This window comes from Candidatus Methylobacter favarea (assembly GCF_902806695.1).
In the GTDB taxonomy this organism is placed as follows: Bacteria; Pseudomonadota; Gammaproteobacteria; order Methylococcales; family Methylomonadaceae; genus Methylobacter_B; species Methylobacter_B favarea.
Genome location: NZ_CADCXN010000102.1, coordinates 57,672 through 104,063 on the forward strand (window position 1 = coordinate 57,672; position 46,392 = coordinate 104,063).

Sequence of the window (46,392 nt, forward strand, 5' to 3'; positions counted from 1 at the left end):
TCCTGACTTTTTCAATACTACGTTATTTTTCATGTTTTTTAAAACATACCTGAATAAATGAATCGAGTCTGTACGATTCGGCACGCAAGATAAGGTCAATAGCCTGGTGTTCAAGACCGGGGCACAGGGAATCTAATGTATTTGCGCTCTGAATAAAGAGTTGATACTGTTATAAGCAAGTAGCTTATGCTTTATTATGGAATTAACAGATATGAAATTAAGGAGAACTTATGCCGGACATTGATTGGGAAGGCATGTTCATGTTCAGCGCCTCGCCGCTGGAAATTATCATTCGCGGAACGGTCGTATACTGGTTTTTATTCCTGGTTTTCCGGTTTGTAGTCAGGCGCGATGTGGGTTCGGTCGGTATCGCCGACGTACTGGTGCTGGTCATTGTCGCCGATGCGGCGCAGAATGCCATGGCGGGCCAATACAAGTCGATTAGCGAAGGCTGTATTCTGGTTAGCACGATCGTATTCTGGAATTTTCTGCTTGACTGGCTAAGTTACCGTTATCCAAAGCTCGGGCGCCTGGCCCAATCCGGCATCCTTTGTTTAGTTAAAGACGGCAAGATGTTGCGGAAAAATATGCGTAAGGAAATGGTCACGGAAGAGGAATTGATGAGTAAAGTTCGCCAACAAGGCCTCGAAGACCTTAGCCAGGTGAGAGATGTTTATATGGAAGGTGACGGCACGATCAGCGTCATCAAGCGGGAGCCGTGAAGTCTGCCGGTATATTGATCGGCATCCCTGCCGGGCATACTTTAATAGCCTTTAAATATTACCCTTAATCAGTGGTTGACACTGCCGCCGGTTGGTTAGGCATTGGGTTGGGAGATGTTTGCTCAGCCCATACCGCCATATGGGTAAGCGTCGCGGAGCCGATAATGGTCGCAAATGAGGCATCTGCGGCATCGCGTCCGGTGCCTATGCGCACCAGTCCTTCTACCGGCGCCATATGCGTGGCATCGAATAAATACCAGCGAGAACCCAGATAAGCTTCAAAAAATCCATGAAAATCCGGCGGCTGCAAAGACACGGCGTAGCCTGAAACATAACGGGCCGGAATGCATAAGGCCCGGCACAAGGCGATGGCGAGATGCGCATAATCACGGCAGACGCCGGTGCGCTGTATTAATACGTCGCAGGCGCTGGTGCTTGGGCCGCTGCTGCCTGCCTGATAATCGAGATTGCTGTTGATCCAGTCGCAGATTGCACTAACCCTGCAAAAGCCGGGCTGGGCATTGCCGAACATCTGCAAGGCAAAATGGGCCAAACGGTCAGATTCGCAATAACGGCTCGGGTTAAGGTAGGGCAATACGTCGATTGGCAATTGCGAGTAGCCAGCCTCGACAATCTGGGAAGTATCATTAATTGCAGGACGTAAATCCACAGTCGCCCGATAGTTAAGTTGCAGTTCACACGGTTCTGCATAGAGCCGGTACACTTGAATATCTTCCATGCCGAGACTGCTAGCCTCGTATTGAATAGAGGGGTTTAACTGTAATGTTTCCTCGCTGATAGTCTGGAGGGGAGTTCTCGCCGCAGCGACATTAAACAGAAAGCTGGTGGGATTTGTGACCGAATATGTCAAGTCGCAGCCTACATGAATTGTTGTCATGATTGTTAACCTTTTCAGTATGATTAAGTAAGTCTAGCAGATACGGATTAGCCTGATTTATCAGTAAACAGCGGCCTGCACCACTCCATCGGAAAATCATTGACCGCTGTTGATAAACGCTGTTTCCACCACTGGGCGACTTGAGCTAAATCTGCGGCTTCAAAGCGATGTTGTTGCAAGCCGTGGTTGTGGGCATTGAATACAAGAACATCAATCGGAAAATCAACATCCGTAACGCTGGTGCAGGTCGCATCAAAAGCAAGATAGGCGAGGGCAACCGCTTTTTCAAGACTGGCATCGGCATGCAGTAAGCGATCCAGAATCGGCTTGCCGTAAGGCGTCCGGCCGATAATAAAGTAAGGCGCATCAATGGAGGCTTCGACCCAATTGCCTTCCGGATAAATATAAAACAGCGTAGGTTCCTCATCACCTTTCAAGCGTCCGCCGATGATAGTATTCAGATTGAAATGCAGACCGCTTCCTCCGAGCGATGCCTCATCCTCCAGCCGTACCTTACGAAGCTGCTCACCGAAACAATTGGCAACTTTGTATAATCTGTCATATTGCGAGACTTCCTGCGCCAGATGATCCTCAAAGTAAAGAATAGTTTTATCCCGCAAAGACCGGAGCCCGGAAGTCATTACGAAAATAGGCAGTCCGCCATGTTCAACATACGATAACTTGCCTTTTTTCAAGCGCTCGTTGCCTTTGGTAATCTGTGTGTCGGCAAGCGCCACTAAGCCGTTATTTACCTTAATGCCAAGACAAAATGTCATTTTAGATCCCAAGCTGAAAGCTGATTATGAAAGAATATAAAAAAGAACTTAGCACATTGATTAATCGTTTGTCTGGAATTATTGCACTAACCCGGGCATTTGCGCACCTGTAATCATCCGATTATCGGTAAGCTAAAAAACCTTTCGAAACTGGCTGCGTACCAGTTCGCCCCCAGCCTATAGCCGAGGCTTAACTATACTGGCTCGAATTATCTGGTCTGTACGATAGGCCACAAACTTTTACTCAGGATTTTAGCCGCTAGCTGTCAAAAATCCCAAACCACAGGCAGCTTTAAAAGCATTGCCTGAAAAGCAGACTTACAACCTTGGCTCGGCAGATGCGGGTTTTTAATGCGTGGGTTACCGTACAGACCCTATCACCGTCGATTCGTAATCTAATTAAAAATTGGCGGGCGCCCTGGAGCAGCCGCTTAAATCGTCAGGAATGAATAATGGATAAATCTTATACCTATAATAAGCCGGATGAAAAGAGATCAGGATATGAAAACACTGCACAGGAATATTGGCCTCCGCACCATTGCCATAAAGACCTTGCCAATCTTGACCCAGCACCGCTGATGCGTTCAGAGCGGGCTGAACTCCTTGAAGCCATCGCCTCGGAACAAAGGCAGTTAAAAAATGCACAACGGCAAATTGAAATCCTTCAGGAAAAGAACGCCTGTCTTAAACAAAAAATAATTCGCATCGCTAAAAAATATGCCGACACGCGCCGCTACGGAAGTCACGATGAATTAACCGGGCTGCCTACCCGTAGTTTTTTGCGGGAAAGGCTTAAGCAGACGATAGTTCTGGCTACCTGCCAACAACGGCAAGTTGGAATATTATTTATTGACCTTGACAAGTTTAAGAATGTTAATGACACCTGGGGCCATGCCGCAGGAGACAAGCTATTGCAGGAGGTAGCGCAGCGTTTGCGGGTTTGTATTCGTCATGGCGATACTGCCTGCCGGTATGGAGGGGATGAATTTGTAGTGCTGTTGCGGGATATTGATGGATACAAAACCGCCTTGGCGGTAGCCGAGAAAATCCGCACTTGTGTGGCGGGACCGTATGTCATCGAAGGCCATGTCCTCGATCTTACCGTTAGCATTGGCACATCCGTAGTGCCGGCCGAGGGGCAAAATTGCGAGGATTTGATCAATCAGGCCGATATGGCTATGTATGTCGCCAAAGCGGAAAATTCCCGCGTAAATCCTGTTTAACGCGAAACTTAGATTCAGCCGATTCGCCTGTGTATGCGGAATAGCTTATATTTTTATTTAGACTGGAGTCCTTATGTCTAAAAAACTTTCTCTTGCAAATATTCACTCCTTGCGCAAGCAGGCGCTCCATCATATCGATGAAGACGCCCTTGCTTTCAGCTATAACGCCGACCGGCAAAGAGTGTTGAAACTGCTGAATGATGCTCTTGCCGCTCAACTCCTGTGCGTATTGCGTTACCGCCGTCATTACTCTTTAAGCAAAGACGTGCAATTAAAAACTATCGCTGAGGAGTTCCTGGTCCATGCCAACGAGGAACAATGGCATGCCGATCAGCTTGCCGAACGCATAGCGCAGTTGGGCGGAGAACCTGAGCTGGCAACGGAAGCCATGATTATCACCGAGTGCAGTGCCCAAGCGCGGGAAGATGAATCTTTGGTAAGCATGCTTCAGGAAGATCTGCTGGCCGAACGAAATTCTATTGCCAACTATCGCCGCCTCATCCACTCCGTCGGGGAGCGGGATTACCCTACCCGGCGCATGCTGGAAGGCATCCTGGTTCTGGAAGAAGAACATGCGGATGAATTGGAGGAATTGCTGGAAAGCTTACCTGAAGAACTGAAAAAAGACACTTGGCGGGGCGATTAGACAATTCTCGCAGATTAAAATAATTTCAAAAAAAATCTGAATCCGGGCAGTTAAGGGATGGACATCCAATGTGCGATACCGAACTGACTCGGGAAATTTTTTCCAGTAAATTATTGCTAACTTACAAAATAATGTTTTACACAACATTTGCAAATGTAAGCCAAAGTTCCTAAGTAGGCAAATACTATATAAATCATTTGAGGGGAGATGCATTATGGGTAAATATTTTTTAGGCTGGCTGATGGGCGTGCCGGTGATTGTTTTGGTGATTATTTATTTGTTTTTTAACCATTAACTGCTCGATTCCGGTAATTCATGCGCAACTATTTAAAATATGATTAATACCGGGGCGCCCTATTTAAGCGTTAAGCGGTATTTTTTAAATCCCCGTATTGAAAAAATTACCTGATCCTGTTTTATTTTTTAAAGGAAACCATTATGGAAGCAACTGAAAAGAACATTAATGTCGATGAAACCGTTAATCGGCTCAGATCCGGAGCTCACGATACCGTGGACAAGGTAGCCGATGCCACCTCCCAAGCCGCAGAAGTGCTGAACCAGAAAGGCGAGCAATTAAAAAATGCGGAGCAGCAGTTTGTAGAAAATTGCCGCGGCTACGTTCATGAAAATCCCGTAGCGTCGTTAGGCATTGCAGTAGGAGTGGGTTTTCTTTTAAGCCGTTTGATGAGCGGGCGTTAAGGCGTGCTCTTGCCGGTGATTAAAGCGGGTGCCTCTAATTCGATAGAGGCCTTAGAGAGTCCCCGCCCCAACCTTGGCTTTGGGATGGATTTACGCTACCGTCAAGCGTTCACCATTTCAAACCAGGCGTTGAACTAGAAGTATAAGCCGGCAGGAAGGCCGTCCAGTTAGCTGGAAGAAAAACCTCACCCTATTAAGGAGATGATTTATGTTTACACGATTATTGTTAGTTATGTTCACTATAACGGGCAGTTTACCCCTGCTAACGGGCACTGTTCAGGCCGGTCAGGAGAGCCCAATCTATTTGGCCGCGGGCGAATCGGCACTGGAAAATACCGAGCGCAATGTGCGCGACAGGGGGGACGCTACTTTAACCCCTGAAGATCAAAAGGAAACGAAAAGCGATGTCAGAATCACGGCTAAAATACGTAAAGCTGTGGTCAAAAATAAATCGCTATCGGTCAATGCGCAGAATGCAAAAATCATTACCCGTAACGGAATCGTATGGTTGCGCGGGCCTGTTGAAAGTGAAGCCGAAAGTATGAAACTGCAACAAATCGCCAAGAAAACGCGGGGCGTAACCGACGTAATTAATCAACTTGAAATTAAAGCGCCTTAACAGCGCAGGAGAATGTTATGACTAAAGCAGTTTTTTGTATTGCCCAAAATATCGATCAGGCAGAGATCATTGTTAATGACCTGAAGACAAGCGGTTTTTCAAATAACGATATATCGGTGCTGTTTCCAGACAAATCCACGACCAAGGATTTTGCTCATGAAAAGAACACCAAGGCCCCCGAAGGCGCTGCCGTGGGCGGCACAGTAGGTATAGGCACGGGCGCTGTGCTGGGCTGGCTGGCGGGTATTGGTAGTCTGGCTATTCCGGGCGTCGGTCCCTTCATTGCCGCAGGGCCCATTATGGGCGCATTAAGCGGTGCGGCAGTAGGCGCGGCCGCCGGAAGCTTGACCGGAGCGTTAATCGGGCTGGGTATTCCTGAATATGAAGCCAAACGCTACGAAGGTAAAATCCGGGGTGGAAGCGCCTTGATTTCTGTACACACAGCAAGCAGCGAAGACCGGAGTAAGGCGAAAGCCATCTTCGAGCGGGCTCATGCAGACGATATTTCAACGACCGAGGAAACCTCAGTCTAATTTAGAGTCCATCATGCTATGGCATGTAATAACGAAACAAGCACAGGAGGTTTATCATGCATATTGAAACACTCAATAAATTGCTGAAAGATGAATTATCATCAGTTGAAACCTATCAGCAGGTTCTGGAGAAAATTCAGGAAGATGCAACACTCGGCGATGCAGCGTATATAACGCCGATTTATGAAGAGCATAAAGAAGCCGCGGCCAGCCTGCAAGGGCAAATCCGTAATCTGGGAGGAACTCCGTCTGAGGATTCGGGGGCTTGGGGCACATGGGCGGAAATAGTTCAGGGAGGCGCCAACATGCTCGGTAAAGGCGCGGCCTTAAAAGCCTTGCAGGAAGGAGAAAAAAGCGGTGCCGAAGATTATGAGGAAGCGTTGCAGGAAAGCGATCTGCCTGAGGAAGCCCGCTCTCTGATTCAAACAAAATTGCTGCCGGCCCAGCAATCGCATATACGCACTTTGGAGCGGCTTCTGGATGTGGCAGCTGCCTAGCTTTTCCCGACCGCGGAATAGCGTTTTAAATAAAAACAGCGCGAGCCCTTGCTGGTCCGCGCTGTTTTTTATTCAGCCAGTCACAGCCTCATCTCGATGTCAATCCCAAGACTTACGGCATGTTAATTAACAGGCCGGCTCAGCCAGTTTGAAAGAAATTAGCTGAAACTATTAAAGCCGGTGAGAAGGGCTCTTAAGTTTAATAAAATCGGCTATTAATAAACTTTTCACTAACGGCTATAGAGATTTGATAGCCTCTATAACATTCCTTAAAACAAACAGTAGATTATAAATTGATACTGTCTGTTTTACGGCGTCAATCCACGCTAAAGACAAAGGCTAAATAAAAAAAATGTCAGCCATGCTACAAGAAAATCCAGCCGGCCTCATGACTTCCCGGCAGGAACTGATTGCCTCCTACCAACGTATCCGCGATGCCAGCGCCGCGATTTGCCGGCCGCTGAACAGGGATGATTACCAGATTCAAAGCATTGCCGAGACCAGTCCGCCCAAATGGCATCTGGCTCATGTCACTTGGTTTTTTGAAACCTTTGTGCTGCAGGATTTTCTGCCCGGTTACCGGCCTTTCAATCCGGCATACGGCTATCTGTTCAATTCCTATTATCAAACGGTCGGCAAAATGCACGAGCGCGCCAGGCGCGGCTTATTGTCCCGTCCGACTGTTGAACAGGTTTACCATTATCGCGCCGACGTCGATAAGCGCATGCTCGATTTACTTTCCGGGATTGATGAAAGCCGGTGGCAGAATATGGCTTCACGGGTCATCCTGGGCTTGCACCATGAGCAGCAGCATCAGGAGTTGCTATATATGGATATTAAACATAACTTGTGGAGCAATCCCGAGCGGCCGGCATATCTAAAGCGGCACCGGCAAGATATTGAAAGACCTTGCGGATTAAAATGGGAGCAGCGCCAGGGCGGCCTGGTGACTATCGGGCTTGAGGCGGCCGGCTTTGCTTTTGATAACGAGCGGCCCAGGCACAATATCTGGCTGGAACCGCACCGCTTGAGCTCCCGGCTTGTCAGCAATGCCGAATACCTCGATTTTATCGAAGACGGCGGCTACAAGCGCCCTGAACTGTGGCTGTCGGACGGCTGGAGCCATATCCTCAGCCATCAATGGAAGTCGCCGCTTTATTGGCAAAAGCATGAAAATCAATGGCATGAATTTACGTTATATGGACTGGAAATGCTAAATCCGGCCGCCCCGGTTGCGCATGTCAGTTATTATGAAGCGGATGCGTTCGCGCATTGGGCCGGAAAAAGGCTGCCCCTGGAAGCCGAACTGGAAAGAAAACTGCTGGAGCTGCCGCTAAAAGGCCACTTCAGCGATAGCGGGGTTTTTCACCCTCAACCCGGAGAAGGGCAGTTTTACGGCGCATTATGGGAATGGACTGCCTCGCCTTATGTGGCTTATCCGCGCTTTAAACCCCTGCCGGGCAGCATGGGTGAATACAACGGCAAATTCATGTGCAACCAATGGGTATTGCGCGGCGGCTCCTGCATCACGCAGCCGGATCATATCCGCCCGACCTACCGTAACTTTTTCTACCCGCATGATCGCTGGCAATTTGCCGGCATCCGTCTGGCTGAGGACTTATGAGCGTCCTCGGCAAAAAAGTCAGTTTTCATGATTTTCAGCCGGAGCTGGAAAGCTTCCGCGAGGCTGTGCTTGAGGGGCTGGCGCGAAAACCCAAGCAAATTCCGCCCAAGTTTTTTTATGATAAAACCGGCTCAAAACTGTTTGAAGCCATTCTCGAACAGCCGGAATATTACATTCCCGGCATTGAAAGAGAATTATTGCAGACCCATGCTGATGAATTTGCCGAATTGATTGAGCCCGGCGCCATACTCATTGAACCCGGCAGCGGCAGCTGCGAAAAAGTGCAATTGCTGCTGGAGCAACTCCTGCCGGCCGCCTATGTGCCTATGGATATTTCCGGCGATTTCCTGCAGCAATCGGCCTGCGATCTGGGCCAACAGTTTCCGTGGCTGCGCATTTACGCGGCCTGCCTTGATTTCACCCGGCAAATGATAGTGCCGAAAGACGTGCCGGCGGGCCGGCGCGTGGTATTTATTCCCGGTTCCAGCCTCGGCAATTTTGACCCGCTGGAAGTTCAGCATTTTCTGGGCGGGGTTCACCGGCTGGTCGGTAAAGGCGGCGGTCTGCTGGTCGGGGTTGACCGCAAAAAAGCAACTGCCGTACTAAATGCCGCCTACAATGATGCGGCCGGCGTTACCGCAGCGTTTAATCTCAATCTGCTGGAGCGCATTAACAACGAACTTGACGGCAACATCAGGCGCGACAAGTTCAGGCATTATGCCTATTACAACGACCAGATGGGCAGGATTGAAATGCATCTGATCAGTCTGGAAGATCAGCAAGTCACTATTTCCGGCCAGGATTTCCGCTTCACCGAAGCCGAATGCATACACACCGAGAATTCCTACAAATACAGTCCTGATGAATTCATTAATCTGGCTAACGCCAGCGGCTTCAGGCATCAAAAAAGCTGGTCGGATACACACCATTTCTTCAGTATTTATTTTCTTGAAGCTTGTTGAAGAGACCGGTCAGCAAAGATTGTCATCTAAACAATGACTTCTTCATAGCGGCAGGCTCTGCCGGAATGACGGGTTTGAAAAACAGTTGTGTATAACGACAAGGGCTCGCACCTTTTGGTGCGGCACTACAACCCCGTATCAAAACTTCAATTTGTAAATCGGTTAGCAAAGGTTTAGGATAAAAACTGAACCGGAAATGGCTGTTTGCGGTCTCTTTTATATGAGATTAAATCTCAGCATCAATCCGGGAATGACAAGTTTTACCCTGTAGTTCAGTACGCAGATGGATCAGTTAGGACTGAAGTAGAAGATACTCTATTTCAACTGCAAACTCTAAATGGAATAATTAATTCAGCCATTGGCAGGCAAAGGCATGATAACGATAAACAGATCAGATCCGGTAGTTTATTTGGTTGACGATGAATTTGCGATCCGCGATTCGTTGACTTTATTGCTGGAGTCCTCAGGCCAGACAGTCAAGAGTTTTGACTCTGCCCAGGCTTTTTTGGATGACTATAAACCTGAACAGGCGGGTTGCCTGATTCTGGATGTCAGAATGCCGCTTATGAGCGGATTTGAGCTGCAGGAGAAATTAGCTGAAAAAAATATAACCCTGCCGATTATTTTTATAAGCGGCAATGCCCAAATTCCGGATTCAGCAAAAGCATTCAGAGCCGGCGCGGTCGATTTTCTTGAAAAACCCTTTGATTATAAAATATTGCTGCAGCGTATCCAGGAAGCTATCAATAAAGATGCCGAGGAAAGAGCGGAAGCCAGTGAAAAACGCCGGCTGCAAAGCCGTCTGGATCAATTAACATGCCGGGAAAAGGAAGTGCTGAGCCTGATAGTAAGCAGTCATTCCAGTAAAGAAGCCGGCAAAATACTGAACATCAGCAATCGCACTATAGAAGTGCACAGGGCCAATATTATGGAAAAAATGCAGGTCCAGAACTTCTCTGAACTTATGATAGTAGCCATGAAATGCGGAATTATAGCTATTAGCGGCTAGGATTTATCTCTTAAATTTATATTTTCCGCAGCTTGTCTATTTTCTCAAAGCCGATAATCCTCTCCCCGGTGCGCCAGCACTGCCTTTAAGCACCATACGTAGGAATACGTAGGTATTCGTCCTAATATTAAAAGCTCAGCAAATGGGATTAAATAATATCCAAGACTACAAATGACCAGTCGTCTTGCACTGGGCCGCATAGCCAAATGTTCCGGTTAGCGGTTAAAAGATCAATAAAAGATCAGCGTGAGACTGCTATTTAGCGGACTATTCTTGCAGAATAGCTCTTCATTTTTAATTGATTTTGGAGTTACCAATGCCATCTTACAATTCAACACATAATATTTTGCTTGACTCATTGCCTGCAAGCGAATTCGAGCGGTTGGCTTCGGCTCTGGAACTCGTTTCCCTGCCTTTAGGCAAAGTTCTTTTTGAGCCCGGCGCGGAACTGCGGCATGTTTATTTTCCCACTACCTGCATTATATCGAAATTTTACATTATGGAAAGCGGCGCTTCGAGTGAAGTGGCCGTCATCGGCAAGGAGGGCGTTAGCGGCGTAGCGCTATTTATGGGCGGAGGCTCAATGCCTAATCAGGCTGTGGTGCAGAGCGCAGGCCAGGCCTATCGGCTGTCCGCCGCGCTGGTCAAACAGGAATTCCAACGCATGGGAGAGTTTCAACGGGTAATACTGCGTTACACGATGTCGCTTATTACCCAAATTGCGCAGACTGCGGCCTGCAACCGTCATCATTCCGTTGACCAGCAGTTGTGTCGAAGGCTGTTGCTGAGTCTGGACCGTCTGCCTTCGGACGAACTGGTAATGACTCAGGAAATGATTGCCAATATGCTTGGGGTAAGACGCGAAGGGGTGACCGAATCGGCAGGAAAACTGCAGAAAGCCGGACTGATAGCTTACCGGCGCGGCCATATCAAGGTTCTGGATAGAAAAGGCCTCGAAGCGAGAGTATGCGAGTGCTATGAAGTGGTAAAAAAAGAATCGGATCGTCTGCTGGCGCCCGCCAAATCGTCCTGTACCAGCAATGTGCCCAGAATAATTCGCAAAGGTTCGGGTCCAACCGTTATTCCCTTGAGGCCCAGGCTCAATAGCCAACACCTGGCACGGACCCAGGATGCGCGCGGAAGCAGATTTTTAAATTCAGGGAAAACCGATTAAGGGCTAGGTAATTAGCCCTCATTCCGGCAGGAGCGCCGGAATGACGTCAAGGGTAATAAATTCCTGACCCTGACAAAAAGTGCTAATACATTTCTTGATTAGCAAGAATCTTACGCTAAGCGCTGATACCACTGTACAGGCAGGGATTGCCGGACCAATCTGCCGGGAGCGGGTTGCCATTTACACCCATCCGGGTGCAGGGCAGAAGGCCCCGCATGAATCCAGGCTACAGAGATGTGGACTACGAAAGCCATCCTTGGCTTCTTGGGTTCCTGCGGACGACTCTTGCTAATCCCGAATCCGGATACATTTTGGATAAAGCGCCCCATCCTCCTCACCTTTCCCCTTCAAACAAAACCCTAGCCGGCATGCGGCTGACTGCGTTAGCCAATGTGCTGGGCGGTCGCATAAATATACAGCTTGGCGCTGTAATAATGCCATAGAATAGAGCGGTAGGAGCCATCCTGATGGCGGCAACGGTTGACATGGTCAACCCTGGTATTCTCATTTTTCAATTGGGCCAGCACTCTCTGCGTTTCCTGACTGTCATCAGCATGAACCAGCTCAAGAAAAGGCCGTCCCAGCAGGTACTCCAGAGGATAACCCAAGGTTACTTCCCAACTGTTGCTCAGCCGCCAGAAGCAGTCATTTTCATCAAGAATGCAAAGCAAATCTTTGGTATAGGCATAAAACTCATCGGAAGCTTCCTGTATGCTTTTAACCGGCAGTTTGAACTTCCTGATTCGCAAACTGGTTTTAATCCAGGCGACTAACTCCCTGGGACTGATCGGCTGGACGAGGTAAGCATCGGCTCCGCCTTCCAGTCCGGCAACCACGGCTTCGCTCCTGATCTCCTCGGCAGTCAGGTGAATAACCGGAATATGAGATGTCTCGGGGTCGGACTTGATGTGCTGGCAAACTTCAAGCCCGCTCATATCAGACAGATTGACATCAAGCAGAATAAGGTCGGGGCTTTGTTGCGCCATCTCCAGCGCTTCTTTTCCACTGGCCGCTGCCATGACTTCAAATCCTGCATAGTTTAATATCCGGACGGTCGTGTACTGGCCAATAGGATTGTCATCGACTACCAGTATCCGCTGCTTTAATTGATCAACCATTAATTCTTTCTCACCGTTTATCAAGCGCCTGCATGGCCTTCTCCAAGGTAGCCTGTATGTTTTTTATTAAAATTGCTCCCGAATCCGTATTTTTGGAAAGAATGGCCACCACTTTTGCATTCAATGCTTGCCGCTCCGCAGGGTCGAGTATTTTAGAAGTATTGATAATCACGGGAATGTGCCGGGTGGCGGCATTTTCCTTGAGTTTATGCAGCACTTCCAAACCGCATATTTCCGACCTGATCAAATCCATAAAAATCACATCCGGCTGTCTGGCTTCGGCCAGTTGCAAGGCTTCCAGGCCGCTCGCCGTTTCCAGTATGCGATATTTTTCATCCGCTAATAAACCTTTCAGAATATAGCGATCCACTTCCTGATCATCCACAATCAGGATAGTCTTGACCGGAACGCGTTGCCTCAGAGTGCGCAGCTTGTTCAATAGCCATTGGCGGCTAAGCGGCTTGGAGCAATAATCTTCCATATCCAGCGATAACGCCCGGTTCTGCTCAGGCAGCATGGAAGCGATAATAACGGGAATATGGCGGGTAGCGGGGTCGGTTTTAAGTTCCAGCAAAAATGACCAGCTATCCTCTTCCGGAAACAGAACATCGAGGATAATCGCCAGCGGTTTGATCTGCATTAAAAATTCGCGGCCTGCCTTAATGGACCTGGCAGACATCATATAATAGTCGGTATGGCCCAGATATTCATTGTAAAGCGCATGCGTGGCCTGATCAGGATCAATGACGAGTACTGGATACGGCCTAGTGAAATTTAAATTCTCAGCGGGGACCAGCGGCGTTCTGGCTGAATCAGGAGACCTGACGGGTATAAAAGCATAAAATGTTGAACCTTTGCCTAAGCTGCTTTTCACGCTTACCGTGCCGCCCAGCAGGTTACCCAGCTTTTTACAAATCGACAGTCCCAGCCCGGTTCCTCGAAAGGCAGTTTTTGGGGCGTTGTCAAGCTGGGTGTATGGATCAAATATGCGGGACTGATCTTCTTCAGCGATACCAATACCGGTATCGGCTACGGCAAAGATGACTGAGCGTTTACTCTTGCTGAGCCGCGCGCTTACCCGAATTTCTCCGGCTTCAGTGAATTTGAGGGCGTTGGAAATAAAATTTCTCAGGATTTGCGCGAGCTTTCCTTCATCGGTATAGAGCAGAGGCAGGCCTTCGGGCTCGGCAAAAAACAAGCCCAGCGTTTTGCCATCCAGCATGGGTTTAAACATGCCGCGCAGACTGCTGAACAGGTTCACTATAGAGACTTCCTTGCGCTCCAGAGTTAATTTTCCGGCATCGATTTTGGCCAGATCGAGCAGATCGCTTACCATGCCGGAAAGCTCATCAGCGGCTTTATGAATAAAATTTACCTGTTTTTCCTGCTCCAGCGTAAGATCGCCGTCCATTTTATTCAGCAAAATTGCCGACAGCGTTACAATTGAATTCAAGGGCGTGCGGAACTCATGGCTCATATGGGATAAAAAGCTCGCCCTCAAATTATTGGCCTGAGTTAACTGTGCCGCTTTTTCGTCCAGTTCGTGATAAAGCGCCACAACCCCGCGATTGGTATCCTCCAGCTCTGTATTAATCCGCGCCAGATCTTCCTGTTTTTTACGCAATTCCGTTAGCGCTTGCATCAATTCCTGGTTCTGCAAGCGAATTTCTTCCAGGGGCTCTTGCTTTGCCGATTGTTCTAAAGCGTCAATGAGCTGCAATATTAGCCGGGAGGTAATCAAGCCTTTATCGAAGGGAATGGTCTTGCCGAGGAAAACGGAAGTGCCTTTACCGCTCCCGGTTTCCAGGTGAAAATAATCCATCAGCTGCCGCGCGCCGACGAGACCGCATTTCAAACCGGTCCGCGAGGAAAAGTTTCCTTGCAGAATTTTTTCGGCATCGGCAATGCCCGGCCCCTGATCGCGGAAGAATATGGCAAATATCTGGGGCAGATTATCGCCCTGCACAACAAATTCGGCCCTGCCTCCGCCGCCATACTGGTAGGTATTGCGGGCGATTTCCGAAACCGCCGTGCTGATTCGGATTTGATCAGTCCGGGAAAATCCCAGCATTTCAGCAATCAGTCTGGCCCGTTGCCGAACATAAACGATGTCCTGCTCGTAGCGTATTTGTATATTAATGATAGGCAGTTTCATAAGGTAGATTCAGCCTCTTTAATAACCACCACCCCTGCATCGTCCCGCCCGCGAAAATAGTCCCGGTAAAGTATCCCGGCGATAAGGCCGGGGTGCTTTCTTTGCAATACCGGCAGCTCATCGAGCCGCCAATGCGTGGCGAGGCCGTCCGAATGCATGACCAGCAGCGCATTTTCAGGCCAGGGGTAGATAAATTCCTGAATTTTTCTCACCGGGCCTCCCGCGGTACCGTTCAGTGACACCATATGACAGCCGGCCTCAGGATGGATGATGAGTCCTGATATATTGCCGACGCCGGCATAGCGCACGAGGCGCGATGCCGGCAGTATCTCGGCCACTGCGATCACAGCGCCGCGGGTAGATTTTAAAGCGCTATGCATATAACTGAGTAATTGTCCGGCTGTGGCCCCGCGCGCTGCGTTTTTATTAAAAACCTCGACGGCGGCCTGCGAAGCTTCAGCCGCATAAGGGCCATGCCCCAGGCCGTCCGCCATCATTGCAATAATGCGATCCGGTAACTGGCGTACTGCCCAGGCATCGCCGCAAAGCTCTTCGCCCGGCATCGGCACACAAACACCCCCAAAGGATATGGGCTCGGGAGCCGGCGCAAAGGAAGCGGGCGCTTTATTCCACAGGCGGCTAAACACAGCCGTGCCCTGATTAAGAACGCTGTAAATTTCGCAGTATGCCGAAAGCCGGTAAATGGCGCCCAGGCCGTTTCCATAGCTGCCAGCCGTAGAAAAGCCATCGCGCAGACAGTCATTGATATGGGCGATGCCCGGTCCCCGATCCAGCGCCAGGATATCCAGGCCCTGGCTGTCCTTATTTTCGATAACGCGCAACAGAATCTCACCTCCTGCCGCATGCTTGATTAAATTGGTCGCCATTTCTGAAATGATCAGATTAACCTTGCTCTCCATTGCCGCATCGAAACCCGCAGCTTGCGAAAATCGAGCTGCCTGTCGCCGGGCTTCAGCCACTTGACTGGCATCTTTTATTGACAGGCGGGCATAGATGTTCAACGCCACCTCGTGATGGTAATGCGCGTTCCTGCGTCGGGGCCGGAATCAATTACAAACTCATTAACCAGACGTTTGGAACCGCCCAGCCCCAGGCCCAATCCTACGCCCGTAGTGAAACCATCCTTAAGCGCCTGGTCAATGTCGGCTATGCCGGGGCCGTGGTCTTCAAAAAACAGCCGCAGACCGACTCGCCCGACCTGGCTTTTTAGAATGTCCAAAATTACCGTCCCGCCGCCTCCGTAAATCAGCGTATTACGCGCCAGTTCACTGGCGGCGGTTACCATCTTGGTCTGATCCACCAGGCTGAAGCCTTCATTTTTCATTACATCCCGCACCCGTTGCCGTAAGCGAACAATGTCTTCAGAATCCTGGATCTGCGCCGTTTCACTCTGGCTGACGCTCATGGCCATTCCCTCCGACTGATGTTCCCGCAAGTTGCCGGAGCATAGCCATGCCGCTATTTACATTCAGGGCGGTGCGCACATTAGGTAAACTAAGCCCTAATTCGACAATAGTTATAGCCACCGCAGGCCGAATGCCGGCTACTACTGTTTCAGCGCCTAACAGCTGGGTCATCAAAGCGATATTTCCGAGCATTCTGCCCATGAAAGAATCCACGGTTTCCACTGAGGAAATATCAATCAGTACGCCCTTGGCTTTAGTTTTAACTACCCTTTCAGTGAGTTCATCCTGTAGCTGCAAGGCCAGACGATCATGCATCTCTACCTGGATGCTGATTAGTAAAAAATCGTCCAGTTGTAAAATCGGGATCGTGTCCATGGTCATGATCTCCTCAAGCCGGGGCTTGCAGGCTACCCACAGTCAGGCCCAGCCTTTTGAAGGATTCGGCCAGCGCATCGGCCAAAGACGCTTTGGTAGCCACTTCGCCAAAGCCTACACCCAGATGCACCATGGTTTGGGCGATTTGCGGCCTGATCCCGCTGATAATGCAATCAGCGCCCATCAGTTTGGCGGCGGCAATGGTTTTAAGCAGGTGCTGGGCTACCAGGGTATCGACGGTAGTCACCCCGGTTATATCGACAATGGCCAGGGCGCTGCCGCTATCGAGGATGGTTTGTAAAAGATTCTCCATGATTATCTGGGTGCGGGCGCTGTCCAGCGTGCCGATAAGCGGCAAAATCAGCACGCCGTCCCAGGCTTTAACGACCGGCGTAGAGAGCTCCAGCAACTCCTGCTGCTGGCGTCTGATAATTTCTTCCCGCCCCTGCTGGTAATTTTCCGTGCTCAATAAAGCCAGCTTGTCTATCAGAACGGTCACCGTCCACATCGTTTCAATCAGCTCTTCACTGTTTGAATTCATTAATTGACGCAAATGTGAAAACAGCGGCTGTTTTAACGAAAGCACGAAGGTGGCGGTTTCAGAAGAACTGAATCCCTGTCTGGCGCGGCTGAAGGTAATGCTGCTCAGATACTCGCGCACCTCCTTCCAGTGCGGAGCCTCGTCCCATTGCGGCGTATTGATGTCTTGCAGCTTGGATGCCTCGCAGGCCGTGGCGAACAGGGTTAAAAAGTCATGGGATTGCTTGCGCAACTCGTTTTCAGAGACGAGATCAAGACGCAAAGTGGCTGAAGCCAACTGTGCGCGCAGCCAGTCCTCAAGCACGTCTTTTGTACGCTGCGTCAGGACTTCCACTGTTTTGCTATTGATTTGAGGCATGGTTGGTTTTTTCCTATGGTGGTGTATGAGCGCTTGTATTTCTAAAGCTAAGCGGGTTATGCAGAATTTTTTAGTCGAACTATTAGTATTTATAGTATTTAAAGCGGTCATTCTACCCCAATCAGGCTTATACCTGAAAATAACAGGACTCATAGCGCCGAGATCGAGGCTGCCGGGAGGCAGACTTTGCAAATCATCCGCGTCTTCTGGCCGCATCCATTCGGTTGCGTGAGACGCCGCCTGAAAATTTCCTGAGATTACCGTAGCCGGGGCGACTGAAGCTTGCGCTTAACCGGAAGATGCGCTGTCCGCCTGGTCATCGCCCTCGTCTTGCGCCGGCGGCAGGGTGAAATAAAAGGTGCTGCCTTTTTCCTGCCGGGTATTGAAATGTAAACTGCCGCCATGGGCTTCGACAAGCGATCGGCTGATCGACAGGCCCATGCCCATGCCGTTGTCTTTCGTGGTGAAAAAAGGCGTCAATACTTTATCCCGTCTTAATTCCGAAATGCCCGTGCCGTTGTCTTTTACACTGACCTCTATGTAGTTATGAGCATTAAGATAAGTCCTGATCACCACTTTTCGTTCCCGTTCTGCAGGCAGCTCCTTTAAACTATCGCAACTGTTTCTGAACAGATTTAACAGAACTTGCTCGATTTGTACCTTATCGACATTGATACGAGGAAGATCTTTAGTCAATTCATACTTTATTTGTATACTGTTGTGTTTGAAGTCAGCCGCGCATAAGCTCGCTGCCTCCTGCACCAGGGCGTTAATCTCAGCGCTAATGCGGTATATTGTCCGGGATTTGACAAATTCTCTCATGCGGTGAATTATCTGGCCCGCCCTGAGCGCCTCACTATGAGTTTTCTGCAAAATTTCGGTGAACCCCGCCATATTCCCGGTTCCGGATGCAATTAAATTCAGGCAGGCCTGGGTATAACCGGAAATGGCTGTCAGCGGCTGATTGACTTCATGCGCAATCCCTGACGCCATTTCTCCCATCAGCCCAAGCCGGGTGACATGAGCCAGTGCTTCCAGATGATCTTTATCCTGCTTTGCCTGCCTTTTGCGCAAACTCACATCGCGTATGATGCCGGCAAAATAGCGTGCCTTGTCCACAGTAAATTCAGCTACGGACAAATCCAGCGGCACTACGGAGCCGTCCTTGCGCAAGCCTTCAACTTCTCGAACCTGGTGCGTGAACTCGGCTATTTGCTGGTTTAGATAAGTCCTGAAATCAGGCAGTTGCTTGGCCTTGGCCGCCGGTATGAGTCTGGTAATGCTGTGGCCGACCAGTTCATCGGGCATGAAGCCAAAGATAGTGGCGACGGCCGAATTTGCGGAAACGATTTTGCCAGCGGCATCAATGGTGATAATGCCTTCTATGGAAGCATTGAAAATGCAGTTGAGCTTGGCTTCCCGTTCCGCTAATTGATGTTTGGAATACTCGAGCTCGTCAATTTTTTTCTGCAACTGCCTATTGGCTTCCATAAGCTCTTCGGTCTGGTCATGGACTTTTTCCAGCAGCTGCTTGTTTAGATTAATAATGGTCTGCCTGGCTTTTTTACTCTCGGTAATATCATTGATGGTCAGCCATATTTCCGGATTCCTGTTTTCGCGGTAAGCGAGCGTAGCATGGCATTCCACATCTATCGGCCGCTTATCAACAATGAGCCTGATCTCCACAGTCTGATCGCTCTGCCGCGTAGTCAGGTCTCTGAGGAAAAAATAATAAATATTCTGATCCGCAGGATTAACAAATTCCCCCAGCTTGCGCTTGCCGAGCTTCTCTCTAGGGCAGCTCAGCAAGCGCGCCGCCGCAAGATTGGCCGCCAGGATAGCGCCTTTTATGTCCAGCGTCAGATAAACCAGCGGCGATAAATTAAAAAGCTGCGCATAGCGGTCGCGGGAGGCTCCCAGTTCCCGATGCGCGCGGTTAAGCTCCTCATTTTGCAGTTCAAGTTCTATCTGGTGAACCTGAAATTCGAACAACAGTTTTTGAAAGTCCTCAGTAGACAGCCGCGCAATATCGGTCTCGGATTTGTCCAGCAGTGCTTCCGCCCGCTTCCGGATACTATCCTGTACCTCCTGCGGGCATTTGGCTTGCCGGCGGATGTTATCGTCAGTTTTCTTGTTTTCAGCAGGATTAATCAAGCTCATTATCTGTTTCCTCGAACTGCCGAAAAAATCCGGCTATTATATTTTTTGATACCTATATGCATGCGTCATTCGGGCCGGGCCTGCCCCGGTCAGGGATTCACTCCGGGCTATTATGCCCGGAGCCCTTCGGGTCAATGCCAAGCTGTTCCAGGCAGACTGGTCATGCGGGGCTGTCCTGCCCCGCACCCCAAGGGGTAAATGCCAATCCGCTCCCGGCGGATTGGTCATGCGGGCTGTCCTGGCCGGGCAGGCCCTGCCGGAATGACGCTGTTTTCATTTGACTGACGATTCTTGTTAATCATGTTATTTTGCTTTATCTGGTTTTCTCATGGCTCTCGTCTATGGCCAGAAGAATCAATGGCGGAGTATCTTTCGATTGCTTCAGGATGCGGCCGTTAATAATAAGCTGTTTTTTGCCCAGGCCCGGAAACTCGGCGTCATGGACAAGTTTATCAAAGGCAGTATGGCCTGTTAATATTTCGGATAAGTGGCGGCGTAATTCTACTGAGTCCCATGCCTGCTTATGGACGGCAGACAGCGATTGCCCGGTCAAATTTTCATTCGCGGCATTGAAGGCTTGAATAAATGCAGGATTGGCCGAGATTATCTGCAAACTGCCATCCAGCACCAGCAAGGGCTGAGTTATGGTATTGACAATCGAAGTAGTCAATTCCGCCAGCTCAGCCGTTTTTTCCGCCTTTTTAAGCCGGCCGATATCGACAAAGGTAATGACCAGTCCGTCGATCATATTTTCCACCGTCCGGTAAGGCAGGATGCGCAGCAGATACCATTGTCCCCGCCTGGTCTGCACTTCAATGCTTTTACTTTCCAGGGTCATCAGCACCTTTTTTGCATCGTCAATCAAATGCTTGTATTTGAGATTTGAAGTCAAGTCGCCCAGGGGCCTGCCTATATCGCTGTCAATCAGTTTGACAAGGTTTCTAGCGGGTTGGGTATAGCGTCTTATTTTCAGGTCGGTATCCAGGAAAATGGTGGCGATGTCTGTGCTGTTCAACAGGTTCTGCAAGTCGTTATTGGCATGGGAAAGCATTTCCACCTTGTTTTGCAGCTCACTGTTCACGGTATTCAATTCTTCATTAAGTGACTGCATTTCCTCTTTGGAAGTTTCCAGTTCTTCATTAGAGCTTTGCAATTCCTCATTAGTCGACTGCAACTCTTCATTGGCGGATTTGAGTTTCTCGTTGGCCGCTTGCAATTCCTCAACAGTAGCCCTGAGCGACTCTTTAATAAAATCAAGTTCCTGCTCAAGCTGTTCTTTTTCCTTGTTATTCGCAATTATCGGCTGTTTCTTTTGTTTGGAATAATAATAAATTCTAGTGTCTTTTTTATGGGGGTGAAAAGACACCAGAAACAAGTCTTTCAAGGTTTCCGGATGCATGATTCTTACCAGCGAAAAGTCAACGGTTTCAAAATCACCGTTAGTTTTCACGCGAAGACCGGAGCAGATAATTTCATTTTCGCCTTTTTTTACAGCCTGGTTCAAGGCATTCATCAGAGGCATGCGCAAGCCTTCCCTGGCCATTTCAATAATATTCCAGCTCGGCTGGCCTGGCGTGGGTTCAAGATAGTTGCCGGTGCGGCCGTGGATATAAAAGATTTTGCCGTGTTCGTTGATGATCAAGCTGACCGGCACATGCAGTTCCATCAATATCCGTTCTATCTGGCGCCCCAGCAGGCCGGATTGGGATTGCAGGTTCAGCGATTTTAAAGGAGGAGGCTGTAAGGCGTCATTCGGGCGCACATAAAGATTGATCTTGGAAAGGGGAAGTCTGCTCGGGTAGGTGTTGCGCTGATATATTTTCCATTTGCCGTCAACAACGAAAAACAGGTCATCAAAATTGCCGATGGATTCAGAAGATCCCAGAAACAGGATGGCGCCGAGGTTCAAGGCGTAATGGAAACGCGGCAGAAGTTCTTTTTGCAAGTCAGCATTCAGGTAAATAAGCACATTCCGGCAACTGATCAAATCCAGGCGGGTGAACGGCGGCTGCTGAATCAGGTTCTGGACGGCAAATATAATGGTATCGCGAATTTCCTTGATAATGCAGTAATGATTGTCCTTCAAATAAAAGAACCGCGCCAGACGTTCAGGGCTAACATCGGCGGCAATGCCGATCGGATAGCTTCCGTCGCGCGCCCAGATGATGCAGGATTCATCCAGGTCGGTGGCAAAAATTTGAAAGTGATAATTTTTACCGAATTTTTCATTATATTCCCTGAGCAAAATGGCGATGGAGTAGGCTTCTTCACCGGTTGAGCAGCCCGGTATCCAGACGCGCACTTCATAATTATCCGGCTTGTCCTGGAATAATTTCGGCAGGGCCTTGGCGCTTAATGCTTCAAAGGCTTCAGGGTCCCGGAAAAAATTAGTTACGTTAATCAAAAGCTCTTTAAACAGTTTGTCAATCTCAACAGGATTTTCCTGTAGAAATTCAATATAGATGTCCGGATTTTTGATCTGATGAATATTCATGCGCCGCATTATGCGCCGTTTAAGGGTAGTGGATTTGTAACCCGAGAAATCATGCGCGGTCCGGTTACGCAGCAAGATAAAGGCTTTATGCAGAATTTCGGAATTGACCAGATCGGCCGCTTCCTCCTTGTCAATCTCCCTGTCTTTAAAATTCGAGCTTTCACTGTATTCAATCAGCTGTTGCCCCATTTTTTCGGGGGGCAGTACGAAATCCACCTCGCCCATGGCTATGGCGCTGAGCGGCATGCCGTCAAATTTGGCGGTTGGCGGCTCCTGAGCCATGGTCATGCCCGCGGCGCCTTTAATGGCTTTAAGACCCAGGGTGCCGTCCGTGCCTGTTCCTGAAAGAACAATGCCGACGCTTTTTTCCTGCACATCGTCAGCCAGCGAGCGTAAAAAATAATCGATGGGCAGATTCACCGGATTATGTTTCGGACTGGCCATCAAATGCAGGCGGCGCTTGAAAACCGACAGGTTTTTCCCCGGAGGACCTACAAAAACCTGGTTTTTTTCCAATAGCATGCCGTCTTCGGCGGTAACCACCGGCATATCGGTGAACTTGACCAGCAGCTCAGGCAGCAAGCTTACATGTTCGGGTAACTGGTGAGTGACGACAATAAAAGCAAAACCGGTTTCCGGCGATAAATGAGAGAGGAATAGTTGCAGCGCTTCCAGCCCTCCGGCTGACGCGCCTATGCCGACAACCGGCAATGCTGTTTCCGCGGCGTCCTCGAGGCGAAAGGGCGCTGCTTCTTGTGCCTGGCTATCGGTTTTATCATTGTCAATAGTCACGGAAAATGCTGATTTAATTTAGTCAGGTTGCTGAATTATAAAAAATTAATTTTTATGTGGGGCTAATTCATCCTAACACAACCCCTGGTAAGGAAAAAGACATACTTCGCCATGCAACATTTGTCATGCACAGGAGTAATCAACCCGGCTTAAGACTCGCGCAGTTTAAATCCCAACCGATCATCACCGCTCCTTGGTACGGTTTTTTTTTCAGATTATTTATCTTTCTAGGTAATTGTACGAATTGTTTAGGCATTGTTTTTTAAGTATAAATATTTTCACACTTTCCTTACGCCACTGGTAAATAGAAAGTCGAATTTTAAACAATCCGTACAATTGATTTTGACTATTAAATTCGGAGAGAGAGAAATGGCTGCCTCAAATAGAAGTGATAAACCGCTTAAAATTGACGGAATTGACATTGAACTGAAAGAAAAGCAGTTTATGGATGTCGATTTTGAATACTACAAAGTAATAAAAACCAAAACCAAGAAAAACTCGCATTCTTTTAATAACGAAATGAAATCATTTCGTCGTGTATAGGTTGGAGTTTGATAGCACCTTTCAAGTTTGCAGTAATGCACCGGAAGGAATTCTCCTTGGCCGGTTCGTCGGAGGTCCTTCCGGGCAGGGTGATGGAAAAGAATAAATAAACTTTTATGGGGTAAATCGCTCACAGCCCTACCAGTCCGGCTTAAAAACTGAACTGCTATGATTTTGCTTTTAAAGAATTTAAAAGCAAAATCATACGCGTCTCAAGCCCTTTTATATTCATCGGGCGGCGTTAAAACCTCAATTCTGAGGTTTTGTAACGAACTAGAGGAAATATCATGGCCAAAAAACTTAAGGCGCCGGCTGTGGATATTGATTCGGTATTTTCCATGCAGCAGATAACGAATCAAACCCGGCTCCTTGAAACCTTGCATTTCAGCGAAGCAAAATTTATTTCCTTATTTGACACTACCGACCAGGGCATTATTTATCTAGATCCAACAGGTAGTGTTGTGTCTGTCAATCAGTCCGCCGAGCATATGCTGGGTGTTTCGATGCAGAATATCAAAGGCCGTCGCCTGACGTCTTCCTGCCCTAAAATTATCCGCGAAGATGGTTCGGTATTCCCGCATGAGCAACAACCTATGATGCTGGCTTTGCGCTCGGGAAAACCGGTAGAAAATGTCATTATGGGTTTATTTAATGCCGGGAAAAAAAGTTATTGCTGGGTGAACACCACCTCAGTCCCGATTTTTAAGCCCAATCAGCCGCAACCCGAGCAAATACTGATGATCATGACCGATATTAGCCGATGGAAACTCAACGAAGCCACCTTGAATCTGGCTTCCGTTATTGTTAACAATACTGGTGAAAGCCTGTTCGTTACCGATAAAAATCGAAAAATTATTTCCGTTAACGGCGCTTTTACGGCTATCACGGGCTTTACCCAGCGGGAGGTTGCCGGCAAGCATGCCGATTTTCTTCATGCCAGCAAAGATACTATAAAAATAAAAGATACTATAAAAATATATGATGGCTCGGGAGATGACCGCTCGGCAAAAGATAGCTGGCAAGGCGAGGTATGGCAGCGGCGCAAATACGGCCCTGATTTTCCTTCGTGGATAACGGTTAGCGAGGTAAAAGATTCACACGGGCGCCTGACCCATTTTGTCTATATGTTTATAGATATAACTCAACTGAAGAAAGTTGAGGATCGGCTGGGCTTTCTTGCCTATCATGATCCGCTGACAAAATTGCCTAACCGGATGCTGTTGAAAGACCGCATTGATCATGCTTTGCAAAATGCGCAGCGGGCTAATTCACAAGTCGCTGTTTTATTTCTTGATCTTGACCGGTTTAAAAATATAAATGATATCCACGGCCATGCTGCGGGCGACAGTTTATTAAGGGAAGTAGCCAGGCGTATTAAAAGCCTGGTCAGAAAGGAAGATACCGTATCGCGTTATTCCGGCGATGAATTCATTGTGTGCATGGAAGATGTTCCCGATGCCGCGAGTCCTGCTTCGCTGGCACAAAAACTGATTGATGCGTTTGAGCTGCCGTTTTATATCAAACAGCAGCGGCTGCAAATATCAGCCAGTGTGGGCATCAGCCTGTTTCCGAGGGATGGCCGGGATGGGGATACGTTGATTAAAAATGCCGATGCGGCAATGTATCGGGCTAAAAAGAAAGGACGGAATAATTTTCAATATTATAGTTCCGGACTGACCACGGATGCTTTCGAGAAAATGGCGACGGACAATTTATTGAAGCAGTCTATAGACCGCAATGAATTGCTTTTATATTACCAGCCGCGAATTTGCCTGAAAACCGGAAAACTGGCCGGCGTCGAAGCCCTGGTGCGCTGGCAACATTCTACCCTGGGCCAGATAGGGCCTTTGCAGTTTATTCCCCTGGCTGAGAAAAGCGGGTTCATGGTGCCTCTGGGTGAATGGGTTTTGCAAACGGCCTGTCTGCAGATGCGGCGCTGGCTGGACGAAGGCCTGTCAATAAAAAAGATGGTAGTCAATGTATCGGCAGCGCAATTTCTGCATTGCGATTTTGCCGCGGCCATTGAGCGGATATTACGCATGAGCAGACTTGAGCCGGGCTGTCTGGAGCTGCAAATTACCGAAAGCAGTCTCATGGACAATTCCGAGCAAAGCGCCAAGTCCTTTAGCCAGCTGGGCGCAGCAGGAATAGACATGACGATTGATGATTTCGGCATGGGCTGTTTTTCATTTACTAAATTAAAAAGCACGCCTGTTAAAAAACTGAAAATCGACAGTTCTTTTGTAAAGAATATGGGGAATAATAGCCATGATGAAGATATTGTCCGCGCGATAATTGCCTTGGGTCATAGTATGCATTTACAGGTTATTGCCGAAGGGATTGAATCTGAAGGCCAGCAAAAACAGCTGCAGGATTTAGGTTGTGATGAAGGCCAGGGTTATTTATACAGTCCGCCGGTATCGCCAGCTTCGGAAATATTCCGGCAGTTAATGCCATAATATCCTGCCTAGAACGAATCCGTGTACAGGGAGGCCGCGCAGTTGAAATACCAGATACCTAAGTATTTATACGAATAAGCAATATTGTATTTTGTAGATAAAATAAATCCTATATTTTGTATATAAAAAAATATATAAAAAATGCTCGTATAAACGCTACTTTTAAAGGCGAAGAGAAGAGAGAAAATGAAAGCTGTAAATAAGTTAATTCCCATTGCCAGGAATGGGAGCAGGGATGCTGAAAAATTCCAAAAAATGACTGCCGAATGCGCTTGTTTCAAAGCCCTGAAAAAAGGCTTTGCCGCGCTCATGTGCTGGAAGCCTGGCTTGAAAGCTGAAAAGGCAGTTGGCAATCACTATTTCCAATGGTTTATAGAAGTTTAATCATTAGTTTTAATCAGAATTATTAATTGCTTTAATAGGGAGGTATTAATATGAAACGTAGCGCGGTTACCGCTATTCCCTTGCAGGATAAAATAAAAGAACACAGGCAATGCATTGCTTTTCATGAGGCTGGTCATGCCGCCGCCATTTATTTAAATAATAAGGCCAATAATCTTCCACCGGTTTTTTTTCAGATCATTTTTAAGGATATAAAAAGCGAGAAAGATTACGATGTAACTGTCTATCAGGTAAGCCAGGGCGATTGTATTGCCAAGGTTGAAGGCGGGCGCCTGATTGAATCCTTACCTCCTTCTGTTGAAGGCCTGGTGCATAAACTTACTGAACATAATGCCTCAATGGTTCAGTTAGTAGAAGATTTCATGACAGCCTTTGAGACAGATATTATAAATTTGCTTATCGGCCCATTAGCCGAGGCCAGGTATATGGCTGCTACGGATAATGAAGCTTTTAATCAGCATCTGATCAGCCTTAAAGCCCTGAAAAATTATGGCGGCACTTCTGATCTTGCGTTGGCCAATGAGTATTTACAAAGTCTTTCTGCCTGCAAAGACTATCAGGTCACGAAGCTGGATGATTTGTTTAAATCAGCTTTTAAATTTATAAACGATAATTCAAACTGGAAAGCAGTTACTAAATTGGCTAATTATATTCTTAAAAGTAATAAAAATATTATCAGTTGCGAGGAGGTTGCCCTGGTACTTGAACAATAACTCAGCAGGCTACACGACCTGTCCGGTAACCGGACTGAAAAGCAGCAATGCTTGCCCTATAAATTAAGTAGTATTTTTTACCGATCTTTTCGCCCTTACCTTCGCTAAATGGTTTATCCTATCTTGCGGTTCCGATTTTTCCGCAGCGTGGCCGGTTTCTAGCCGGATATAAAATAAATAATGCCGGAAAAAGAGGATTCGAACCGGCTCTTTCCCTAAACGTCTGCAGCCTGCCTAAATCTAAAAAATCAATATTCAAAATTTTCAGGAAAATCCAATAACTGCTATTCTTAATTCTTGACTGTAAGATATAAGCAGCCTTTTAAAATGTTGCAAGTATTCAATAAGATAATAAAAAGGTAAGAAGTTGGACGACAAGAAAATTTTACTTATTGTAGAAGACGATCCTGGACTGCAAAAACAATTGAAATGGAGTTTTGAGGACTACCAAATTGTAATTGCAGGCAATAGGGTCGAAGCGATTACAGCGTTAAGGCGTTACAGCCCCTGCGTTATGACCCTGGATCTGGGCTTGCCTCCGGATCCGGCTAATGCCAGCGAAGGACTTGAGACGCTCAAGGAAATTCTGGCGCTGGCTCCTTCTGCCAAGGTCATCGTAGTAACCGGGAATGACGACCGTGAAAATGCCGTTAAAGCTGTGGCTTTGGGCGCCTATGATTTTTATCAAAAACCCGTCGATATTGATATTCTTGCCATGATTATTGAGCGCGCCTTTCAGCTCGACGGACTGGAGAAGGAATACCTGAGGCTGCAAAAACACAGTGCAGAACCGTTGGCGGGTATTGTCGGGGCCTGCAAAAAGATGCAGGAGCTTACCCGCATGGTGGAAAAAGTGGCCCCTACCAATGTCACCACCTTGTTATTGGGCGAAAGCGGCACCGGCAAGGAAGTGCTGGCCAAGGCGATTCATGGCTTAAGCGACCGTTCCGGCAAACCCTTTGTGGCTATAAACTGTGCTGCGATTCCTGAGAATCTGCTGGAAAGTGAATTATTCGGCTATGAAAAAGGGGCTTTTACCGGCGCCGCGCAGCAAACCCGGGGAAAAATCGAATATGCCCATACCGGCACTTTTTTTCTCGATGAAATCGGGGATCTTCCCGTTCCATTGCAAGCCAAGCTATTGCGTTTTATTCAGGAAAGAGTTATAGAACGGCTTGGCGGCAGAAAAGAAATAGCTGTCGATGTGCGCATTATTTGCGCTACTCACCAGAACCTGCAAGCCTTAATCGACGAAGGCAGATTCAGGCAGGATTTATACTACCGGCTTAGTGAAATAACGATTAATATTCCTCCTTTGCGGGAAAGACAAGGCGATATCCTTATGATTGGCACGGCTTTCCTGAAACGCTTTTGCGAGTTAAACAATAAAAAAGTCAAAGGATTCAGTAAGGGTGCCGCCAGAGCTATAGAAAATTATCCCTGGCCTGGCAATATCCGGGAGCTTGAAAACAAAATCAAACGCGCGGTCATTATGACCGACGGTACCAGCATAAGCTTTGACGATCTGGAACTGGAGAAAGAGGATGGCGAGGTTTCAATACCGTTTAATCTGAAAGAGGTTCGGGAAGAAGCAGAAACATTGGCTATAAAAAGAGCCTTGACCTATTCCAACAATAATATTTCCAATACGGCAAAGCTGCTTGGAGTAACCCGTCCTACACTTTATGCATTGTTTGAAAAATACCAGATTCATGTTAATGAGTAGATGACCCTAGCTTTAAATCATTACTGACTCAATCTGCATGCAGATCGGCTGTTTAAACCCGGGCTGAGGTTCAGTTTAAAACACCCTGACTGTAAGGTGATACTTCCGAATGAATACCAATACCTGGACAAATCCCTACTTTAAATCTGCTATACGCCCGTCAACTCGCCAGCGCTGGCTGCTCTGGCTGGTGTCGGCGGCGCTTGTGGTTTTATTCGCCCCGGATTTTTTGTGGCTTTGGGAGCGCTGGACGATGAGCGTGTGGCAGAATGGCCATGGGATTCTTGTTACCGCCCTGGTACTTTATTTTATCCGGGAAGAATTGCACAAGCTGAAATATGCGCCGCCCAGTTCCAATGCCTGGGGATTTGCCGTGCTTATTCCGGCCTTGATGATGCATATGCTTGATACCGGCATACATTCCCAGCTTCTTTCGGCCGCTGCGCTGTTATTGTCTCTACCGGGTCTTTCGTTACTGTTTTTTGGCGCGGAGCGAACTAAAGCCATTCTTTTTCCTCTGGCTACGTTGTTCCTTACCTTGCCCATTCCGCTGGTTTTTACAGAATCCATACACCTTGCCCTTCGGCATATCGCCACCCGGAGCGTGACCTGGCTGCTCAAATTATTCGGCGTGCCGGTATTTTCTACAGGCACCCTGCTTCAGGTTGAAAATGGCTCATTAATGGTGGCCGACGCCTGCAGCGGCTTTGCGACGCTTTATGCCGCTGTGACTATTGCCGTACTGACCGCTTATTTTTGCCATGACATGCGCCGCAGAATACTGGTGCTGCTCATTGCAGTCCCGCTTGCGGTCGGCGTTAATATAATCCGGGTATTAATTCTTACCCTGCTGGTGAACTGGTTTGGCCTAGATGTGCTTGCGACTTCAGCCCATGAACTATCAGGTTTGCTGACTTTTATGATTGCCTTGCCCATTATCTTCTTTCTGGGGCGGAATCCGCCTGAGTCAATGCCGGCCGCCGGCAACAAACAATGATATCAAGCCGCTATGCGCTTCCGGTGGCGATCCTGCTGCTGCTGGCGCTGATACCAACCATTATTCATAGCTATCTGGGATTGATTAAAAACGATGGCAGGTCGGTACAAAAAATAAAGCCGGTATTGGGCAACTTTAGCTCTTTACCGTCAAATCGAAAGCCCGGCTGGGGTGAAGATACGTTTGGCAGCCAGGACTGGTTTGAACGCATCTATAAAGATGAACAGGGCCATTCAATTCGACTGTTCGCGGCGCGTTCCTATGATCACAAACGCCTTTATCATCATCCTGAACTTGCCTTATCCTACGCCAAAGATTTTAGCAATAAAGGTTTAATGGTATTGCCAGGGCAGCCGGAAATTCCGGTTAATTTATTCCGGGGCGCTAGCCGGGCGGATATGGCGGCATTTGTTTTATTGTATGAAGATAACTTCATTGCCAACCCGATTTCCCACCAGATTCAGGATTCGCTTAATCTGCTGCTCAGCGCCAGAAAACCAATGACCTTATTTTATATAGCCGATGATATGGCCCCTGATAATATTCCATTCAGCCAGACATCCGCCGCCTCGCTTCTTGATAAAGCAATCAGGGACTTTATGGCGCAACAGATACCGCCTCCTTAAACGGTAGCTATTTTTTAATCAAGTACCCGATCAGTCCACCCGCCGCTGCGGAAAGTACAGATTGCGCCCCTCTTTTGGCATCGGGCGAAGATTCTGCTGAGTCCAGCGTGTGGAAACAAAGCCAGCCGATCAGCGACACAAACACAAGTGTCATGACGAAGAGCACAATCTCCTTAAACAAGCGAACCCGGCGTTCACCATCCGTTTCCATACGCTCAACAGAAACACTGAATTCATGCCCGGGCGGGGGCGAATTGAGGTCAATTGAACTCACAGGCCAATAATCTCGGTTTCCAGTTTTTGCGTTTCCGGATCGACAAGGCCGACTTTGCGGCCTCTTTTCTTGCCTTCATACATCGCAAGGTAGAGCGTTAATGCCTTGCGAAGAATCTCGCTTTTATTGGTTTCCGATTCCATGGCCGCCCGGTCAATTTCCCGGCTTAAATCATCCGAGAGAGTTATGTTCATACGCGTACTCATTAAGATACTCCAAATTAATGTTAAATAGATATCCATAATACACGAAATAAATGTATAAAATAAACAGGATAATAAAATTACTCAACCACCTGTATGCGTGGTGCAAATCATGGCCTGCTGGGCGCCGCCACTAGTAAGAGGGGATTTGTCAGGAGCAGGCGCATCAGGTTTTGGTTTTCTGGCGCTTATCAGCATTCATGACTATGGCGGGCCGGTTTTATCAGAGCAAGCCCGCCTGCTTTTTCAGATTGAGATCCTTTCAACGGAGGGAAAATCGTCAAAAGGCTCCTGCGTTTAAAGCAGCCGTACCTGACGGGACTATACTAGTTGTGAAAGGCGTGAAGAAGTAGAGGCCTGGGCAATAGGCTGGATGTAGGAGAGGGTAATTCGGCTTTTTTACAGGATATGTATGACCATTTTAAGGTAGGCAAAACTTTTCAAAGAGGAGTAAAAGCCCTATGGATGATAATGAATTTCCAGCTTTATCAAATACCATGATGCAGATTGATGTCAAGGATCTGAAAATCGGTATGTATGTCTCCAGACTCGATAAACCCTGGCTGGAAACCAGTTTTTTATTTCAGGGGTTTGAGTTAAAAAGTCAGGCGGACATTCATGCAGTCAAGCAGCACTGTAAATTTGTTTATATTGATGTCGCCAGACAAAACAAATCACCGGCCAGAGTAACAAGAAAAATCTCGTTTAATAAAGAGTGGCTGGATAAACGGGTTCCACCAAAGCCGCTTTCCACTTTTGAAAAGGAGATTGTGCGGGCCGGCTATGTTTATCAGGAAACCAGTGATCTGGTTAGAAGTTTTATGCAGGAGGTGCAGTTAGGCAAGAGCATCAATGTCGAAATAGCCAAAAAAGCCGTGGCCGCCTGTGTGGATAGCATTCTTCATGCGCCGGATGCCCTGTTATGGATGACTCAGTTAAAAAACCGGGACTTGTATACCTCCCAACACAGTATGAATGTCTGCATTTTGGCTATTGCCCTGGGCAGACAGATAAATCTTCCCGAAAAGGAACTTAATAATGTCGGTTTATGCGGCATGATGCACGACATGGGAAAAATGCGGGTGCCGCTGGAAGTTTTAAACAAGCCCGGGAAACTCGATCCTGATGAATTAAAAATCATGCAAAGCCATCCGCAGCTGGGCTGGCAATTGTTAATGTCAAGCCGCGGCATGTACGGGGGCGCCGTAGATGTCGCCTACAGTCATCATGAGCGGCTGGATGGAACAGGGTATCCCAGAAAATTAACTGCCGAACAGATTACTCCCTATACCCGCATAGTGGCTATTGTCGATATGTACGATGCCATTACCAGCGATCGCGTTTACCAGCAGGGCCGAACCCATCTTGAGGCGATTAACATCATGACCAAGCTATGCGGAGCTCACCTTGATTCAGGACTTACCTATAAATTCATTGAATGTCTCGGTATTTATCCTCCCGGCAGCATTGTTGAAATGGATAATGGGGAAGTCGCGATAGTTGTTGAAGTCAATCAGAAGCAGAAAATCAAACCCAAAATTATTTTATTGCTGGATGAGGATAAAAAAACCAGGCCTGAACGAATGATTGATTTGTCCAAAATGGATTTGGATGCGAGCGGGCATGGCTATAGAATCAGGAAAAATGTCAGGGCGGAGGACTATGGTATTGATCTGAATAAATACTACCATAACGGAATGATAGAACGAGGTTTGGCAGCAGTATAATCCTGATTTACCTTACCATTATAGCCTGCACGGAACCGGCCGGACAGCGTTACGTCTAGCCAGAGAGGAACATGTCCATATCGGCAAGAGAGCTGAACAGCGCTGGCATACTTTTTATTCAGGCGGAAGCCTCGAATAAGCGTAAAAACGCTTTCCACCAATCAATACTTCACTGGGCTTCAATGATGATGGGCAGTTTTGAAAACCCCTTTTGGCTAGCTGCCGGGTTTCAGCAGAATAATTTAATGATTAACCCTCTTTAATGCCCTTGTCAGATGGAAATAAAGGCTTAGCGAAATCTGGCAGAAGATTGAAGCTGTATAATGTTATAGTATGAAAAATTAAAAAGGAAGCCCTTTCATGGCTTGGCCATTCGATACGAGGCGAACGGTTTCATATAGAGACCGGATCAATAATCTGACCACCCGAAAGTAATAATTTTGGTTTAATTTGGCATACCGCAGCTGATTTTTTAAGCGAATAACAATGGCTGACAGCAATAACAAAAAATATAACATAGTGATTGTCGGCGGGGGCGGCGGGCGTTAAAGCGCCTGAATGGATGAAGCGGCTGGATGGGCTGCAAACCAATCATCTCCATCAGCTGGTAGTGGACGAGACCTTAAAAACCGGTAATGATAATATTTTTGCAATGGGCTGCTGCGCCGCCTGCATGTGGCTTGGCCGTCACGGGAATGTGCTTCCAAGAGCGCAAGCGGCTCATCAGCAGGCCTCGGCTTTATACACATCAAATATCCGGCGTTTAAAAGGCGAAGCGCCGGTAAGCTATGTTTATTATGATGACGGATCACTGGTTTCACGGGATAAATATACTACTGACGGTAATTTGATGGGCTACCAGATGGGTTCGGTAAGTATTGGCGGATTTATCGCCAGGGTGGTTTATCTTTCCTTGTACAAGATGCATCAAATAGCCATACATGGCTTAAGAACGATAATGCTAACGCTTTCTAATCTATTCAGGCACAGCGCCTACAAAAAAATAAAATTGCATTAGAAATTTTTTAACTGACAAAGAACAAGAAAATGCTTGAAATCGAATACGAGTTCCGCGAAGAAGATTTAATTCATTTTAATGAAATACAGTTTAAGCGGTCTGAAGAAATCCAGAACAATATAAAAAAGAACCGCTGGATTGTGCCGGGAGTCATGGCCCTTATTGGCGCTTTTTATTATTTCTATTACGGTAATATGAAGTCGTCGGCCTATATTATCGTTATAGCCATGCTATGGGCGCTGCTATCTCCCAAAATAATGATGCTGGATCTGCGCCGGCAAATACTTAAGAATTATACCGACAAAGAAAAGAAAAACATGTTCGGCACTTATACATTAAGTATAGATCCTGGCAATCCCAATTATCTATTTGAAAAATCACCGAGCGGTAAACATAAAATGGCCTGGGAAGATTTGCTCCGGGTGGAATATGGCAAGCGCTATGTCTATATCTATATCAATTTAAATACGGCGCTGGTGATTCCTGTGGATACGGTAAAAAAAGGCAATCTTGAAAAGTTTGCCGAGCAGGCCGAAAAAATGATCGAGAGGTTTGGATAAGGCAGATCGCGAAAGGCGTCAGGCTAAGGCCGTTGCGCTTTCTAGCTTACATTCTGCACTTTTTATTTTATGCTGAATTTTAAAAATATAGCGTTGCGCCGCGGTTCGCGGCTGCTGTTCGATAATGCCTCGTTCACGATTCATAAAGGCCAGAAAGCGGGATTTACCGGCGCTAATGGCGCAGGTAAATCCAGTTTGTTTGCCCTGGTAAAAAATGAACTGCATCCGGATGCCGGAGATTTTTCCATGACGCCGGGTCTGGAAATTGCTCACGTTGCCCAGGAAACGCCGGCCTCCGCCTGTTCCGCTATCGATTATATTATGGATGGCGATCAGGAATTAAGACGACTTCAGAGTCAACTGGTAAGTGCCGAGCAGGCCGACAACGGTTTAAAACAGGCGGAATTGCATGCCGCCATGGAAGGCATTGGCGCTTACACTGCACCGGCCCGAGCTTCCAGGTTAATGAGCGGTTTAGGATTTACTGCGGATCAGCAGCAAAAGCCAGTCAATTCATTTTCCGGCGGCTGGCGCATGCGCCTTAATCTGGCGCAGGCTTTGATGTGCCGATCCGATGTATTATTGCTTGATGAGCCCACCAACCATCTGGACATGGATGCCGTTATCTGGCTTCAGGACTGGTTATGCAGGTATTCCGGTACATTATTGCTGATTTCCCACGATCGGGACTTTCTGGACAGTATTACCGATCATATTGTTAATATTGAGCAAAACAGAGCTGAAATATATACCGGCAATTATTCGGCATTTGAAAAAATGCGCGCGGAAAAACTGGCTCAGCAGCAGTCAGCCTACCAGAAGCAGCAACGGGAAATCGCCCACATTCAAGGCTTCGTCGACCGCTTTAAAGCCCAGGCGACCAAGGCCAAACAGGCGCAAAGCCGGATAAAAGCATTGCAAAGAATGGAATTGATTGCCCAGGCGCATGTGGATTCTCCGTTTGATTTCAGCTTTGCCAAGCCGGATAAAATGCCCAATCCGTTATTAACTTTAAAAAAAGCCGATATCGGCTATGGCCAAACCCGGGTCATTCAACAGGCCGGATTATCTATATCGCCGGGTGACCGTATCGGTTTATTGGGGCCGAATGGCGCCGGCAAATCCAGCCTGATTAAAGTATTGGCCGGGGATATGCAGCCGTTATCGGGCACAAGACAGGCAGCGGAAGCCCTGAAAATCGGTTATTTTGCCCAGCATCAACTCGAACAATTGCGGCTTGATGAAAGCCCGTTATGGCATCTGCAAAAGCTGGATGCTCAGGCGTCCGAGAAAGATTTGCGCAATTTTCTGGGTGGTTTTGATTTTCAGGGCGACAAGGTTTTACAGGCTGTCAAACCTTTTTCCGGCGGTGAAAAGGCTCGCCTGGTATTGGCGCTGCTGGTTTATCAGAATCCCAATCTCTTGCTGCTTGATGAGCCGACCAATCATCTGGATCTGGAAATGCGTCATGCCTTGAGTGTGGCATTACAGGAATATGACGGTGCTTTGGTCGTCATTTCCCATGATCGTTATTTATTACGCTCGGTTACTGATACCTTATTATTGGTTGCAGACGGACAGGTAAAGCCTTTTGAGGGTGATCTTGAAGATTACCGTTCCTGGCTGGCAGAGCAGAAAAAAGGCGAAGAAAAAAAGCTTGATGACATTGCGCCGGCCCTTTCCCGCAAAGACCAGCGAAAATTGGAGGCCGAACGCCGGCAGAAAAATAAGCCTCTGCTGGATGCTGTAAAAAAAGCAGAGATTGCCGTTGAAAAATTTCATAATGAACAACGGCAACTGGAACATCAATTGGCTGATCCTTCGATTTATGCCGAATCTGAAAAAGAGCGTTTAAAAATGCTGGTGGAGCGAAAAGCCCGGGTAGATAAAGCATTGGCAGAGGCTGATCTAGACTGGATAGAGGCTGAGGAGAAGCTTGCCGAAGTTAAATAATTAACAACACAAGGTATTAGTTTGGTTATAAATACAAATTGTGGAGCGGAATTTCTATTACCGTAAGAGAGCGCCAATCGGCCGGACAAATAACAATGTTTGAAATCATCAAGTTATTATTCGATATTTGCCTGTTTAGAAGAGGGCCTCAGGATTTACCGCATTCTTCCTGGTTATTGCGGCTATTAATAGCTATGTATGTGATCATCAGATTTTTAATGTTAAGTATCGGTACCCAATGGCTTAATGCCTTATTACAGGTTGGGGTGGAAGTATTACTGGTGGTTGGATTTAGCTGGAGCATGTTATATGTGGTTCAACAGCTGCAGAGGTTTAATCAGGCTACCTGCGCGTTGCTAGGCACCGATGCAATAATCAGTTTTTTTGCTTTGCCCAGCATAGCCTCTATGGAAATAGGCCGGGGCGGCTGGCTGGCGTTTATGGTAGTTCTTGGATTAATTATCTGGCACTGGGCGGTTACCGGCCATATTATTCGTCATGCGTTGGGACAGAAATTGGTTTTTAGTTTAGGCTTGGCGTTTTTATACATACTGGGCTCTTATCGGGTAATGGTTTTGTTATTTCCTGAGATTGCCGGAACTGAATAGGAGAAATGATGGAAAACTATAAACATATATTATTGGCGGCGGACTTCTTCAGTCATGGAGAAGCGGTCGCCGCAAGAGCTAAGGATCTGGCGGATAAATACCAGGCAAAGCTGAGCATTCTTCATGTTCTGGAGAGTTTGCCTCTTACTGATCCGGCATACGGCTCCGTTGTTCCCTATGATATGGATTTAACGGCCGAGATGATGAAAGCGGCAAAAAAAAGATTGGCTAAACTGGGTGAAGATCTCAAGGTTCCTGAACAGTCGCAATTGATTGAGCTGGGCAGCCCCAAACTGGAAATAGTCAGAATTGCTCAGGAAAACAAAGTTGATTTAATTGTAGTGGGTTCGCATGGCCGCCATGGCTTGGCTTTGCTGCTCGGTTCGACTGCAAACGGCGTATTGCATCGCGCCACCTGTGATGTTGTGGCGGTACGTTTGCCGGAGAGTTAATTGTCGCTTTCAAGCTGCCCGGTATACGGATAAATATCCAGCAGGTTCAAGCAGCAAGAAAACATGCCTTTGGGAATGAAGCTATTGATTGGAGCGAGGTCTAAACAGGCAAGGCGATTTTATTAATTAAAATTAAAATTATCTTCCACTCTATTCAAAGGTAAAGAAACATGATTGGCCAAATTGAAAGTTATAATCCTGACATCCAGACCGGCGTTATAAAAAGCGGGGACAAGTTTTATGATTTTCATTTAACTGACTGGACAGTTGAAGTTCCGCCCGATCCGGGCGATGAAGTAAGCTTTGACGCTGCCGATGCTGTAGCTAAGAAAGTTTGTCTGGCGGGCGTTATAGTGAATAAGCCGAAAGCTGTTAAATACAAATATGTAGCGGGCATACTGGGTTTGTTGTTGGGAGGCGCGGGAATGCATCGGCTTTATTTGGGCTATTATGGAATCGCCCTTGCCCAGTTGGCGGTGACCCTGGCAACGGCCGGATATGGTTTGCTCTGGGGATTTGTCGAAGGCGTACTGATTCTGGCGGGGCATCTGGATAAAGATGCCAAAGGGCGCCCGTTAAGATAGAGTGCAGCCGTTAAAATAGCTGGCCGGAAAACAGAACTATGGCAGGCTCCTTGTAAGTTCAGGCAGTGTTAATTCACTCCGGCTGAAATCAGGTGAGGAAGTTAAGAGCCCCTGTTCTGGATGGGCTAGAAGATGACCTTAATCGGCAGGTGACTAAAGTCATCCCCTAGCATCATAATTAAAAATGTATGATCAGTTACGTTAGTCGAAGCTCCTTGCTCAACTGACCTCGGCCTGAAGGTCAGGTACGCCTTGAATGGGGGTTATTTTGGATAAACGTTGGCGGCAGTTAAACCTTTTGGACTTGTTTCTATGTCAAAAATAACTGTCTGGCCTGGCGACAGCGTTTTAAAACCTTCTCCCTGAATAGCGGAATGATGAACGAAAACATCTTCGCTACCTTCGGAAAGCTCAATAAAACCAAAACCTTTGGTATTATTAAACCATTTTACAGTGCCTGTTGCCATTTTAATAACTCCTGAAATAAAAACTTAAGGTAACAAAGAATTATAATATCGACAGATGCCAACCTTCTGATCCCGGGGCTCGCTTTCGTTCACTATTTACACTCTGCCTGGTGAAATTGTAATGTTATTGGCCTCAGAATTTCATTATTGAAAAGTTCTGTATAGTCCATCCAGAACCAGGGAATTCGGGCTTACCACTCCTATAACCTGTCTGTTTTCAATTACCGGTGCTCTGACCAGGTTATAGTTGGCAAATAAACGCGAACAATAGCGTATATCCATGTCTGGAGGCACCGAAATCACCGGCTTATTCATAATTTCATAGACATTAACCCGGTCCGGCGCACGATCTTTTGCCAGCACATGGCGGGCAATATCGCCGCAATTAATCATGCCATATTCATCATTCTCATGGCGTTTGTTAACAATGAGCACAGAGGTTTTAAGCGACTTCATTTTTTTCAGTGCTTCACTGATGGTGGCAATGCCGTCAATGGTGCCGAAATCGGTTTTCATAACCTCTCGGACACGTATTAGTAGGGGAGTATCGATCATATTCTGTCCTCAAGTTCCTGGGTTAATTCTTCAACCTGATGCATGACGCCGATGGCGTCTTCAACATCAAGTTGAAAAGCGATGCCGATGCCCGGCGTAGAGTCGAATTGTGCAACATGAGCGATGTTCTCCAGGATATGTCGGCTTAAATGTTCTTCAACCAGAAACAGCAAGACATCGCGTTGGGTTTCCAGGGTCAGTCCAAAAAAGGTCTTGGATTGCTTCAGCCCCTCGCCGCGGGCATTACTGATAACAGTCGCGCCTTTTGCTCCTTCTTTACGAGCAGTGTCGAGAACCAGATCGGTTTTATTATCTTCAACAAATGCAATAATTAATTTAAAACGCATGAATTTCCTCAGGGTTTGGATGAAAAGCGGTCCTTGCTACGCCATTCGGCTAGTTTGGCATAGCCAAGAACGGCAATAATGGGGAACAGGCAAGCAAAAGCGATCAGGCCGAAACCGTCCAGTAATGGATTGCGTCCCGGCACATTAGAGGCCAAGCCCAAGCCCATCGCAGTGACTAACGGCACGGTGACGGTGGATGTCGTAACGCCTCCCGAATCAAAGGCCAGTCCGATAATTATGTTGGGCGCAAACAACGTTTGAACAATAACAATCAAATAACTGATCCCGATATATAAATAAAGTTCGGTTCCCGTTACAATCCTGAAGGTGCCTAAGGCAAGACCAAAAGCGACGCCGACGGACACTGTCAGTCGCAATCCCCAGGCACTGATAGCGCCCGCCGATATATCTTCGGCCTTAAGGGCTACAGCCAGTAATGACGGTTCGGCCAAGGCTGTGGCAAAACCGATACAAGCGGCAAAAACATAAACCCAGCAGTAAGATTGCCAGTTCATGGAGTGCTGCGAGTTTATGCCCAGAAATTCGGATGAGGTTAGCTGGTCTGCCATTAAGTTTCCCAACGGGAACAACGCCATATTGAGCCCTTCCAGAAAAAATGCAATGCCCAGCAGCACGTACAGAAAACCGATCAACGTGTTTTTAGGATAAGGCAAGGGCTTGCGAATAACCAGTAATTGAAAACCCATAATAATGCCGGCAATAGGCAAGACATTGCGGCAAGTTGCCAGCAGTGTTTGTGCAAAATGATTCAGATATTCAATCATATCAGCATGCCGTATACCATGACGAAAATTATCGGTGTCAATGACGCGAAAGCAATCAGGCCAAAACCGTCGGTTATCGGATTGCGGCCTTTAATGGCGCTGGCCAAGCCAACGCCGAGCGCGGTCACCAAGGGTACGGTAATCGTCGAGGTCGTAACCCCTCCGGAATCAAATGCCAGCCCGATAATTTCGGAAGGCGCAAAAAACGACATTGTAACGACCCCGCAATAACCGCCGATAATCAAATAAGGCAGAGACCAGCCGCGGATAATTCTTAATACGCCTATGACAATGGCAACTCCCACAGACAACGCAATCGTTAGACGCAGCCCCAGGGAATAATGCTCCTGAGCTAGAGCCGTGTGTTCAATCATATCGCCTTGAGCGGCAATGGACGCCGCCTCATCGGCAACCGCTATCAGAGCGGGCTCGGCAATCGTCGTGCCGAACCCCAAACAAAAGGCGAAAACGAGCAGCCAGAACAAACTGCCTTTACGGGCAAAAGCATACGCCATTGAATCGCCAATGGGGAACAGGCTTTGTTCCAGGCCTTGAGTAAACAAAGTAAGACCCAGAATAACAAAAAGAGTGCCAATGATTAAATTGGCAACATCAGGAATAGGTTGCCGAACAATAAAAATCTGGAAAAGCAAAACCACGGCGAGAATAGGGACAAGGTTTAGAAAACTCTTGAATAATTGTTTAACAAACAGGTTTATTAAAATAAACATTCACTCTCCTTAATACAGCTTGATTGTATATTAAACAACAAAGCTAAATCTAATAATTTGACCTATAGGCTGACTTGAGTTGCGCCTTTTATTTTCAGTAAAAAAAAATTAGCTATATAAATTTTGGCGTTAGGGCGATTAATCTAGCGTGACATAAAAATGCCACTCATAATTATTTGTAAAAAAGAATTTGGTTGAGGCCTTGATATGGTAAATAACCTGCTACACATCGCAATTTCATCGAAGGCCTTGGCTCTACTTATCGAGCACGGCTATATTCATGCCGTGGATTGTAAATGCCTGGATTTTGGTTCTTAAAAGGTGGTTTGGAAATTATTTTTATCAGGAGTGAAAGCTACAACTTAATACTGGCATCATACTATTTTAGCTATGGACTTCCTTTAATCCTTCCGCAGAAACTTTTTTTCTCGCCGCTAATAACGCCAACCTTAAACCTGAGCAAAGCCAGAATCTGGAAGCCGGTGCCAAAGTGGATCTTTTTGATGGCGGGTTTGGTGCAACCGGGGCGCTGTGCCGTCTGGAAAAAACCAATGCGGGAACCACCAATCCTGCCGATCCGACCCGGAATATTCTGGCCGGGGAGCAGCGAACCGACGGTTTTTGAATTCGGACTGGCCGCAGATTTACTGCCTGCCTGGAGTCTTTCAGCCACCTGCGCTTATCTTGATGCTGAAGTGACTAAACCGAATAACCGGGCAACGGGATTGGTAAGGGGAATATCCAAATCGCTTGAAGGCAAGATTTCTGTGAATGTGCCGGAGAACAGCGGCGTGGGCTGGGCCAGTTACCTTATCACTCCGGAATGGGAAATCGGAGGCGGCGTATCTATGGCGAGCTCAGGTTTCAGCGATACATTCAATGAAGTTGCTTTGCCCGGCTATGCCCGTCTCAACGCTACTGTTGCGTATCACCGGAAATACTTCGATATCCAGACAAATGTCTTCAATCTTCTGGACAAGGTCTATTATGAGTCCGGTCAGACCAATACAAGCCTTGCCGGAGACGCCGCTTTCGGGGCAAATAACGCTGCCAGTAAATACTAGAAATAATCGCTTCTTAGTATTTCCCTGGTAAAAATAATCAATACACATCGGAGAAAAACATGAATATCGTTATATATAAAATTTTCGTCATGATGATTCTGGTAACAGGTATAGGGGTCTTATCTCCAGCGCAATCGGCGGTAAGAGAATATTGGATAACGGCGGAAAAAATACCCTGGAACTATGCACCCTCCGGTCAGAACCTGATCAATGCGGAAGACGGGCTAGGCGTATGGGGAAAAAACTGATATACAACAAATACCGCTATATCGGCTACACTGACGGCAGCAGGTCGACGCTTCTGCCGCAGCCGGAATGGATGGGAGTATTAGGTCCGCAGCTGCAAGCTGTGGTAGGTGATACCATCAAGGTCAATTTTCTGAATAAAAGCGACCGGCCGCTTTCCATGCATCCGCACGGCATGCTTTACGACAAGGACAATGAAGGAGCAAACATGGACGGCGCCGGGGCGATTGTGCAGCCTAATGAGTCCTTTACCTACACCTGGGTTGTGGATAAAGACGCAGGTCCCGGACCGAATGATCCCTCCTCCATTGTCTGGCTCTATCACTCCCATGTCATGGCGGAGGAAGAAATTAACCTTGGCCTGATCGGTACTCTTGTCGTTACCCGCAAAGGCATGGAGCGTTCTGAGACCGATCCTGCGCCTAAAGACGTAGATCAGGAATTCACCTCCCTGTTCATGATTTTTAACGAAGAGAAAGACAAGGAAAAAGGACTGAAACACTCCATCAACGGCCGCATTTTCGGCAATCTTACGGGCTATGAAACCGGCATGGGCAAGCATGTACGCTGGCACCTTGTCGCTCTGGGGAATGAGGTAGACAACCATACCGTACATTGGCATGGGCAGACGGTGCTCGATCATGGACGCCGGACCGACGTGGTCGAAGTGCTGCCCGCCAGCATGACCTCGGTCACCATGGTTCCCCGCTCGCCCGGCGAGTGGCTGTTGCACTGCCATGTCAACGACCACATGATGGCAGGGATGTCTACCCGCTGGCACGTCTGGCCATAACAATAAAAGCCGGCAGGTTATCCGTCCACCGTTAGCTCGCAGCTGTTATCAACAAAGATGGATTTTAAACCCTATGGACTGGGTTGCTAACCAAGCTCAGCGCTACCGAATATCACGTTACGAAAGAAGAAAGGAGAAACATGCTGCTTGCAATTGAAAAATGTATTGACGGCTGAGGAGCTCGCTTATGCGCGAGACCTTCACTCAAGCCCGATTTGTAGATGGCCGTGTCACTGCCGGTGAGCTTGCACCGGGTAGAGGTAATTACCAGCGGCCATAGAGATGCAGGAGTATTCTGGGTGCAGAGCATGGTGCGCGATATCGCTTAGCGGTGTCTTCTTTTCCAGCTCGATGCGTCTATTCAGAGCCTACGAAGTCGTGACCCCGAGTACCCTGAAATCGTTTCGCTGGTGTGATGTTATCTGAACCTGCTGCACCTTTGGGCAGATGTTTGATGTAAATGGGAGTTCAAGATGATCTCTCGCTTCGAAAACCTGGAGGGACGTCCGTACCGACAACCCAAGCGTAGTAACTGGCTGAAATAGCTGCGCCGATTTCATGCCTGGCTTGGTCTGTGGGGAGCGGGGTTAGGCCGCTTATTCGGTGTCACCAGATTTTACTTAATCACTGCGCGGTCATGAAGATCCGGGCAGTCCGCATGGAGCAATCGCAAATCGAGCTGGCCCTGCCTGACCCCCATCCGGCAGCTGCTAAAGCCCTGGCGAAATGGCTGTAATCGCGCCTGGAGCTTGACCGGGAGCTTCGAAGGTAACTACTGAACCGTCCAAAAGAAGTCGCTTGGGCCGATCAAAGCTTACGGCAGCCGGCGCGATCGAGATGGCAGCTAAATAAATCATTAATAAGTAAATGACCGGGTTGAAAATCGTCGGTTTACCCCTCATGCTAGGTATAACTTATAAATTCCTTTAATGAGGTAAACAGCATGCGGATGGATAAATTAACCAGCAAGTTTCAATCGGCACTGGCTGATGCGCAAAGCCTGGCTTTGGGCAAAGACCACCAATTCATAGAGCCCACCCATTTAATGATGGCGCTACTGGATCAGGAAGGCGGCAGCGTCAAACCTTTACTTGCTCAAATGGGAGTTAATACGCAAGCTCTGCGGACAGAGCTCAATAAAGAACTGACTCGTATCGCCACAGTAACGGGTTCAGGCGGCGACGTACAGTTTTCCAATGAATTAGTCAGACTGTTAAATGTCACCGATAAACTGGCGCAAAAGCGAAATGATAAATTTATTTCCAGCGAGCTGTTTTTATTAGCGGCTTTTGAGGAAAGAAGCACCTTACAGGATATGCTTAAAAAAGCCGGCATCAGCAAAGCCGCGGTAGAAAAAGCGATTGATAATATGCGCAGCGGTCAGACCGTCGATGATCCCAATGCCGAGGATCAGCGCCAGGCCTTGAAAAAATACACTATAAATCTGACCGAGCGGGCGGAAAGCGGCAAGCTTGATCCTGTGATCGGCCGCGATGATGAAATTCGCCGGACTATACAGGTGCTGCAGCGCCGTACCAAAAACAACCCGGTATTAATCGGCGAGCCGGGCGTAGGCAAGACGGCGATTGTGGAAGGTCTGGCGCAGCGCATTGTTAATGGCGAAGTTCCCGAAGGCATCAAGAATAAGCAGGTTTTAGCGCTGGATATGGCGGCGTTGATTGCCGGCGCCAAGTATCGCGGGGAGTTTGAAGAACGCCTTAAAGCGGTGTTAAATGACCTTGCCAAACAGGAAGGGCAGGTAATTCTGTTTATTGACGAGCTGCATACGATGGTAGGGGCTGGCAAGGCCGAAGGCGCAATGGATGCGGGCAATATGCTGAAGCCGGCGCTGGCGCGCGGCGAATTGCATTGCGTAGGTGCGACCACGCTGGACGAATACCGGAAATACGTCGAAAAAGATGCGGCTTTGGAACGCCGTTTTCAGAAGGTGCTGGTTGACGAGCCTTCGGTTGAAGATACCATTGCCATTCTGCGAGGCTTGAAGGAGAAATACGAAGTTCATCATAAAGTTGAAATCACCGACCCTGCCATCGTTGCTGCGGCCGGTCTTTCCTACCGGTATATTTCGGACCGGCGGCTGCCGGATAAAGCGATTGACCTGATTGATGAAGCGGCCAGCCGTATTCGTATGGAAATCGATTCCAAGCCGGAAGTGATGGACAGGCTGGACAGGCGCCTGATTCAATTAAAAATCGAACAGGTGGCGCTTAAAAAAGAATCCGATGCCGCCTCGAGAAAACGCCTTGAGATACTGGAAGAGGAGATTGCAGAATTAGAAAATGAATATTCTGATCTGGAAGAAACCTGGAAAGCGGAGAAAGCCGGCCTGCAAGGTTCGGCCTCCATCAAGGAAAAGCTGGAGCAGGCCAGAACCGAGCTGGAAGCGGCTAGCCGCGGCGGTGATTTAAGCCGAATGGCGGAACTGCAGTACGGCATTATTCCGTCACTTGAGAAACAACTGAACTCGGTTGCGGCGCCTGAATCGCAAAAAATGTCCTTGCTGCGCCATAAAGTCACTGAAGAAGAAATCGCTGAAGTGGTTTCGAAATGGACGGGTATTCCGGTATCCAAAATGATGGAAGGCGAGCGTGATAAATTATTGTGCATGGAAGAGCAGTTACGCAAGCGGGTGGTCGGGCAGGACGAAGCGCTCAAGGCTGTCAGTAACGCCATACGGCGCTCCAGAGCCGGTTTATCCGATCCTAACCGGCCCAATGGTTCATTTTTGTTTCTCGGCCCGACCGGCGTGGGCAAGACTGAATTGTGCAAGGCTCTGGCTGAATTTCTGTTTGATACAGCGGAGGCGATGGTGCGCATTGATATGTCGGAATTTATGGAAAAACATTCCGTCGCCAGGCTCATTGGCGCGCCCCCCGGGTATGTCGGCTACGAAGAAGGGGGCTATTTAACCGAAGCGGTCAGACGTAAACCGTATTCCGTTATTTTAATGGATGAAATTGAAAAAGCTCACCATGATGTGTTTAATGTACTGTTGCAAGTGCTGGATGACGGCCGTTTAACCGATGGCCAGGGCAGAACGGTTGATTTTAGAAATACAGTCATAGTGATGACCTCAAATCTGGGCTCGGATCGCATTCAGGAATTATCAGGCGAGGCCAATTATGAGGCCATGAAAGCCGCGGTCATGGACATTGTCGGCTTGCATTTTCGGCCCGAGTTTATTAACCGGATTGACGAAGCCGTGGTTTTCCACCCGTTGGGACGCAGCCAGATCAGAGCCATCTCGGCCATTCAGATTGAATATCTGCGCAAGCGTTTGCAGGACCGGGAAATCGGCTTTGAAATTACCGACGAAGCGCTGGATGTGTTGGGCGAGGCCGGGTTTGATCCCGTGTATGGGGCAAGACCTTTAAAACGCGCCATTCAGCATCAGCTTGAAAATCCGCTGGCCCAGGAAATACTGACCGGTAATTTTGGCGCCGGCGATACGATAAAAGTCGATGTTGAAAATGGCGCGCTGCGGTTTTTAAAGGCTTAGTTATACGCGCTGTTATATCCGTTCAAGGGGATGAAATTGAGGGGCGAATTCTCATTCGCCCCTTATCATTCGCTGCGAGACAGGAGTCGAGTAGTCACCAGAAGCGGTAGTGCATGTGTTTTCACGGAGCGTTTTTTGCGTAGTGAAAATGCAGGCTTTACGAAATCGCGTCGAGTCATATAGGGACTCCTCCCCAATTGCAAGCCAAGTTTTTACAGAAATTGATGTTTCCAACAGA

Annotated in this window: 46 protein-coding genes and 2 pseudogenes; 31 read left to right on the forward strand and 17 right to left on the reverse strand. The window is 47.8% G+C overall.

Going from position 1 to position 46,392, the window contains the following annotated elements; genetic code table 11:
* Positions 1-230: 230 nt before the first annotated feature.
* Complete coding sequence (locus HUX64_RS16065) at positions 231-722, forward strand: DUF421 domain-containing protein (protein WP_174627226.1); 492 nt, start codon at positions 231-233, stop codon at positions 720-722.
* 64 nt (positions 723-786) lie between these two features.
* Here HUX64_RS16065 and HUX64_RS16070 read toward each other — a convergent pair whose 3' ends face one another.
* Both HUX64_RS16070 and HUX64_RS16075 read right to left on the reverse strand, forming a co-directional pair.
* Positions 787-1,620, reverse strand: a complete 834-nt coding sequence (locus HUX64_RS16070) for a transglutaminase-like domain-containing protein (RefSeq protein ID WP_174627227.1) — start codon at positions 1,618-1,620, stop codon at positions 787-789.
* 47 nt (positions 1,621-1,667) lie between these two features.
* Entirely contained in the window at positions 1,668-2,396 is a 729-nt protein-coding gene (locus HUX64_RS16075) for an Ntn hydrolase family protein (protein ID WP_174627228.1), read from the reverse strand.
* Positions 2,397-2,848: 452 nt separating this feature from the next.
* Here HUX64_RS16075 and HUX64_RS16080 point away from each other — a divergent pair, with 452 nt between their 5' ends.
* From HUX64_RS16080 to HUX64_RS16125, 10 genes are all read left to right on the forward strand, one after another.
* Complete coding sequence (locus HUX64_RS16080; protein ID WP_174627229.1) at positions 2,849-3,619, forward strand: GGDEF domain-containing protein; 771 nt, start codon at positions 2,849-2,851, stop codon at positions 3,617-3,619.
* 73 nt (positions 3,620-3,692) lie between these two features.
* On the forward strand, positions 3,693-4,265 hold the full coding sequence (locus HUX64_RS16085) for a ferritin-like domain-containing protein (RefSeq protein ID WP_174627230.1): 573 nt from the start codon (positions 3,693-3,695) through the stop codon (positions 4,263-4,265).
* Between the two features lie 438 nt (positions 4,266-4,703).
* Complete coding sequence (locus HUX64_RS16090) at positions 4,704-4,964, forward strand: ElaB/YgaM/YqjD family protein (protein ID WP_174627231.1); 261 nt, start codon at positions 4,704-4,706, stop codon at positions 4,962-4,964.
* Between the two features lie 208 nt (positions 4,965-5,172).
* Positions 5,173-5,583 carry a BON domain-containing protein gene (locus HUX64_RS16095; RefSeq protein WP_174627232.1) on the forward strand — a complete coding sequence of 137 codons (411 nt, stop codon included), beginning with the start codon at positions 5,173-5,175 and terminating at the stop codon, positions 5,581-5,583.
* Positions 5,584-5,600: 17 nt separating this feature from the next.
* Positions 5,601-6,116 (forward strand): hypothetical protein, encoded by a 516-nt coding sequence (locus HUX64_RS16100; protein ID WP_174627233.1) that lies wholly within the window; start codon positions 5,601-5,603, stop codon positions 6,114-6,116.
* Between the two features lie 56 nt (positions 6,117-6,172).
* Positions 6,173-6,613, forward strand: coding sequence for a DUF2383 domain-containing protein (locus HUX64_RS16105; RefSeq protein WP_174627234.1), 441 nt, complete (start codon positions 6,173-6,175; stop codon positions 6,611-6,613).
* 352 nt (positions 6,614-6,965) lie between these two features.
* Entirely contained in the window at positions 6,966-8,237 is a 1,272-nt protein-coding gene (egtB, locus tag HUX64_RS16110; RefSeq protein ID WP_174627235.1) for an ergothioneine biosynthesis protein EgtB, read from the forward strand.
* Positions 8,234-9,199, forward strand: coding sequence for an L-histidine N(alpha)-methyltransferase (gene egtD / locus HUX64_RS16115; RefSeq protein WP_174627236.1), 966 nt, complete (start codon positions 8,234-8,236; stop codon positions 9,197-9,199). Before egtB ends, egtD begins: the two co-directional genes overlap by 4 nt.
* A gap of 373 nt (positions 9,200-9,572) precedes the next feature.
* On the forward strand, positions 9,573-10,208 hold the full coding sequence (locus HUX64_RS16120; protein WP_246247077.1) for a response regulator transcription factor: 636 nt from the start codon (positions 9,573-9,575) through the stop codon (positions 10,206-10,208).
* Positions 10,209-10,524: 316 nt separating this feature from the next.
* The gene (locus HUX64_RS16125) at positions 10,525-11,382 is read left to right on the forward strand and encodes a Crp/Fnr family transcriptional regulator (protein ID WP_174627237.1); all 858 of its coding nucleotides are present in this window, start codon (positions 10,525-10,527) and stop codon (positions 11,380-11,382) included.
* A gap of 383 nt (positions 11,383-11,765) precedes the next feature.
* Here HUX64_RS16125 and HUX64_RS16130 read toward each other — a convergent pair whose 3' ends face one another.
* The 7 genes from HUX64_RS16130 to HUX64_RS16160 form a co-directional block, all read right to left on the reverse strand.
* Positions 11,766-12,500, reverse strand: a complete 735-nt coding sequence (locus HUX64_RS16130) for a response regulator (RefSeq protein WP_174627238.1) — start codon at positions 12,498-12,500, stop codon at positions 11,766-11,768.
* 10 nt (positions 12,501-12,510) lie between these two features.
* Positions 12,511-14,655, reverse strand: a complete 2,145-nt coding sequence (locus HUX64_RS16135) for an ATP-binding protein (protein ID WP_174627239.1) — start codon at positions 14,653-14,655, stop codon at positions 12,511-12,513.
* The gene (locus tag HUX64_RS16140) at positions 14,652-15,677 is read right to left on the reverse strand and encodes an ATP-binding SpoIIE family protein phosphatase (RefSeq protein ID WP_217426575.1); all 1,026 of its coding nucleotides are present in this window, start codon (positions 15,675-15,677) and stop codon (positions 14,652-14,654) included. The genes HUX64_RS16135 and HUX64_RS16140 overlap by 4 nt, the downstream gene beginning before the upstream one ends.
* Positions 15,674-16,081, reverse strand: coding sequence for an anti-sigma regulatory factor (locus HUX64_RS16145; protein WP_174627240.1), 408 nt, complete (start codon positions 16,079-16,081; stop codon positions 15,674-15,676). Before HUX64_RS16145 ends, HUX64_RS16140 begins: the two co-directional genes overlap by 4 nt.
* Complete coding sequence (locus HUX64_RS16150) at positions 16,062-16,457, reverse strand: STAS domain-containing protein (RefSeq protein ID WP_174627241.1); 396 nt, start codon at positions 16,455-16,457, stop codon at positions 16,062-16,064. Before HUX64_RS16150 ends, HUX64_RS16145 begins: the two co-directional genes overlap by 20 nt.
* 13 nt (positions 16,458-16,470) lie before the next feature.
* Positions 16,471-17,355 (reverse strand): STAS domain-containing protein, encoded by an 885-nt coding sequence (locus HUX64_RS16155; protein ID WP_174627242.1) that lies wholly within the window; start codon positions 17,353-17,355, stop codon positions 16,471-16,473.
* 288 nt (positions 17,356-17,643) lie between these two features.
* The gene (locus HUX64_RS16160) at positions 17,644-19,515 is read right to left on the reverse strand and encodes a PAS domain S-box protein (protein WP_174627243.1); all 1,872 of its coding nucleotides are present in this window, start codon (positions 19,513-19,515) and stop codon (positions 17,644-17,646) included.
* 112 nt (positions 19,516-19,627) lie between these two features.
* On the opposite strand from HUX64_RS16160, the gene HUX64_RS16165 reads away from it, so the two are divergent.
* The gene (locus HUX64_RS16165) at positions 19,628-19,780 is read left to right on the forward strand and encodes a hypothetical protein (RefSeq protein ID WP_174627244.1); all 153 of its coding nucleotides are present in this window, start codon (positions 19,628-19,630) and stop codon (positions 19,778-19,780) included.
* Between the two features lie 48 nt (positions 19,781-19,828).
* Here the strand turns inward: HUX64_RS16165 and HUX64_RS16170 are convergent, their stop codons facing one another.
* Positions 19,829-22,801 carry a chemotaxis protein CheB gene (locus HUX64_RS16170; RefSeq protein ID WP_174627245.1) on the reverse strand — a complete coding sequence of 991 codons (2,973 nt, stop codon included), beginning with the start codon at positions 22,799-22,801 and terminating at the stop codon, positions 19,829-19,831.
* 369 nt (positions 22,802-23,170) lie between these two features.
* Here HUX64_RS16170 and HUX64_RS16175 point away from each other — a divergent pair, with 369 nt between their 5' ends.
* From HUX64_RS16175 to HUX64_RS16205, 7 genes are all read left to right on the forward strand, one after another.
* The gene (locus HUX64_RS16175) at positions 23,171-23,344 is read left to right on the forward strand and encodes a hypothetical protein (RefSeq protein WP_174627246.1); all 174 of its coding nucleotides are present in this window, start codon (positions 23,171-23,173) and stop codon (positions 23,342-23,344) included.
* Between the two features lie 287 nt (positions 23,345-23,631).
* A complete protein-coding gene (locus HUX64_RS16180) occupies positions 23,632-25,803 on the forward strand; it encodes a sensor domain-containing protein (RefSeq protein WP_174627247.1) in 2,172 nt (723 codons plus the stop codon).
* 186 nt (positions 25,804-25,989) lie between these two features.
* Positions 25,990-26,187 carry a DUF2934 domain-containing protein gene (locus HUX64_RS16185; protein WP_174627248.1) on the forward strand — a complete coding sequence of 66 codons (198 nt, stop codon included), beginning with the start codon at positions 25,990-25,992 and terminating at the stop codon, positions 26,185-26,187.
* Between the two features lie 50 nt (positions 26,188-26,237).
* Entirely contained in the window at positions 26,238-26,918 is a 681-nt protein-coding gene (locus HUX64_RS16190) for a hypothetical protein (RefSeq protein WP_174627249.1), read from the forward strand.
* 367 nt (positions 26,919-27,285) lie between these two features.
* Positions 27,286-28,644 (forward strand): PEP-CTERM-box response regulator transcription factor, encoded by a 1,359-nt coding sequence (gene prsR, locus HUX64_RS16195; RefSeq protein ID WP_174627250.1) that lies wholly within the window; start codon positions 27,286-27,288, stop codon positions 28,642-28,644.
* Positions 28,645-28,753: 109 nt separating this feature from the next.
* The gene (locus tag HUX64_RS16200; protein ID WP_246247078.1) at positions 28,754-29,641 is read left to right on the forward strand and encodes an exosortase/archaeosortase family protein; all 888 of its coding nucleotides are present in this window, start codon (positions 28,754-28,756) and stop codon (positions 29,639-29,641) included.
* Positions 29,638-30,267 carry a hypothetical protein gene (locus HUX64_RS16205; RefSeq protein WP_174627251.1) on the forward strand — a complete coding sequence of 210 codons (630 nt, stop codon included), beginning with the start codon at positions 29,638-29,640 and terminating at the stop codon, positions 30,265-30,267. The genes HUX64_RS16200 and HUX64_RS16205 overlap by 4 nt, the downstream gene beginning before the upstream one ends.
* A 7-nt stretch (positions 30,268-30,274) precedes the next feature.
* On the opposite strand, the gene HUX64_RS16210 is transcribed toward HUX64_RS16205, so the two are convergent.
* Together HUX64_RS16210 and HUX64_RS16215 are read right to left on the reverse strand one after the other, a co-directional pair.
* Complete coding sequence (locus tag HUX64_RS16210) at positions 30,275-30,541, reverse strand: hypothetical protein (RefSeq protein ID WP_174627252.1); 267 nt, start codon at positions 30,539-30,541, stop codon at positions 30,275-30,277.
* Positions 30,538-30,747: a ribbon-helix-helix domain-containing protein gene (locus tag HUX64_RS16215; protein WP_174627253.1), complete on the reverse strand. Its 210-nt coding sequence runs from the start codon at positions 30,745-30,747 to the stop codon at positions 30,538-30,540. Before HUX64_RS16215 ends, HUX64_RS16210 begins: the two co-directional genes overlap by 4 nt.
* Positions 30,748-31,205: 458 nt before the next feature.
* On the opposite strand from HUX64_RS16215, the gene HUX64_RS16220 reads away from it, so the two are divergent.
* From HUX64_RS16220 to HUX64_RS16250, 7 genes are all read left to right on the forward strand, one after another.
* Positions 31,206-32,471, forward strand: a complete 1,266-nt coding sequence (locus tag HUX64_RS16220; RefSeq protein WP_246247079.1) for an HD-GYP domain-containing protein — start codon at positions 31,206-31,208, stop codon at positions 32,469-32,471.
* A gap of 523 nt (positions 32,472-32,994) precedes the next feature.
* A complete protein-coding gene (locus tag HUX64_RS16225) occupies positions 32,995-33,489 on the forward strand; it encodes an NAD(P)/FAD-dependent oxidoreductase (RefSeq protein ID WP_343034415.1) in 495 nt (164 codons plus the stop codon).
* Positions 33,490-33,518: 29 nt separating this feature from the next.
* Entirely contained in the window at positions 33,519-34,049 is a 531-nt protein-coding gene (locus tag HUX64_RS16230; protein WP_174627254.1) for a YcxB family protein, read from the forward strand.
* Between the two features lie 69 nt (positions 34,050-34,118).
* Positions 34,119-36,002: an ATP-binding cassette domain-containing protein gene (locus tag HUX64_RS16235; RefSeq protein ID WP_174627255.1), complete on the forward strand. Its 1,884-nt coding sequence runs from the start codon at positions 34,119-34,121 to the stop codon at positions 36,000-36,002.
* Between the two features lie 95 nt (positions 36,003-36,097).
* The gene (locus HUX64_RS16240) at positions 36,098-36,610 is read left to right on the forward strand and encodes a hypothetical protein (RefSeq protein ID WP_174627256.1); all 513 of its coding nucleotides are present in this window, start codon (positions 36,098-36,100) and stop codon (positions 36,608-36,610) included.
* Positions 36,611-36,618: 8 nt separating this feature from the next.
* The gene (locus tag HUX64_RS16245; protein ID WP_174627272.1) at positions 36,619-37,062 is read left to right on the forward strand and encodes a universal stress protein; all 444 of its coding nucleotides are present in this window, start codon (positions 36,619-36,621) and stop codon (positions 37,060-37,062) included.
* A gap of 170 nt (positions 37,063-37,232) precedes the next feature.
* Positions 37,233-37,646, forward strand: coding sequence for an NINE protein (locus HUX64_RS16250; RefSeq protein ID WP_174627257.1), 414 nt, complete (start codon positions 37,233-37,235; stop codon positions 37,644-37,646).
* A gap of 263 nt (positions 37,647-37,909) precedes the next feature.
* On the opposite strand, the gene HUX64_RS16255 is transcribed toward HUX64_RS16250, so the two are convergent.
* The 5 genes from HUX64_RS16255 to HUX64_RS16275 all read right to left on the reverse strand — a co-directional run bounded on the left by HUX64_RS16255 (position 37,910) and on the right by HUX64_RS16275 (position 40,531).
* Positions 37,910-38,113 carry a cold-shock protein gene (locus HUX64_RS16255; protein WP_174627258.1) on the reverse strand — a complete coding sequence of 68 codons (204 nt, stop codon included), beginning with the start codon at positions 38,111-38,113 and terminating at the stop codon, positions 37,910-37,912.
* 144 nt (positions 38,114-38,257) lie between these two features.
* The gene (locus HUX64_RS16260) at positions 38,258-38,668 is read right to left on the reverse strand and encodes a CBS domain-containing protein (protein WP_174627259.1); all 411 of its coding nucleotides are present in this window, start codon (positions 38,666-38,668) and stop codon (positions 38,258-38,260) included.
* A complete protein-coding gene (locus HUX64_RS16265; protein ID WP_174627260.1) occupies positions 38,665-39,015 on the reverse strand; it encodes a P-II family nitrogen regulator in 351 nt (116 codons plus the stop codon). The genes HUX64_RS16260 and HUX64_RS16265 overlap by 4 nt, the downstream gene beginning before the upstream one ends.
* A gap of 8 nt (positions 39,016-39,023) precedes the next feature.
* Positions 39,024-39,800 (reverse strand): DUF1538 domain-containing protein, encoded by a 777-nt coding sequence (locus tag HUX64_RS16270; RefSeq protein WP_174627261.1) that lies wholly within the window; start codon positions 39,798-39,800, stop codon positions 39,024-39,026.
* A complete protein-coding gene (locus HUX64_RS16275; protein WP_174627262.1) occupies positions 39,797-40,531 on the reverse strand; it encodes a DUF1538 domain-containing protein in 735 nt (244 codons plus the stop codon). The genes HUX64_RS16270 and HUX64_RS16275 overlap by 4 nt, the downstream gene beginning before the upstream one ends.
* Before the next feature lie 457 nt (positions 40,532-40,988).
* Between HUX64_RS16275 and HUX64_RS20175 the strand changes: the two are divergent.
* The 5 genes and pseudogenes from HUX64_RS20175 to clpB form a co-directional block, all read left to right on the forward strand.
* Positions 40,989-41,156 (forward strand): annotated as a pseudogene (locus HUX64_RS20175) (hypothetical protein); the annotation flags it as partial.
* Positions 41,083-41,595, forward strand: a complete 513-nt coding sequence (locus tag HUX64_RS16280; protein WP_281355345.1) for a TonB-dependent receptor domain-containing protein — start codon at positions 41,083-41,085, stop codon at positions 41,593-41,595. The pseudogene HUX64_RS20175 and the gene HUX64_RS16280, both read left to right, overlap by 74 nt.
* 151 nt (positions 41,596-41,746) lie before the next feature.
* Positions 41,747-42,634 (forward strand): multicopper oxidase domain-containing protein, encoded by an 888-nt coding sequence (locus tag HUX64_RS16285; RefSeq protein ID WP_217426577.1) that lies wholly within the window; start codon positions 41,747-41,749, stop codon positions 42,632-42,634.
* A gap of 341 nt (positions 42,635-42,975) precedes the next feature.
* Positions 42,976-43,050, forward strand: a pseudogene (locus tag HUX64_RS20530) (hypothetical protein); the annotation flags it as partial.
* 527 nt (positions 43,051-43,577) lie between these two features.
* Positions 43,578-46,154 (forward strand): ATP-dependent chaperone ClpB, encoded by a 2,577-nt coding sequence (clpB, locus tag HUX64_RS16295; RefSeq protein WP_174627263.1) that lies wholly within the window; start codon positions 43,578-43,580, stop codon positions 46,152-46,154.
* Positions 46,155-46,392: the final 238 nt, after the last annotated feature.

Bases quoted from the DNA above. Each gene is read 5' to 3' on its own strand.
- HUX64_RS16205 (WP_174627251.1), top strand. From the start codon at position 29,638: ATGATATCAAGCCGCTATGCGCTTCCGGTGGCGATCCTGCTGCTGCTG.
- HUX64_RS16075 (WP_174627228.1), bottom strand. From the start codon at position 2,396: ATGACATTTTGTCTTGGCATTAAGGTAAATAACGGCTTAGTGGCGCTT.
- HUX64_RS16245 (WP_174627272.1), top strand. From the start codon at position 36,619: ATGGAAAACTATAAACATATATTATTGGCGGCGGACTTCTTCAGTCAT.
- HUX64_RS16120 (WP_246247077.1), top strand. From the start codon at position 9,573: ATGATAACGATAAACAGATCAGATCCGGTAGTTTATTTGGTTGACGAT.
- HUX64_RS16270 (WP_174627261.1), bottom strand. From the start codon at position 39,800: ATGATTGAATATCTGAATCATTTTGCACAAACACTGCTGGCAACTTGC.
- HUX64_RS16150 (WP_174627241.1), bottom strand. From the start codon at position 16,457: ATGGACACGATCCCGATTTTACAACTGGACGATTTTTTACTAATCAGC.
- HUX64_RS16155 (WP_174627242.1), bottom strand. From the start codon at position 17,355: ATGCCTCAAATCAATAGCAAAACAGTGGAAGTCCTGACGCAGCGTACA.
- HUX64_RS16215 (WP_174627253.1), bottom strand. From the start codon at position 30,747: ATGAGTACGCGTATGAACATAACTCTCTCGGATGATTTAAGCCGGGAA.
- HUX64_RS16200 (WP_246247078.1), top strand. From the start codon at position 28,754: ATGAATACCAATACCTGGACAAATCCCTACTTTAAATCTGCTATACGC.
- HUX64_RS16235 (WP_174627255.1), top strand. From the start codon at position 34,119: ATGCTGAATTTTAAAAATATAGCGTTGCGCCGCGGTTCGCGGCTGCTG.
- HUX64_RS16250 (WP_174627257.1), top strand. From the start codon at position 37,233: ATGATTGGCCAAATTGAAAGTTATAATCCTGACATCCAGACCGGCGTT.
- clpB (WP_174627263.1), top strand. From the start codon at position 43,578: ATGCGGATGGATAAATTAACCAGCAAGTTTCAATCGGCACTGGCTGAT.
- HUX64_RS16095 (WP_174627232.1), top strand. From the start codon at position 5,173: ATGTTTACACGATTATTGTTAGTTATGTTCACTATAACGGGCAGTTTA.
- HUX64_RS16085 (WP_174627230.1), top strand. From the start codon at position 3,693: ATGTCTAAAAAACTTTCTCTTGCAAATATTCACTCCTTGCGCAAGCAG.
- HUX64_RS16275 (WP_174627262.1), bottom strand. From the start codon at position 40,531: ATGTTTATTTTAATAAACCTGTTTGTTAAACAATTATTCAAGAGTTTT.
- HUX64_RS16125 (WP_174627237.1), top strand. From the start codon at position 10,525: ATGCCATCTTACAATTCAACACATAATATTTTGCTTGACTCATTGCCT.
- HUX64_RS16265 (WP_174627260.1), bottom strand. From the start codon at position 39,015: ATGCGTTTTAAATTAATTATTGCATTTGTTGAAGATAATAAAACCGAT.
- HUX64_RS16185 (WP_174627248.1), top strand. From the start codon at position 25,990: ATGAAAGCTGTAAATAAGTTAATTCCCATTGCCAGGAATGGGAGCAGG.
- HUX64_RS16220 (WP_246247079.1), top strand. From the start codon at position 31,206: ATGGATGATAATGAATTTCCAGCTTTATCAAATACCATGATGCAGATT.
- HUX64_RS16080 (WP_174627229.1), top strand. From the start codon at position 2,849: ATGGATAAATCTTATACCTATAATAAGCCGGATGAAAAGAGATCAGGA.
- HUX64_RS16280 (WP_281355345.1), top strand. From the start codon at position 41,083: ATGCGGGAACCACCAATCCTGCCGATCCGACCCGGAATATTCTGGCCG.
- HUX64_RS16135 (WP_174627239.1), bottom strand. From the start codon at position 14,655: ATGAAACTGCCTATCATTAATATACAAATACGCTACGAGCAGGACATC.
- HUX64_RS16090 (WP_174627231.1), top strand. From the start codon at position 4,704: ATGGAAGCAACTGAAAAGAACATTAATGTCGATGAAACCGTTAATCGG.
- HUX64_RS16260 (WP_174627259.1), bottom strand. From the start codon at position 38,668: ATGATCGATACTCCCCTACTAATACGTGTCCGAGAGGTTATGAAAACC.
- HUX64_RS16255 (WP_174627258.1), bottom strand. From the start codon at position 38,113: ATGGCAACAGGCACTGTAAAATGGTTTAATAATACCAAAGGTTTTGGT.
- HUX64_RS16230 (WP_174627254.1), top strand. From the start codon at position 33,519: ATGCTTGAAATCGAATACGAGTTCCGCGAAGAAGATTTAATTCATTTT.
- egtB (WP_174627235.1), top strand. From the start codon at position 6,966: ATGTCAGCCATGCTACAAGAAAATCCAGCCGGCCTCATGACTTCCCGG.
- HUX64_RS16180 (WP_174627247.1), top strand. From the start codon at position 23,632: ATGGCCAAAAAACTTAAGGCGCCGGCTGTGGATATTGATTCGGTATTT.
- HUX64_RS16065 (WP_174627226.1), top strand. From the start codon at position 231: ATGCCGGACATTGATTGGGAAGGCATGTTCATGTTCAGCGCCTCGCCG.
- HUX64_RS16175 (WP_174627246.1), top strand. From the start codon at position 23,171: ATGGCTGCCTCAAATAGAAGTGATAAACCGCTTAAAATTGACGGAATT.
- HUX64_RS16145 (WP_174627240.1), bottom strand. From the start codon at position 16,081: ATGAGCGTCAGCCAGAGTGAAACGGCGCAGATCCAGGATTCTGAAGAC.
- HUX64_RS16105 (WP_174627234.1), top strand. From the start codon at position 6,173: ATGCATATTGAAACACTCAATAAATTGCTGAAAGATGAATTATCATCA.
- HUX64_RS16240 (WP_174627256.1), top strand. From the start codon at position 36,098: ATGTTTGAAATCATCAAGTTATTATTCGATATTTGCCTGTTTAGAAGA.
- egtD (WP_174627236.1), top strand. From the start codon at position 8,234: ATGAGCGTCCTCGGCAAAAAAGTCAGTTTTCATGATTTTCAGCCGGAG.
- HUX64_RS16160 (WP_174627243.1), bottom strand. From the start codon at position 19,515: ATGAGCTTGATTAATCCTGCTGAAAACAAGAAAACTGACGATAACATC.
- HUX64_RS16130 (WP_174627238.1), bottom strand. From the start codon at position 12,500: ATGGTTGATCAATTAAAGCAGCGGATACTGGTAGTCGATGACAATCCT.
- HUX64_RS16070 (WP_174627227.1), bottom strand. From the start codon at position 1,620: ATGACAACAATTCATGTAGGCTGCGACTTGACATATTCGGTCACAAAT.
- HUX64_RS16165 (WP_174627244.1), top strand. From the start codon at position 19,628: ATGCCCGGAGCCCTTCGGGTCAATGCCAAGCTGTTCCAGGCAGACTGG.
- HUX64_RS16190 (WP_174627249.1), top strand. From the start codon at position 26,238: ATGAAACGTAGCGCGGTTACCGCTATTCCCTTGCAGGATAAAATAAAA.
- HUX64_RS16100 (WP_174627233.1), top strand. From the start codon at position 5,601: ATGACTAAAGCAGTTTTTTGTATTGCCCAAAATATCGATCAGGCAGAG.